This window comes from Sphingomonas sp. CCH10-B3 (assembly GCF_001556185.1).
In the GTDB taxonomy this organism is placed as follows: domain Bacteria; phylum Pseudomonadota; class Alphaproteobacteria; order Sphingomonadales; family Sphingomonadaceae; genus Sphingomonas; species Sphingomonas aquatica.
On sequence record NZ_LSIJ01000104.1, the window covers coordinates 1 to 57,017 of the forward strand.

General features: G+C 63.3%; 51 protein-coding genes, 1 tRNA gene and 2 pseudogenes. 27 read left to right on the forward strand and 27 right to left on the reverse strand.

From position 1 onward, the window contains the following. Positions 1-52: 52 nt before the first annotated feature. A pseudogene (locus AX672_RS16980) lies at positions 53-715 on the forward strand (radical SAM protein); the annotation flags it as partial. Here the strand turns inward: AX672_RS16980 and AX672_RS16985 are convergent. The 8 genes and pseudogenes from AX672_RS16985 to AX672_RS17020 all read right to left on the reverse strand — a co-directional run bounded on the left by AX672_RS16985 (position 712) and on the right by AX672_RS17020 (position 12,454). Continuing rightward, positions 712-2,313 carry a long-chain fatty acid--CoA ligase gene (locus AX672_RS16985; RefSeq protein ID WP_231731416.1) on the reverse strand — a complete coding sequence of 534 codons (1,602 nt, stop codon included), beginning with the start codon at positions 2,311-2,313 and terminating at the stop codon, positions 712-714. The pseudogene AX672_RS16980 and the gene AX672_RS16985 sit on opposite strands and share 4 nt — an antisense overlap. Positions 2,314-2,351: 38 nt before the next feature. Beyond that, positions 2,352-5,867, reverse strand: a complete 3,516-nt coding sequence (gene dnaE / locus AX672_RS16990; RefSeq protein ID WP_066653569.1) for a DNA polymerase III subunit alpha — start codon at positions 5,865-5,867, stop codon at positions 2,352-2,354. 38 nt (positions 5,868-5,905) lie between these two features. Further along, a pseudogene (locus AX672_RS16995) lies at positions 5,906-6,565 on the reverse strand (TMEM175 family protein). Next, positions 6,565-7,044: a glutathione peroxidase gene (locus AX672_RS17000; protein ID WP_066653575.1), complete on the reverse strand. Its 480-nt coding sequence runs from the start codon at positions 7,042-7,044 to the stop codon at positions 6,565-6,567. Before AX672_RS17000 ends, AX672_RS16995 begins: the two are co-directional and overlap by 1 nt. A gap of 10 nt (positions 7,045-7,054) precedes the next feature. Then, entirely contained in the window at positions 7,055-7,645 is a 591-nt protein-coding gene (locus AX672_RS17005; RefSeq protein WP_372587587.1) for a GNAT family N-acetyltransferase, read from the reverse strand. Beyond that, a complete protein-coding gene (locus tag AX672_RS17010; RefSeq protein WP_082730623.1) occupies positions 7,642-8,370 on the reverse strand; it encodes an ABC transporter ATP-binding protein in 729 nt (242 codons plus the stop codon). The genes AX672_RS17005 and AX672_RS17010 overlap by 4 nt, the downstream gene beginning before the upstream one ends. Further along, on the reverse strand, positions 8,363-9,613 hold the full coding sequence (locus tag AX672_RS17015; RefSeq protein WP_066653577.1) for a lipoprotein-releasing ABC transporter permease subunit: 1,251 nt from the start codon (positions 9,611-9,613) through the stop codon (positions 8,363-8,365). Before AX672_RS17015 ends, AX672_RS17010 begins: the two co-directional genes overlap by 8 nt. Positions 9,614-10,048: 435 nt before the next feature. Further along, positions 10,049-12,454: a TonB-dependent receptor gene (locus AX672_RS17020; RefSeq protein WP_066653707.1), complete on the reverse strand. Its 2,406-nt coding sequence runs from the start codon at positions 12,452-12,454 to the stop codon at positions 10,049-10,051. Positions 12,455-12,697: 243 nt separating this feature from the next. Here AX672_RS17020 and AX672_RS17025 point away from each other — a divergent pair, with 243 nt between their 5' ends. Further along, positions 12,698-13,165, forward strand: a complete 468-nt coding sequence (locus AX672_RS17025) for an Hsp20 family protein (RefSeq protein WP_066653579.1) — start codon at positions 12,698-12,700, stop codon at positions 13,163-13,165. Positions 13,166-13,251: 86 nt separating this feature from the next. Here the strand turns inward: AX672_RS17025 and AX672_RS17030 are convergent, their stop codons facing one another. Together AX672_RS17030 and secG are read right to left on the reverse strand one after the other, a co-directional pair. Further along, complete coding sequence (locus tag AX672_RS17030) at positions 13,252-14,886, reverse strand: CTP synthase (protein WP_066653581.1); 1,635 nt, start codon at positions 14,884-14,886, stop codon at positions 13,252-13,254. A gap of 94 nt (positions 14,887-14,980) precedes the next feature. Further along, positions 14,981-15,418 (reverse strand): preprotein translocase subunit SecG, encoded by a 438-nt coding sequence (gene secG / locus AX672_RS17035; protein ID WP_082730625.1) that lies wholly within the window; start codon positions 15,416-15,418, stop codon positions 14,981-14,983. Positions 15,419-15,693: 275 nt separating this feature from the next. Between secG and AX672_RS17040 the strand changes: the two genes are divergently transcribed. The 8 genes from AX672_RS17040 to eda all read left to right on the forward strand — a co-directional run bounded on the left by AX672_RS17040 (position 15,694) and on the right by eda (position 22,879). Beyond that, the gene (locus tag AX672_RS17040; protein WP_066653709.1) at positions 15,694-16,014 is read left to right on the forward strand and encodes a MarR family transcriptional regulator; all 321 of its coding nucleotides are present in this window, start codon (positions 15,694-15,696) and stop codon (positions 16,012-16,014) included. 130 nt (positions 16,015-16,144) lie between these two features. After that, complete coding sequence (locus AX672_RS19140; RefSeq protein WP_231731418.1) at positions 16,145-16,333, forward strand: hypothetical protein; 189 nt, start codon at positions 16,145-16,147, stop codon at positions 16,331-16,333. Further along, positions 16,330-17,259, forward strand: a complete 930-nt coding sequence (gene argC, locus AX672_RS17050; RefSeq protein WP_066653584.1) for an N-acetyl-gamma-glutamyl-phosphate reductase — start codon at positions 16,330-16,332, stop codon at positions 17,257-17,259. The genes AX672_RS19140 and argC overlap by 4 nt, the downstream gene beginning before the upstream one ends. Then, positions 17,256-18,716 carry a glucose-6-phosphate dehydrogenase gene (gene zwf, locus AX672_RS17055; RefSeq protein WP_066653587.1) on the forward strand — a complete coding sequence of 487 codons (1,461 nt, stop codon included), beginning with the start codon at positions 17,256-17,258 and terminating at the stop codon, positions 18,714-18,716. The genes argC and zwf overlap by 4 nt, the downstream gene beginning before the upstream one ends. A 49-nt stretch (positions 18,717-18,765) precedes the next feature. After that, positions 18,766-19,470 (forward strand): 6-phosphogluconolactonase, encoded by a 705-nt coding sequence (gene pgl, locus AX672_RS17060; RefSeq protein WP_066653589.1) that lies wholly within the window; start codon positions 18,766-18,768, stop codon positions 19,468-19,470. Next, entirely contained in the window at positions 19,471-21,288 is a 1,818-nt protein-coding gene (gene edd, locus AX672_RS17065; RefSeq protein WP_066653591.1) for a phosphogluconate dehydratase, read from the forward strand. Then, complete coding sequence (gene glk / locus AX672_RS17070) at positions 21,288-22,253, forward strand: glucokinase (protein WP_066653594.1); 966 nt, start codon at positions 21,288-21,290, stop codon at positions 22,251-22,253. Before edd ends, glk begins: the two co-directional genes overlap by 1 nt. After that, entirely contained in the window at positions 22,250-22,879 is a 630-nt protein-coding gene (eda, locus tag AX672_RS17075; protein ID WP_066653597.1) for a bifunctional 4-hydroxy-2-oxoglutarate aldolase/2-dehydro-3-deoxy-phosphogluconate aldolase, read from the forward strand. The genes glk and eda overlap by 4 nt, the downstream gene beginning before the upstream one ends. 94 nt (positions 22,880-22,973) lie before the next feature. Here eda and mltG read toward each other — a convergent pair whose 3' ends face one another. From mltG to fabD, 5 genes are all read right to left on the reverse strand, one after another. Continuing rightward, positions 22,974-23,939, reverse strand: a complete 966-nt coding sequence (mltG, locus tag AX672_RS17080) for an endolytic transglycosylase MltG (protein WP_066653600.1) — start codon at positions 23,937-23,939, stop codon at positions 22,974-22,976. A 19-nt stretch (positions 23,940-23,958) separates the two neighbouring features. Beyond that, a complete protein-coding gene (gene fabF / locus AX672_RS17085) occupies positions 23,959-25,218 on the reverse strand; it encodes a beta-ketoacyl-ACP synthase II (RefSeq protein WP_066653602.1) in 1,260 nt (419 codons plus the stop codon). Between the two features lie 178 nt (positions 25,219-25,396). Continuing rightward, positions 25,397-25,633 carry an acyl carrier protein gene (locus tag AX672_RS17090; RefSeq protein WP_066653604.1) on the reverse strand — a complete coding sequence of 79 codons (237 nt, stop codon included), beginning with the start codon at positions 25,631-25,633 and terminating at the stop codon, positions 25,397-25,399. 78 nt (positions 25,634-25,711) lie between these two features. Further along, on the reverse strand, positions 25,712-26,452 hold the full coding sequence (fabG, locus tag AX672_RS17095; protein WP_066653606.1) for a 3-oxoacyl-[acyl-carrier-protein] reductase: 741 nt from the start codon (positions 26,450-26,452) through the stop codon (positions 25,712-25,714). Between the two features lie 11 nt (positions 26,453-26,463). Then, complete coding sequence (fabD, locus tag AX672_RS17100) at positions 26,464-27,396, reverse strand: ACP S-malonyltransferase (protein ID WP_066653608.1); 933 nt, start codon at positions 27,394-27,396, stop codon at positions 26,464-26,466. 190 nt (positions 27,397-27,586) lie between these two features. On the opposite strand from fabD, the gene rpsF reads away from it, so the two are divergent. Genes rpsF through rplI form a run of 3 tightly spaced genes read left to right on the forward strand, consistent with a single transcriptional unit; the run spans position 27,587 to position 28,857 of the window. After that, on the forward strand, positions 27,587-28,009 hold the full coding sequence (rpsF, locus tag AX672_RS17105; protein ID WP_066653610.1) for a 30S ribosomal protein S6: 423 nt from the start codon (positions 27,587-27,589) through the stop codon (positions 28,007-28,009). Between the two features lie 14 nt (positions 28,010-28,023). Further along, a complete protein-coding gene (gene rpsR / locus AX672_RS17110) occupies positions 28,024-28,248 on the forward strand; it encodes a 30S ribosomal protein S18 (RefSeq protein WP_010543816.1) in 225 nt (74 codons plus the stop codon). A 12-nt stretch (positions 28,249-28,260) separates the two neighbouring features. Next, entirely contained in the window at positions 28,261-28,857 is a 597-nt protein-coding gene (gene rplI, locus AX672_RS17115) for a 50S ribosomal protein L9 (protein ID WP_066653617.1), read from the forward strand. 261 nt (positions 28,858-29,118) lie between these two features. Here rplI and mutL read toward each other — a convergent pair whose 3' ends face one another. Then, positions 29,119-30,897 (reverse strand): DNA mismatch repair endonuclease MutL, encoded by a 1,779-nt coding sequence (gene mutL, locus AX672_RS17120; protein ID WP_066653620.1) that lies wholly within the window; start codon positions 30,895-30,897, stop codon positions 29,119-29,121. A 152-nt stretch (positions 30,898-31,049) separates the two neighbouring features. On the opposite strand from mutL, the gene AX672_RS17125 reads away from it, so the two are divergent. The 6 genes from AX672_RS17125 (at position 31,050) to AX672_RS17150 (ending at position 36,883) form a co-directional block, all read left to right on the forward strand. Continuing rightward, positions 31,050-32,093 (forward strand): rod shape-determining protein, encoded by a 1,044-nt coding sequence (locus AX672_RS17125; protein ID WP_066653621.1) that lies wholly within the window; start codon positions 31,050-31,052, stop codon positions 32,091-32,093. A gap of 24 nt (positions 32,094-32,117) precedes the next feature. Then, positions 32,118-32,984 carry a rod shape-determining protein MreC gene (gene mreC, locus AX672_RS17130; RefSeq protein WP_066653623.1) on the forward strand — a complete coding sequence of 289 codons (867 nt, stop codon included), beginning with the start codon at positions 32,118-32,120 and terminating at the stop codon, positions 32,982-32,984. Then, a complete protein-coding gene (gene mreD / locus AX672_RS17135; RefSeq protein ID WP_066653626.1) occupies positions 32,984-33,493 on the forward strand; it encodes a rod shape-determining protein MreD in 510 nt (169 codons plus the stop codon). Before mreC ends, mreD begins: the two co-directional genes overlap by 1 nt. Continuing rightward, positions 33,490-35,559: a penicillin-binding protein 2 gene (gene mrdA / locus AX672_RS17140; protein WP_066653627.1), complete on the forward strand. Its 2,070-nt coding sequence runs from the start codon at positions 33,490-33,492 to the stop codon at positions 35,557-35,559. The genes mreD and mrdA overlap by 4 nt, the downstream gene beginning before the upstream one ends. Further along, entirely contained in the window at positions 35,559-36,674 is a 1,116-nt protein-coding gene (rodA, locus tag AX672_RS17145) for a rod shape-determining protein RodA (RefSeq protein ID WP_066653637.1), read from the forward strand. Before mrdA ends, rodA begins: the two co-directional genes overlap by 1 nt. A gap of 133 nt (positions 36,675-36,807) precedes the next feature. Next, positions 36,808-36,883: transfer RNA gene (locus AX672_RS17150), tRNA-Lys, on the forward strand. A gap of 298 nt (positions 36,884-37,181) precedes the next feature. Here AX672_RS17150 and AX672_RS17155 read toward each other — a convergent pair. Further along, positions 37,182-37,793, reverse strand: a complete 612-nt coding sequence (locus tag AX672_RS17155; protein WP_066653640.1) for a S24 family peptidase — start codon at positions 37,791-37,793, stop codon at positions 37,182-37,184. Between the two features lie 120 nt (positions 37,794-37,913). Here AX672_RS17155 and AX672_RS17160 point away from each other — a divergent pair, with 120 nt between their 5' ends. Continuing rightward, complete coding sequence (locus AX672_RS17160; RefSeq protein ID WP_066653642.1) at positions 37,914-39,038, forward strand: IS110 family transposase; 1,125 nt, start codon at positions 37,914-37,916, stop codon at positions 39,036-39,038. A gap of 187 nt (positions 39,039-39,225) precedes the next feature. On the opposite strand, the gene AX672_RS17165 is transcribed toward AX672_RS17160, so the two are convergent. Together AX672_RS17165 and AX672_RS17170 are read right to left on the reverse strand one after the other, a co-directional pair. After that, positions 39,226-40,683 carry an ADP-ribosylglycohydrolase family protein gene (locus AX672_RS17165; RefSeq protein WP_066653648.1) on the reverse strand — a complete coding sequence of 486 codons (1,458 nt, stop codon included), beginning with the start codon at positions 40,681-40,683 and terminating at the stop codon, positions 39,226-39,228. Between the two features lie 95 nt (positions 40,684-40,778). Then, positions 40,779-41,552 carry an NYN domain-containing protein gene (locus tag AX672_RS17170; RefSeq protein ID WP_066653650.1) on the reverse strand — a complete coding sequence of 258 codons (774 nt, stop codon included), beginning with the start codon at positions 41,550-41,552 and terminating at the stop codon, positions 40,779-40,781. 148 nt (positions 41,553-41,700) lie between these two features. Between AX672_RS17170 and AX672_RS19145 the strand changes: the two genes are divergently transcribed. Both AX672_RS19145 and AX672_RS19150 read left to right on the forward strand, forming a co-directional pair. After that, complete coding sequence (locus tag AX672_RS19145; protein WP_066653652.1) at positions 41,701-42,024, forward strand: hypothetical protein; 324 nt, start codon at positions 41,701-41,703, stop codon at positions 42,022-42,024. A gap of 157 nt (positions 42,025-42,181) precedes the next feature. Beyond that, positions 42,182-42,571, forward strand: a complete 390-nt coding sequence (locus AX672_RS19150; protein WP_231731419.1) for a hypothetical protein — start codon at positions 42,182-42,184, stop codon at positions 42,569-42,571. Between the two features lie 112 nt (positions 42,572-42,683). Here the strand turns inward: AX672_RS19150 and AX672_RS17180 are convergent, their stop codons facing one another. After that, a complete protein-coding gene (locus AX672_RS17180; protein WP_231731420.1) occupies positions 42,684-43,367 on the reverse strand; it encodes a hypothetical protein in 684 nt (227 codons plus the stop codon). Next, the gene (locus AX672_RS17185) at positions 43,364-44,047 is read right to left on the reverse strand and encodes a hypothetical protein (protein WP_066653654.1); all 684 of its coding nucleotides are present in this window, start codon (positions 44,045-44,047) and stop codon (positions 43,364-43,366) included. Before AX672_RS17185 ends, AX672_RS17180 begins: the two co-directional genes overlap by 4 nt. A gap of 244 nt (positions 44,048-44,291) precedes the next feature. Here AX672_RS17185 and AX672_RS18740 point away from each other — a divergent pair, with 244 nt between their 5' ends. The 5 genes from AX672_RS18740 to tnpC all read left to right on the forward strand — a co-directional run bounded on the left by AX672_RS18740 (position 44,292) and on the right by tnpC (position 47,567). Then, a complete protein-coding gene (locus tag AX672_RS18740) occupies positions 44,292-44,807 on the forward strand; it encodes a hypothetical protein (RefSeq protein WP_168727534.1) in 516 nt (171 codons plus the stop codon). Between the two features lie 90 nt (positions 44,808-44,897). Then, entirely contained in the window at positions 44,898-45,137 is a 240-nt protein-coding gene (locus AX672_RS17195) for a hypothetical protein (protein ID WP_066653657.1), read from the forward strand. Positions 45,138-45,204: 67 nt separating this feature from the next. Beyond that, positions 45,205-45,546 (forward strand): transposase, encoded by a 342-nt coding sequence (locus tag AX672_RS17200; protein WP_033927433.1) that lies wholly within the window; start codon positions 45,205-45,207, stop codon positions 45,544-45,546. Beyond that, a complete protein-coding gene (gene tnpB, locus AX672_RS17205; protein ID WP_066653660.1) occupies positions 45,543-45,890 on the forward strand; it encodes an IS66 family insertion sequence element accessory protein TnpB in 348 nt (115 codons plus the stop codon). Before AX672_RS17200 ends, tnpB begins: the two co-directional genes overlap by 4 nt. A gap of 60 nt (positions 45,891-45,950) precedes the next feature. Continuing rightward, positions 45,951-47,567, forward strand: coding sequence for an IS66 family transposase (gene tnpC, locus AX672_RS17210; protein ID WP_066653661.1), 1,617 nt, complete (start codon positions 45,951-45,953; stop codon positions 47,565-47,567). Here tnpC and AX672_RS18745 read toward each other — a convergent pair. From AX672_RS18745 to AX672_RS17240, 6 genes are all read right to left on the reverse strand, one after another. Further along, on the reverse strand, positions 47,555-47,863 hold the full coding sequence (locus AX672_RS18745) for a hypothetical protein (RefSeq protein ID WP_168727535.1): 309 nt from the start codon (positions 47,861-47,863) through the stop codon (positions 47,555-47,557). The two genes, tnpC and AX672_RS18745, sit on opposite strands and share 13 nt — an antisense overlap. A gap of 190 nt (positions 47,864-48,053) precedes the next feature. After that, positions 48,054-51,179: a helicase-related protein gene (locus tag AX672_RS17220; protein ID WP_066653713.1), complete on the reverse strand. Its 3,126-nt coding sequence runs from the start codon at positions 51,177-51,179 to the stop codon at positions 48,054-48,056. Then, positions 51,169-53,016, reverse strand: a complete 1,848-nt coding sequence (locus AX672_RS17225; protein WP_066653663.1) for a phospholipase D family protein — start codon at positions 53,014-53,016, stop codon at positions 51,169-51,171. Before AX672_RS17225 ends, AX672_RS17220 begins: the two co-directional genes overlap by 11 nt. Next, a complete protein-coding gene (locus AX672_RS17230) occupies positions 53,013-54,191 on the reverse strand; it encodes a DUF6361 family protein (protein ID WP_066653666.1) in 1,179 nt (392 codons plus the stop codon). The genes AX672_RS17225 and AX672_RS17230 overlap by 4 nt, the downstream gene beginning before the upstream one ends. Before the next feature lie 23 nt (positions 54,192-54,214). After that, a complete protein-coding gene (locus AX672_RS17235) occupies positions 54,215-56,554 on the reverse strand; it encodes a UvrD-helicase domain-containing protein (protein ID WP_066653668.1) in 2,340 nt (779 codons plus the stop codon). 28 nt (positions 56,555-56,582) lie between these two features. Next, entirely contained in the window at positions 56,583-56,906 is a 324-nt protein-coding gene (locus tag AX672_RS17240) for a WYL domain-containing protein (RefSeq protein WP_066653670.1), read from the reverse strand. Between the last annotated feature and the right edge of the window lie 111 nt (positions 56,907-57,017).

Consider the following 57,017-nt stretch of genomic DNA (forward strand, 5'->3'; position numbering starts at 1 on the left):
TCGGAACGGTCGGGATGCTTAGCGTACGTTTTCGAACATTCTCTCACCGGCCCCCTATCAGCCAATCGAGCGCGACTGGCGGATCACGCGCGCCTGCCTCGAGGTGCTGGCGGCGTGCGACCATCCGATCACGATCACCACCAAGTCCGACCGGGTGCTGCGCGATCTCGACATCCTCGCGCCGATGGCCGCCAAGGGGCTCGCCGCCGTCGCCGTGTCGGTCACGTCGCTGGACCCGAAAGTCGCAATGACGGTCGAACCGCGCGCACCGCATCCCGAAAAGCGGCTGGCGGCGGTCACGGCGCTGGGCGCCGCGGGCGTCCCGACCTATGTATCGATATCGCCCGTCATTCCCGCGATCACCGATCACGAGATCGAGCATATTCTCGCGCGGGCGGCAGCGGTGGGCGCGCGCGGCGCCTTCTTCCTGCCGGTGCGTCTCCCGCATGAAGTGGCGCCCTTATTTCGTGCGTGGCTCGACGAACATTTCCCCGATCGCGCCGCCAAGGTGATGGGCATCATCCGCGAGATCCGCGGCGGCCGCGATAACGACCCCAATTTCCACACGCGCTTTCGCGGCCAAGGCCCGTGGGCCGATCTGCTGCGCACGCGCTTCCACCTCGCCTGCCGCAAACACGGCCTCAACAGGGAACGGATGAGCGTGCGCACCGACCTGTTCCGCCCGCCCGCCGGACCGCAGGGCGAGTTGTTCTAGGCCGCGCTCGCCAGCCGGTAGTTGCGATATTGCTCGCGCAGCGCCGTCTTGAGGAGCTTGCCCGTCGCGGTGTGCGGCAGCGAGTCGACGAACAGGATTTCGTCGGGCAGCCACCATTTGGCGACATGCTGCGCCAGATGCGCGTTGATTTCGGCCGGTGTCGGATCGGCGCCGGGCTTCTTGACGACCAGCAGCAGCGGGCGTTCGTCCCACTTGGGGTGGTGGACGTCGATCGCCGCCGCTTCCGCCACCCCTGGCGCACCACAGGCGGCATTTTCCAGATCGACCGACGAAATCCACTCGCCGCCCGACTTGATAACATCCTTGGCACGATCGGTGATCTGCATCGTGCCGTCGGGATGCAGCACCGAAACGTCGCCGGTGTCGAACCAGCCATCGGCATCAATCGCATCGGCTTCGGCCTTGAAATAGCGCTTCACCACCCAAGGCCCACGAATCTGGAGTCGCCCCGAACTGACGCCGTCGCGCGGCAGCACATTCCCTTCGTCATCGACGATCCGCAGCTCGACGCCGAACGGGATCTGCCCCTGCTTGGAGATGAGATCGAGCTTTTCATCCTCGGTCATCTCGTCCCAGTGCGCGGGCTTGCTGCCGGCGGTGCCGATCGGCGAGGTTTCGGTCATGCCCCACAGATGCTTGACCTCGGCGCCCATGCCCATGATCCGCGCGATCATCGCGCGCGGCGCGGCCGATCCGCCGATCGTCACCTGCTGGAGATATTGCGGCGCTTCACCGGTCGCGTCGATATGCTGGAACATCGCGAGCCAAACCGTCGGCACCCCGGCCGAATGCGTTACCTTTTCCTGATTCATCAGCCGACACAGCACCGCCGGATCATTGACCTGTGCGTAGACAAACTTCGCCCCCGCAATCGCCCCCGCAAAGGGCAGGCCCCAGGACGCCGCATGGAACATCGGCACCACCGGCAGGATGACCGCCAGGCTCGACACGTTGAGCACCGACGGCGCGATTCCGGTCATTGCGTGGATCACGGTCGAGCGGTGTTCGTAGAGCACGCCCTTGGGATTGCCCGTCGTGCCGCTGGTATAGCAGAGCATGCACGGCGCCCGCTCGGGTCCTTCGACCCAGGTGTAATCGCCGTCCTCGGCCGCGATCAGCGCGTCATAGTCGCCATTGTCGAAGCAGACATAATGCTCGATCGTCGTCCATTGCCCGCGCAGTCGGTCGATGATCGGCTGGAAAGCCTTGTCGTAGAACAGCACGCGGTCGTCGGCGTGGTTGGCGATATAGACGAGTTGCTCGTCGAACAGCCGCGGGTTGATCGTGTGGATCACCCCGCCCATCCCGATCGCGCCATACCAGGCCGCCAGATGCTTGGCGTGGTTCATCGCCAGCGTCGCGATCCGGTCGCCGGGCTTCATCCCCAGCTTCTCGAGCGCTTGTGCCAGCTTCTTCGCGTCGCGCGCGATGCCGGCCCAGTCGGTTCGCGTCTCGGTGCCGTCGGCCCAATAAGTCACGATCTCGCGGCGGCCATGTTCGCGCGCGGCATGATCGATCAGCCGCGGCACCCGCAGCTCGAAATCCTGCATCCCGCCCAGGTTCGTATCGCCCAGCATCACCAGCATCCTCTTTGTCAGGGCCGGTTTGCCCGGCCTCACCCCACCAGCGCGAGCCGTCGTCCCTCGGCGGGGCGCAGCGTCACGTTGCGCACACCCTGCACGCCGTCGATGCGGCTCGCAAGCTCGGCATCGAGCAGGAAGTCGCGCCCGAGCACCAGCCACGCCGTGCCGCCATCGTTCAGCGCCGCACCGAGCATCACTTCGCCGCGTCCGCCGCGTGCATCGCTCAACAGCCCTGCGAGCGCATCGACAGCCTCGGGGGTGTCGGCTGTCACTTCCAGCACCATTCGGGCACCGACCGCCAGCGCGTCGAACGTCTGGAGCCGCTTCACCGTCACGCGCGGCGCTTCCTCGCCCTCGCGGCGGTCGAGCTCGACCTCGGCAAGGCCACAGGCGCCTTTCTGCGCTGCGGCCTCGAGATCGCTCGTCACGCCATCGTCGAAACAGGTCGCAACGAACTGCCCGCTCGCGTCGGAGAGCGTCGCCATCATATAGCGCTTGCCGCGCGCCGAGGTGCGCCATTTGGCATCCTCGACCAACACCGCCATCGTCGCGCGCGCCCGCCCGCCGGATGGGATGTCGATCCCACCGAGTTCGGCAAAGGGCGTCGCATGCCGCGCGAGCATCCGGAAGCGATCGACCGGGTGCGCCGAGAAATAGAAGCCGAACGCTTCCTTTTCCTGCGCCATCCGGTCGGCGATGCTCCAGCGCGCCGATTGCGGCAGCTTGATCGAGTCGCCCGCGACCTCGGCCTCGCCGAACAGACCCTGCTGCCCGCTTGCGCGCTGGTCGTTCAGCCGCGCCGCAACCGCAAGGATCGTTTCGGCGGTCGCGAAAATGCCCGCCCGGTTCGGGTCGATCGCGTCAAAAGCGCCCGCCGCCGCCAATGTTTCGAGCTGCCTTTTGTTCAGCAACCGCGGATCGACCCTGCGCGCGAGATCGTCAAGCGAGCCGAACGGGCCGTTCGCTTCACGCTCGGCCACCAACCGCTCCATCGCGCCCTCGCCTACCGACTTGAGCGCGGCCAGCGCATAGCGCACCGCCAGCCCGTCAGCCGTCGCCTCGACCGCAAATTCGGCGGCGCTGGCGTTGATGCACGGCGGCAGTGCCTTCACCCCTAGCCGCCGCATGTCGTCGACAAACACGCCGAGCTTGTCGGTCAGCGTCATGTCGAAGCACATCGATGCAGCAAAGAATTCGTGCGGATGATGGGCCTTCAGCCAAGCGGTCTGGTAGGCGAGCAACGCATAGGCGGCGGCGTGCGATTTGTTGAAGCCATAGCCGGCGAATTTGTCGATCAAGTCGAATAGCTCATTGGCCTTGCCCGCCGGGATGTTGTTGGCGGTCGCGCAGCCCTTGACGAAGATTTCGCGCTGGGCGTCCATCTCCGCCTTGATCTTCTTGCCCATCGCGCGCCGCAGCAGATCGGCGCCGCCAAGCGAATAGCCCGCCAGGATCTGCGCGGCCTGCATCACCTGTTCCTGATAGACGAAGATCCCGTAGGTTTCGGCGAGAATGCCCTCGAGCAGCGGGTGCGGATAGGTGATCGGCTCGCTGCCATTCTTGCGGCGGCCGAAGCTCGGGATATTGTCCATCGGCCCCGGCCGGTAGAGCGAGACAAGCGCGATGATGTCGCCGAAGTTCGACGGGCGCACGGCGGAAAGCGTGCGGCGCATACCTTCGGATTCGAGCTGGAACACGCCAACCGTATCGCCGCGCTGGAGCAGCTTGTAGACGCCTTCTTCATCCCACGGCAGCGCATCGAGATCGACCGCAATCCCGCGCTTTGCCAGCATGTCGACGGCCTTTTGGAGCACCGACAGCGTCTTCAGGCCCAGAAAGTCGAATTTCACCAGCCCCGCGCCTTCGACATATTTCATGTCGAACTGCGTGACTGGCATGTCCGACCGCGGATCGCGGTAGAGCGGCACAAGCTGGTCGAGCGGGCGGTCACCGATCACCACGCCGGCGGCATGGGTCGATGAATGACGCGGCAGCCCCTCCAGCTTCATCGCGAGGTCGAGCAGATGCCGCACCTGCGGATCGCCCTTATACTCGCTGGCGAGCTCGCTCACCCCGTTGAGCGCGCGATCGAGCGTCCACGGATCGGTCGGATGGTTGGGAACAAGCTTCGCCAGCCGGTCGACCTGGCCATAGCTCATCTGCAGCACGCGCCCGGTGTCCTTCAGCACCGCGCGTGCCTTCAGCCGTCCGAAAGTGATGATCTGCGCGACATGGTCGCGACCGTATTTCTGCTGGACATAGCGGATCACTTCCTCGCGCCGCGTTTCGCAGAAATCGATGTCGAAGTCGGGCATCGACACGCGTTCGGGATTGAGGAAGCGTTCGAACAGCAAACCGAGCCGGATCGGATCGAGATCGGTGATCGTCAGCGCCCAGGCAACGACCGACCCCGCACCCGACCCGCGCCCCGGCCCCACCGGAATGCCCTGTTCCTTCGCCCATTGGATGAAATCGGCGACGATCAGGAAATAGCCGGGGAACTTCATCGAGATGATGACGTCGAGCTCGAATTCGAGCCTGGCGCGATATGGTGCGGCCCAGTCGTCCGCTTGAGAGCCCTCTCCCCCTTGGGGGAGAGGGAGATTGCCGAGCACCGCAATCTTTGCCAGCCGTTTCTCCAACCCTGCCCGCGCCGCCGCGCGCAGCGCTTCGGCTTCGGCATCGGGATCGCCCGCCAGGCTGGGCAGGATCGGCTTTCGCTTGGGCGCCGCCACGGCGCAGCGCTGCGCAACGACCAGCGTGTTGTCGATCGCCTCGGGCAGATCGGCGAACAGCAGCCGCATTTCCTTGGCGGGCTTCATCCACGCATCGGGCGAGCTGCGCGGGCGGTCCTCGCTCGCCAGATAGCTCGAGCTGGCAATGCACAGCATCGCATCATGCGCTTCGCCAAACTGCGCCTCGGCGAAGCAGCAGGGATTGGTCGCGACGATCGGCAGGCCGCGGTCATAAGCGAGGTCGAGCAGTGCCGGCTCGGCGGCGCCCTCGATCTCGTCGAGGCGGCGGGTCAGCTCGACGTACAGCCGATCCGGGAACAGGGCTTGCAATGCTTCGGCGTAGGCATGCGCGCGGTCGCCTTGCCCCTCGGCGAACAGCCGCGCGAGGCCACCCTCACGCCCTGCGGTCAGCGCGATCAACCCTTCGGTCCGCCCGCCGAGCGCCGCCAGCGGCACATGCGGCGCCAGTTCGACCGGGCGGGTCAGATGCGCCTGCGACACCAGCGCGCACAGATTTTGATAACCGTCCTCGTCCTGGGCATAGAGCGCGAGCCAGTCGAGCACCGGCGCCACGCCCTCGGGCAAATCGGGCCGCGCGACGCCGAGCATTGCGCCGATGATCGGCTGCACCCCGTTCCCGCGCGCGGCTTCCGAAAAGGCCATGGCGGCGTACAGCCCGTTGCGGTCGGTCAGCGCGGCGGCGGGAAATCCCAGTTCCTGCGCGCGCTTGGCAATCGCCTTCGGCTCGATTGCGCCGTCGAGCATCGTGTAGCTGGAAAAAATGCGCAGGGGCACGAAACCGGAATGAGGCATGCAATGGTTATGATGCCCGACGCCGCGCGATGGAAGGCTCAGCCGGTAAATAGCTGTGGATGGCGCGCCGTAATCCACGGCACCAGCCAGCGGCGCAGCAACAGCGCCACAAGCGCAATCGGCAAGACGACAAGGCCGAGCCGATCCACCGGCACCACAAGCGCCGGAAACAGGATCAGCGGCACCATTCCTGTGGTCACCAGTCGCCTCAGCCGGAAAGCGGCCGGCACCGCGGGGTCCAACAGCCCCGGCCGCGCGAGCACATAGGCCCACATTGCAAAGCTGATCAGGCCGATGATGCCCATCAGCAGCGCGTAATAGCGGAACGGCGCGCCGGTCCCACCTTCTGCATAGACGACGTGGATCGCCGACGGAATCGCCGCGACCAGGCATAACAATGCCAGCGTCAGGACGGTCAGCGGCTGGTCGACACGCTTCAGCCGCGCGAACATGTCGCGGTGCTGGATCCAGAACACTGCCGTCAGTGCAAAGCTGAGCAGATAGGCGATCAGCTGAGTCCGACCGGACTACAGCATTGCGCCCAGCGTTTCGCCGTGCGGTAGCTTGATCTCGATTGCCGCCAGGGTCGTGGCGATCGCGAACACGCCATCCGACAGCATCAGCAGCCGGTCGTAATTGTGGCGCCGGATATGCGCTTCCAGCGGCTCCTGCTGCGCGAGCGATTCGACTTCGGGCATCAGAGCAGCGCCTCGATCGCGGCCTCCAGGCTCGCCGGCGTGTCATTGGGCGCATAACGGCGCACGACCTTGCCCGCGCGATCGACCAGAAATTTGGTGAAGTTCCACTTGATCGAGGTGGTACCCATCAGCCCCGGCGCCGCTTTCCTGAGCGTCTGATAGAGCGGATCGGCGCCCGCGCCATTGACCTCGACCTTGGCGAACACCGGGAAAGTGACGTCATAGTTGACGGTGCAAAATTGCGCGATCTCGGCCGCGTCGCCGGGCTCCTGCGCGCCGAACTGATTGCACGGGAATGCCAGCACCGCGAAACCGCGATCCTTGAACTTGCGGTAGAGCGCCTCAAGCCCCTCATATTGCGGCGTGAACCCGCATTTGGAGGCAGTGTTGACGATCAGCAGCACTTGCCCGGCATAGGCCGACAGGTCGACGGGCGCCCCGCCTGCATCCTTGACGGTGAAATCGGTGATCGCCCCCATCTTTGCTCCCTCAATCGTGCCGCGCCAGCAGATAGCGCAGATTCTGCCGCACCCCCGGCCACTCCGCAGCGATGATCGAATAAACGACAAGGTCGCGCAACCGTCCGTCGGGCATCTGCTGGTGACTGCGCAGCACACCGTCGCGCTTGGCGCCCAGCCGTTCGATCGCCGTTTGGCTGCGTTTGTTGAACCAGTCGGTGCGGATCTGCACGACATTGCAGCCCATCACTTCGAAGGCGTGGGTGAGCAGCAGCAGCTTCGCCTCGGTATTGACGCCCGAGCGCTGGACCGACCTTGCGTAGAAGGTGCCGCCGATCTCGACGCGGCGGTGCTGGCGGCTCATCCGCATCAGCCGCGTGCAACCGACCACCGCGCCCGCTGGCGTCTCGACCGCGAAGGGCATCGCGCGGCCATAGTCGCGCTCGGTCAGCATCGCCGCGACCGCCGCTTCCGGATCGGTGAAGGTCATTACATTGGCGAAGAACAGCTCGGTCAGATCGCCATCGGCAGCAGCCGCGCCGAGCGCAGGCGCATCCGCCGCCACGAGTGGCCGCAGCATGACATGCCGCCCGACAAGTGTCGGCGTCTCGGTCCAGCTCACACCAGCCGCCCCTCGTGCAGCCGCGCGACGCGGTCCATGCGGTGCGCGAGCCGTTCATTATGCGTCGCGATCAGTGCCGAACTGCCTTGTTCGCGCACCAGTCGCAGCAGTTCGTCGAACACTTTGTCGGCAGTGGCTTCGTCGAGATTGCCGGTCGGCTCGTCCGCCAACACCAGCGCGGGTTGATTGGCAAGCGCGCGCGCGACCGCGACCCGCTGCTGCTCGCCGCCCGACAACTGGCTCGGGCGGTGCGTCAAGCGGTGTTCGAGCCCGAGCGCGGCGAGCAGCTCGCTCGCGCGTGCTTCGGCCTCGGCGCGGGTTGCTCCGGCGATCAGCAGGGGCAGCACGACATTCTCGATCGCATTGAAATCGGGCAGCAAGTGGTGGAACTGATAGACGAAGCCCAGATAATCGCGCCGGATCAGCGTGCGGCCATGGCTGTCGAGCCGCCCCGCCTCGCGCCCGTCGATGCGGATCGACCCGCCGAACCCGCCTTCGAGCAACCCGACCGCCTGCAACAGCGTCGACTTGCCCGACCCCGACGGCCCCAGCAGTCCGACGATTTCGCCGCGCGTGATGTTGAGGTCGACGCCCCGCAGCACCTCGACGGTCGCGCCGCCCTGCGTGAAACTGCGCGTCAGCCCTTCGATCGCGAGCACCGGCACCACGCCGTCGGACCCGGCAAAACCGGATTGGCCGTGCGCGGCTGAGCTTGCATCACTCATAGCGCAACACCTGCACCGGATCGGTATTCGCCGCCTTGAACGCCGGATACAGCGTCGCGAGGAACGAGAAGACCAGCGCCATCGCCGCGATGACGACGATCTCGACCGGATTGGGCTTGGACGGCAGCTCGGTCAGGAAACGGATCTGCGGGTCCCACAGATTCTGCCCCGTCACCACCTGCACGAAATCGACAACATTTTGACGGAAATGCAGGAACACGAACCCGAGCACGAGTCCGGCGATCATGCCCAGGACGCCGATCACCGTGCCCACCGTCATGAATATCCGCAGCAGCCCGCCACGCGTCGCGCCCATCGTCCGCAGGATGGCGATGTCGCGGGTCTTGGCGCGCACCAGCATGATCAGCGACGATAGGATGTTGAACACCGCGACCAATATGATGATCGACAGCACCGTGAACATCGCCACGCGCTCGACCTCAAGTGCTTCGAACAGCTGTGCATTCATCTCGCGCCAGTCCGAAATCGCCGCCCCCGTGCCGACCTTGGCGGCGAGCGGCGCGAGGATCGAGCGCACGCGGTCGGCATCAGTCGTTTGCAGCTCGATCATCCCGACGGTATCGCCCTGCAGCAACAGCGTCTGCGCGTCGGGCAGCGGCATCAGCACATAGGTTTTGTCGAAATCATAGACGCCGATCTCGAACACCGCGCCCACGGTATAGCTCACGATCCGCGGGACCGTGCCGAACGGCGTCGTCTGACCGGCGGGGTTGAGCAGTGAAATCTGGCTGCCGACCTGCGCGCCGAGCGATTCCGCGAGCCGCGAGCCGATCGCGATCCGCCCGGAGCCGGGCGTCAGGCTGGCGAGCGAGCCACTCAGCACCTTGTCGCCGATCGTCTTGTTGGTTCGGATGTCCTCGACCCGCATCCCGCGCATCTGCACGGCTTCGACGCGGCCGTTGAAGGTCGACATCATCGGCTGTTCGATCAGCGGCGTCGCGCTGGTGATTCCCGGCGTCTTGCGCGCTTCGGCCAGCACGCTGCGCCAGTCGCGCAACTGCCCGCCATAGCCCTGCACCACCGCATGGCCGTTAAGCCCCACGATCTTGTCGAACAATTCGGCACGGAAGCCGTTCATCACGCTCATGACGATGACGAGTGCCGCCACCCCGAGCATGACGGCGGCAAGGCTGATGCCGGCGACCAGAAAGATGAAGGCCTCGCCCTTGCCCGGCAGCAGATAACGCTGGGCAATCATGCGTTCGTATCGCGATAGGAACATGAACGTCCTTTGTCCGGCCCCCGCCGTGGGTAACCGCGCGACCTCTAGGGCCGCGCCGCAAGGCTGGCAACTGGCGGCACGGCTGTTGCCAATAGGCCACAGCGTTGCGGCAATCGTGCCCCTAAGGCCCGATTTACCGATGACAAGCGCGGCGGTCGTGCCTAGCAGTTTGGGCACTGAAACGCAGGCAATTGGCCGTGGTTCGGGGAGCTTTTCGCCGGTTGAGGGACCGATCGGCGAAAGACGTTCACAAAGGAGGCTGACGAGCAATCGTCACGCAGGCGCCCGGGTCGGCATCCGATCCGGGCGTTTGCCGTTTTCGGGTCGAAGGCGCAGCGCGGTGCGCCCCGGCGCATCGACCCGAACGGACGGCGGGCGGCACCGCCGACCCGGCCGACGGCGGCTCCGCCGACGTCCAGCCCAACCCCGCTCCGCTCAGAATCGCGTCGATACCGTCAGGCCATAGGTCCGCGGATCGCCCGGCTGCCCCACGATCAGTCCTGTGCTCCCCGATTGCAGCGCCAGCAGTTCGTAATAATCCTCGTCAAAGGCGTTGCGGACCCAGGCAAACAGGTTCCAGCGGTTGCCGGTCTTATACCCCAACCGGAAATTGCTGAGCGCATAGCCGTCGACATAGGTGTAGAGTGATGGCGATGGATTGGCCGAAAAGCGTGACCGGTAACTGCCATCATAACCCAGATAGAAAGTGCCACTGACGCCGCCCCATCGCACCGGCAAATCATATTCGGCGCCATAGGAAAACGCCCATTTCGAAACCCCCGGCAATTCCTGGCCCGAGATGTCGCAATTGGCGGGGCTGATCCCGCCCGGCGTTCCCGGCGCGCTCGGGGTCTGTCCGGCGGCGGGAGCGCTACCGCCGGACAGTTCGGGCGGACACGGCGCATCGACGAAACGCACATAGCGGGCGTCGGTATAGGCGCCGTTCGCATAGACATTGAGCCGGGAGGTTGGGCGGAACGCCGCATCGACCTCGACCCCGCGTGTCCGCACCAGCCCAGCATTGGCGAGATAGCCGCGCAGCACGCCGAGCTGGCCGTTGGTAACGGTAGCCTGATAGTCGCTGATCTCGGTCCAGAAAGCCGAGATGTTCACGGTCGCGCGACGATCGAACAACTGAGTCTTTAAACCCAGTTCATAATGGGTGACCTGTTCCGGCTTGACAGTCGCCGCCGCCAGAATCGGATTGTTACTGGCATCGAGCGGCAGCCCCGACAGGTTGATCCCGCCCGACTTGTAACTGCGGGCATAAGTCGCATAGCCGAACACCAGCGGCGTGAACTGGTACGACGCAGTGATGTCGCCCGAGACATTCCAGTCGCTGAACCGGGGCACGTAGCGCTGCGGTGCCAGCACCCCGCGCTGGTCGGCGGTCAGCATGGTGCTCCCGGCGCCGTTCGTAACCACCGCGACATAGGAACCGTTCTTCAGATCGTAATTAACCCGCAAGCCGGGGGCGATCTGGAACTTGTCGGTGATGTGCCACGTCAGCTTGCCGAACAGCGCCGCGCTGTCGTTGGTGAAGCCGATCGTGTTGCGCGACGTGAGGCCGTTCAGCGTCGCCGGATTGCGCCCGCCCGCGCTCGTCGGGTTGAGCAGGAATGCACTCGCTGCAGGTCCCTGCACCTGCAAGCCCTGCGTGTCGATCGACTGGTAGAAATAGAAGGCGCCGAACACATAATCGAGCCGCCGCGCCCCGTTCGATGCAATCCGCAGCTCCTGACTGAACTGGTGCTGCTGCGACGGGTTTGCCGAGACGGTCGTGATCGGCAGGCCGATGAAGTCGCGGTCGTTCGACGGCTGCCAGTCCCAGAAGCGCCATGCCGTCACTGAAGTGATCGTCGCGCCGCCGAGATTGACGTTGGTCACCAGCGATGCGCCGCCGAGTTCCTGCCGGGCGCGGATGGGCGTGTCGAGGTCGGTCAGCCGGTCGAAGGCATTGGTCGAGGGCACCGCATAACCCTGCGCGGCGGCGAGCGCCGCATATTGGCGGTTGAGCGGCCGCTGCGTCGCGCCGGTGCGCGCATAATATTGGACGCAGCACCGCGGGTCTTGGCGGTTGTAATCGCCGTAAAGCGTCAGATCGACTTCGGGAGTCGCCTGCCAGAACAATTGCCCGCGAAAGCTCGCATTGTCCTGGCTGTTCTGCCGCTCGCCGTTGCGGACATTGTAGACCGTGCCCGCGCGCGAGGTGACCGAGGTCGACAGCCGGATCGCGAGCTTGTCGGCAATGATCGGCCCCGACACCGACGCCTTGCCCTGAAAGAAATCGTAATTGCCCCCGGTCAGCTCGATCCGCGCTTCGGGCGTGAAGCTGGGCTTGCGGGTGACGATGTTGATCGCGCCCGAAGTGGTGTTCTTACCATAGAGCGTGCCCTGCGGCCCGCGCAGGATTTCGATCCGGTCGACATCGGTGAAATCGAACGTCGCCGAGGCGATGCGGGCATAATAGACCTGATCGACATAGATGCCGACGCCCTGTTCGATCCCGTCGTTGGTAAGGCCGAACGGCGCACCGATGCCGCGGATGTTCGCCGCCGAATTGCGCGGATTGGTCGAATAGAATTGCAAGCTCGGCTGCAACTGGGTCAGCCGGTTGACGTTGTAGGTGCCTGTCTCGGCGATTGCTTCGCCGCCGATCACCGAAATCGCGATCGGCACGCGCTGGACGCTTTCGTTCCGGCGCCGCGCGGTGACGACGACTTCACCACCGCCCTGTTGCGCAGTGCCGAGCTTGCCTTCGTCGGCGGGCGGCGGGTCCTGCGGCGGTGGTGCAACGGGCGTGGTCTGGGCAAGCAACAACAGCGGCAGCGCAGCGAGCATGTCGGTCTCCATATCGAGCCGCCTTAGAATGCCCACTTAATCAGTCTGATTTCACCGGGACATGATCTTTCACCCGCAAAAGCGGAACTTTAGCCCCACGAATTTCTGCCAATCCGCCTCTTGACCCAGCGCCGGAACGCCCCAAATCAGCGGCGACACGGTGCCGATCGGGCCGTGTCGATGGCGTCGCACCCGGGTGGGCGCCAGCAAGCAACGTTCATTTTGCTCATTGGAGGATTTGAAATGCGTCAGTTCGATTTGACCCCTTATCGCCGCTCGGCCATCGGCTTCGACCGGCTGTTCGACATGCTCGAAGCGAGCGCCCGCCAGGCGCAGCAGAGCGAGAATTACCCGCCCTTCAATCTCGAAAAGATCGCCGACAACCACTATCGCATCACCATTGCGGTGGCGGGCTTCGCGCAGAGCGAGATCGAGATTGTCGCCCAGCAGAACCTGCTGCTGGTGAAAGGCAAGAAGGACGAGACCGCCAACACCGGCGCGTTCCTCCATCTCGGCATTGCCGCGCGCAGCTTCGAGCGCCGCTTCGAACTCGCCGATTTCGTCCGCGTCGAGGAAGCCCGGCTCGCCGACGGCCTGCTGACCATCGACCTGATCCGCGAAGTCCCCGAAGCGATGAAGCCGAAGACTATCGCGATCCAGACCGGCCCGGCCCCCACCCCGGCGCCGGCGATCGAGGCAGTGGCGGCGTAACACCGTTCTGGTGGTGACATGATGGCGGGCGTCCGGTGCAGACCGGGCGCCCGTTTCGATAATTTTATCGTGCCGCGGCCAAGGGTTTAGACGAGCCGGCTCTGCCGCACCGCCGCTTCGATGAAGCTCTTGAACAGCGGGTGCGGATCGAACGGTTTCGATTTCAGCTCGGGGTGGTACTGCACGCCGACGAACCACGGATGGTCGGGCCGCTCGACGATTTCGGGGAGCGTGCCGTCGGGCGACATGCCCGAAAACACCAGCCCGCCCGCCTCCAGCCGATCGCGATAGGCGGTGTTGACTTCGAAGCGGTGGCGGTGGCGTTCGCTGATCTCGCTGGCGCCGTAAATCGACGCGACCACGCTGTTGCCGGTCAGCGTCGCCGGATAGGCGCCGAGCCGCATAGTGCCGCCCAAGTCGCCGCCTGCTGCGCGCTTCTGCAGACCCGCTGCCGACATCCATTCGGTGATCATGCCGACCACCGGCTCGGACGTCGGCCCGAACTCGGTCGACGACGCCTCGGGCACATCGGCGAGGTTCCGCATCCCTTCAATGCACGCCATCTGCATCCCGAAGCAGATGCCGAAGAACGGCACCTGCCGCTCGCGTGCAAAGCGAACGCTGGCGATCTTCCCTTCCGCCCCGCGCTCGCCGAACGCGCCGGGGACGAGAATTGCGTGCAGCGGCTCGAGCTTGGCGGTGATGTCGCTGTCGGGGGCTTCGAACAGTTCGGCGTCGATCCACTGGATGTTGACCTTGACGCGGTTGGCGATGCCGCCATGCACCAGCGCTTCGTTCAATGACTTATAGGCGTCGGGCAGCCCGACATATTTGCCGACCACCCCGACGGTGACTTCGCCTTCGGGGTTGCCTAGCCGCTCCATGATGTCTGACCAGCGCGACAGGTCCGGCGCGCCGCCTGCATCGATCATGAAGGCATTGAGCACGGCGTGGTCGAGCCCCTCGGCATGATATTGCAACGGAACGCCATAGATTGACGGTGCGTCGAGCGCAGGAATCACGGCCTCGACCGGCACGTTGCAGAACAGCGCGATCTTGGCGCGATCGCTCGCCGGCAGCGGGCGCTCGGCGCGGCAAACGAGCACATCGGGCTGGATGCCGAGCGCGGTCAACTCGCGCACGCTATGCTGTGTCGGCTTGGTCTTCAGCTCGCCGGCGGCGGCGATATAGGGGACCAAGGTCACGTGAATGAAGACCGAGCGCGCGCGACCCAGATCATTGCGGAGCTGGCGAATCGCTTCGATGAAGGGAAGCGATTCAATGTCGCCGACAGTGCCGCCGATCTCGCACAGCACGAAATCGACATCATCGGTGTCGGCCACCGCGAACGCCTTGATCGCATCGGTGACGTGCGGAATCACCTGCACCGTCGCGCCCAGATAATCGCCGCGCCGCTCGCGATTGATGATTGTCTGATAAATGCGGCCCGACGTCACATTGTCGGACTGGCGGCTCGGCACGCCGGTGAAGCGTTCATAATGGCCAAGGTCGAGATCGGTCTCGGCGCCGTCGTCGGTCACATAGACTTCGCCGTGCTGATACGGTGACATCGTCCCCGGATCGACATTGAGATACGGATCGAACTTGCGAATCCGCACGCGATAGCCGCGCGCTTGCAGTAAAGCCGCGAGGCTCGCTGCCATAAGACCCTTGCCAAGCGAGGAGACCACGCCGCCGGTGATGAAGATGAACCGCGTCATGGGAGGAAACGCCTAGCGGCGAAACCGCCACCGGGGCAAGCGCGCGAATCTACCGGCGCCGCGAAAAACTTTTCGGCGCAGGAAGCAAGCCGGTTCAGCGCTCGATCGGCGTGCTGCTGTTGCCGGTCGCAGGCGCTGCCGCATTGGCGGCGGGTTGCTTGGCATTGGCTTCGGCTTCGGCGGCGACCTGCGCGGCGGTCTTCTGATCGCCGAGCGGCGATGCCCCAACCCCGCCCAGCGGCGACGGCGCGCCGGGCGCGGTGGCCGGCGCGGCAGGTGTCGGCGCGGTTGCCGTCACCCGCTGCGTCTGGCGCGTTGCCGCCAGCACCGCGAGCGCAATCGCAAGCACCACAAAGGCCGTCGCCAGAATCGACGTGGTCCGGGTCAGGAAATCGGCCGCACCCCGCGCCGACATCAGCCCCGAGGGGCTGCCACCCATGCCGAGCCCACCGCCTTCGGACTTCTGCATCAAAATGACGCCAACAAGTCCGGCCGCAACGAGCGCCTGAACGACGAACAGAAATGTAAACAGCATGGCTTGGGTGCGTATTCCAGATGACGGGATGAAGACGGGCACATAGGCGAGCCAGCCTGCCCGATCAACCTTGGCACAGCTCGCATCGCACCGAACCCGGCGCGGATGCGCTGCCGCACCGTGCCGACCATCTGTCGCCGGTTGGCTGAAAAGCGAGGAAACCACTTTGGCTTCCGTGCGTTAGTCGTTTCACCTGTCTCTCATATATTGTGATCTTGGCCATGCACGGAACCCATATCGACCTTTCGACCGAACAGCCGCTGTCGCGTTGGATGGGCGCGCTGGTCGATTATGTCAGGTCGGGCGAGCCTGATCTCACCAACCGGCAGATGGCGCTGATGCTGATTGTCTATCTCCAAGCCGGGCCGCATACGGTGCGCGGGCTGGCGCGCAATCTGGGGGTTTCGAAGCCGGTGGTGACACGCGCCTTGAACAGGCTCGGGTCGCTCGGCTATCTGCGGCGCGAGCGCGACGACAACGACAAGCGTAACATTTACGTCGCGCGCACCGTCGAGGGGGCAAATTTCCTTGAAGAATTCGGCCAATTTCTCGGATCGGGATCCGGCGTCGACGCCGCCCGGGTCCCTGCGTAGGAGTTTTGCGCTTACCGGGCCACGCCGCCCGCTCGACACCGAAACTCAGGCCGTCCGGCGCGATCTCGCCGACATCCGCCTCGCCGAATACGTATTCGCTCCCCATTATGCCGCGCCCTTGGCTATGTCGGTGGCGACACCTGCGCCGTTCCGGTCGGGGCCGATGGAGGACGCGCCGTTGATTGCCATGCTCGCCGTCGGCGATCTGTTCGAAGCGCTGGATTTCGAACGCGGCCAGGTGTGGGGCGTCGTGCCGCGGCTCGGTCGGGTCGGTTATGTCGCGCAAGGCGCGCTAGTCAGTCTGGGCGAAATCGATTGACAATGCGCGTTTTCATCGATGGCGCTGCCGGGACGACCGGGCTGGAAATCCGCGAGCGCTTGAGCGGTCGGACCGACCTCGCCGTCGTGACGCTGGATGACGCTGCGCGCAAAGACCCTGCGGCCCGGGCCGAGGCGCTCAACGCCGCCGATTTCGTCATTCTCTGCTTGCCCGACGATGCTGCTCGCGAAGCAGTGGCGATGATCACGAATCCTGAGACGCGCGTGATCGACGCGTCGACCGCACACCGCACCGCAGCGGACTGGAGCTATGGCTTCGCCGAACTCGATCCCGGCCAGGCCGATGCGATCGCAGCGGCGCGCTTCGTCGCCAATCCAGGTTGCTACCCCACCGGCTTTCTCGCGCTGGTGCGCCCGCTGGTGCGGGCAGGGCTGGTGCCGCCCGACTGGCTGTTCAGTGTCAATGCCGTCTCGGGCTATTCGGGCGGCGGCAAAGCCATGATTGCCGATTTCGAAAGCGGCGATGAGGCAACCGCCTACCGCGCCTATGCGCTCGATCTCGATCACAAGCATGTGCCCGAAATGCAGAAGCACGCGCGCATCGAGCATCCGCCGATCTTTACCCCGAGTGTCACGCGGACCTATCGCGGGATGATCGTCGAGGTGCCGCTCGCGCTGCACGCGCTGCCGCGCCGACCTGCGATCGAGACGCTCCGCAACACGCTGGTCGAGGCTTATGCCGCCAGCGCCGTGATCCGCGTCGCCGAGCAGGGCGCGCGGTTGATCCGGATCGAGGACGATGCCGGTACCGACCGCATGACGCTGCATGTGGGCGGCGATGCTGCGACCGGTCAGGCGCGGCTGGTCGCAACACTCGACAATCTCGGCAAAGGCGCAGGCGGCGCGGCGGTGCAGAATCTCAACATCATGGCTGGACTCGATCCGACGGCGGGGCTGATCCTATGAACCGCCCGGCAGGCAAACTGCTGCTGTTCGGCGCGACCGGCGATCTGGCACAGCGGATGCTGTTGCCGTCGCTCTATGGCCTCCACAGCGATGGCCTGTTGCCGGCTGGCCTCACCATCACCGGCACCGCGCGATCCGAGCATGACGACGCCAGCTATCGGGCCTTCGCGGCCGAAGCGCTCGACACTTTCCTGCCTGCTGATCGCAAGCAGGACGCACAGATCGGCAGTTTCCTTGAGCGGTTGAGCTACCAGCCGCTCGACGCGTCGAGCCAAGAAGGCTTCGGCGCACTCGCGGAGAAGGTCGGCAGCTGCGACCAGGGTCTGGCGATCTTCCTGTCGACCGCGCCATCGCTGTTCCGCCCGACGATTGCCGGGCTCGATGCCGCTGGGCTTGCCTGTGACGGGGTGCGGATCGGCCTCGAAAAGCCGCTCGGCACCGATCTCGCCACCAGCCGCGAGATCAACGATGCGGTAGCCGAAGTCTTCCCCGAGGACCGCACCTTCCGCATCGACCATTATCTCGGCAAGGAAACCGTCCAGAACATCCTTGCCCTGCGGTTCGGCAACACGCTGTTCGAGCCGGTCTGGAGCGCGCGCGGCATCGACCATGTCCAGATAACCGTGTCGGAAACCGTAGGGCTCGAAGGCCGCGCGGGCTATTACGAAAGCTCGGGCGCGCTGCGCGACATGGTGCAGAACCACATGCTGCAATTGCTCGCGCTGATCGCCATGGAGCCCCCTGCCCGCTTCGACGGCACCGCGATCCGCGACGAAAAGGTCAAGGTGCTGCGCTCGCTGCGCCCGATCGAGGAAAGCGATGCGCCGCAACTGACGGTTACCGGCCAATATGTCGCGGGCGCCGTCAAGGGCGAAGCCGTACGCGGTTATGCCGACGAACTCGGCAAACCCTCCCCCACCGAAACCTTCGTGGCGCTAAAGGCACATGTCGACAATTGGCGCTGGCAGGGCGTGCCCTTCTACATGCGCACCGGCAAAAGGCTGCCCGCGCGCCAGTCCGAAATCGTTGTCCAGTTCAAGCCAGTGCCGCATTCGATCTTCGCCGAACGCGGCGGCAAGCTTCAGCCCAACGCGCTCGTCATCCGCCTCCAGCCCGAGGAATATGTCCGGTTGCTGGTGATGGCGAAGGAGCCGGGGCTCGACCGTGAGGGCGTGCGGTTGCGCGAAGTGCCGCTCGACCTGTCGCTCGACACCGAATTTGCCGGCACAAGGCGCCGCATCGCCTATGAGCGTTTGCTGCTCGACCTGATCGACGGCGACCCGACGCTGTTCGTCCGTCGCGACGAGGTCGAGGCGCAATGGACCTGGATCGACCAGATCCGCCGCGGCTGGGAAGCCAACGGCATGAAGCCCAAGCCCTATACGGCGGGCAGCTGGGGGCCATCGGCGGCTATCGCGCTTACCGAGCGCGACGGCGTGACGTGGCACGACGAGTGATTTGATCTAGCCCTCTCCAGCAAGCGGGAGAGGACAAAGGGACGAAAGCATGACCGAGATCGAATGGTGGGATTACGACAGCGCCGATGAAATGGCGGACGCGGTCGCCGGTGATGCGGCGTTCATCATCGAATCGGCGATCGACGCGCGCGGTGCCGCCGTCATCGCGCTGCCCGGCGGCAAAACACCGCTCGCCATCTATGACAAGCTCGCCAAGGCCAAGCTCGACTGGAAGCGCGTGACGATCTTGCCGACCGACGACCGGCTGGTGCCGATGGGCGATGCGCTGTCGAACATCACCGCGATCGCCAAAGTGTTCCTGCCCAAGGGCGTACGCGTGCTGCCGATCACCAGCGAAGCCGCGTCGGACTATAAAGCCGCCGGCCGCGCCGCCGACGCGCGGTTGCAGGACGTGCACTGGCCGCTTGATCTATGCGTGCTCGGCGTCGGCGCCGATGGCCACACCGCGTCGATCTTTCCCGGCCCCGATTTCGACGAAGCCGTCAATGGCCCCAAGGAGCGCCGCGCAGTCGGCGTGATGCCCGCCGATCTGCCTGCCGAAGCGCCGGTCGCGCGCGTCACGCTGACCCGGCAGGCGATCGTCGCCAGCCGCGCGCTGATGATCGCCGTGTCCGGTCAGGCCAAGCGCGACGTCATCGAGCGCGCCATCAACGACGGGCCGATGTCGCCCTATCCGATCGGTCGTGTGCTCGCCGATGTCGAGCTGCCGATCGACATCCACTGGAGTGCGTAAATGAGCCTCAATGCCGAGATCGCCGCCGTCACCGACCGGATCATCGAACGGTCGAAGCCGGGCCGCAGCGCCTATCTCGCGCTGATCGAGCGCGAGCGCGAGAACGGCGTCGACCGTCCGATCCTCGGCTGCGCCAATCTCGCGCATGGCTATGCCGGGACCGAGGAAGACCGCGAGACGATGAAGGCGGGCCGCGCGATGAACATCGGCATCGTCACCGCCTACAACGACATGCTGAGCGCGCACGCGACCTATTACCGCTACCCCGAGCAGATGAAGATCTGGGCACGCGAGGCGGGCGCGACCGCGCAGGTTGCGGGCGGCGTGCCGGCGATGTGCGACGGCGTGACGCAGGGCTTTCCGGGCATGGAGCTGTCGCTGTTCAGCCGCGACACCATCGCGCTGTCGACCGCGATCGCGCTCTCGCACGGCATGTTCGAGGGCGCGGCATTGCTCGGCATTTGCGACAAGATCGTGCCGGGGCTGCTGATGGGCGCGCTTCGCTTCGGTCACTTGCCGATGATCCTGATCCCCGGCGGGCCGATGCGGTCGGGCATTTCGAACAAGGAAAAGGCGCGCACCCGCGAACTCTATGCCGAGGGCAAGGCCAGCCGCGACGAACTGCTCGATTCCGAAATCGCCGCCTATCATTCGAAGGGCACCTGCACCTTCTACGGCACCGCCAATTCGAACCAGATGATGATGGAGATGATGGGCCTTCACGTCCCCGGCGCCGCCTTCGTCAATCCCGGCACCAAGCTGCGGCAGGAACTGACGCGCGCGGCCGTCCACCGCATCGCCCAGATCGGCTGGGACGGCGACGATTATCGCCCGATTGGCCACTGCGTCGATGAAAAGGCGATCGTCAATGCCGCAATCGGCCTGCTCGCGACGGGCGGCTCGACCAATCACCTGATCCATCTGCCCGCGATCGCCGCCTGCGCCGGGATCACGATCGACTGGGAGGATTTCGACCGGCTGTCGCGCGTCGTGCCGCTGGTCGCGCGCGTCTATCCCAATGGCTCGGCCGATGTGAACCAGTTCGAGGATGCCGGCGGCCTCGGCTATGTTATCCGCGAATTGCTGAGCGAAGGGCTGCTGCACCGCGACCTGATGACGGTGTCGGGCGAGGATCTGTCCGCCTATGCCGTCAAGGCGGCGCTCGACGACGACACGCTCGTGTGGCGCGATCCGGGCATGAGCGGCGACGAGACGATCCTCAAGCCCGCCAGTGCCCCCTTCTCGCCCGAAGGCGGCTTCCGCATCCTCACCGGCAATCTCGGCCGCGCGTGCATCAAGGTCTCGGCCGTCGAGCGCGACCGCTGGACGATCGAGGCGCCTGCCCGCGTGTTCGAGGATCAGGCAGCGGTGCAAACCGCGTTCAAGGCGGGCGAACTCGACCGCGACGTGGTCGTGGTGGTCCGTTTCCAGGGGCCGCGCGCCAACGGCATGCCCGAACTCCACAAGCTGACCCCGCCGCTCGGCGTGCTCCAGAACCGCGGCTTCCGCGTCGCGCTCGTCACCGATGGGCGCATGTCGGGCGCGTCGGGCAAGGTCCCCTGCGCGATCCATGCGAGCCCCGAAGCGCTCGGCGGCGGCCCGCTTGGCAAAGTACGCGACGGCGACGTTATCCGCGTCTGCGCCGAAACGGGGCAGCTCGAAGCGCTGGTCGACGGCCCTGAGTGGGACGCGCGTGCGCTCGTCGATGCGCCGCCCGCCGCGACCGGCACGGGCCGCGAGCTGTTCGCGCTGTTCCGCCACGGCGCCAACGAAGCCGAAAAGGGCGGCAGCGCGCTGCTCGCAGCGATGGACATCTGATGCAGGTCGTCGCGGTCGACATCGGCGGGACGCACGCCCGCTTTGCACTAGCCGAGGTGGCGAACGGGCGCGTGCAATCGCTCGCCGACCCGGTCACGCTCAAGACCGCCGAATATGCGAGCTTCCAGACCGCGTGGGAAGCGTTTGGCGCGCAAGTCGGCCCGCTGCCCCGCGCGGCGGCGATTGCCGTTGCCTCGCCGGTCGGGGGCGAGCTCATCAAGCTCACCAACAATCCCTGGGTCATCCGCCCCGCGCTGATAAAGGAACGGTTGAGCGTCGACGATTTCGTGCTGATCAACGATTTCGGGGCGGTCGGCCATGCCGTCGCACAAGTGGGTGCCGACCTGTTCGAGCCGATTGCCGGCCCTGACTTGCCGTTGCCTGATCGCGGCATCATCACTGTCTGTGGTCCCGGCACCGGGCTCGGCGTGGCGCAAGTGCTGCGGACCGAAGGCGGCTATCACGTGCTCGAGACCGAAGGCGGCCACACCGATTTCGCGCCGCTCGACAGCATCGAGGACGCGGTGCTCAAGCGGCTGCGCGCCGATCACGGTCGCGTTTCGGCCGAGCGCGTCGTTTCCGGCCCCGGCATCGTCGGCATCTATCGCACGCTCGCTGACATCGAAAAGCGCGACGATCCGCGCATCGACGACAAGACGATCTGGACGATGGCACTCGAAGGCAGCGACAGCCTTGCGCTCGCCGCACTCGACCGCTTCTGCCTCAGCCTCGGCGCAGTCGCGGGCGACCTTGCACTCGCACAAGGCGCCAAGGGTGTGGTGATCGCGGGTGGCCTCGGTCTGCGGTTGAAGGATCATCTCGCCCGGTCCGGCTTTGCCGAGCGCTTCGCCGCCAAGGGCCGCTTTCGCAGCATGATGGAAGCAATCCCGGTCAAGCTCATCACGCATCCCCAGCCCGGCCTGTTCGGCGCGGCGGCTGCCTTCGCTCAGGAGTTCACGCGATGACCGACACACCGACGATCGCCGACATCATGCAAACCAGCCCGGTCATCCCGGTGCTGGTGATCGACGATGCCGCGACCGCGCAACCGCTTGCCGAGGCATTGGTGGCCGGCGGCTTGCGCGTGCTGGAGGTAACATTGCGCACGCCCGCGGCGCTCGATGCCATCCGCGCGATGAAGCAGGTGCCGGGAGCGATCGTCGGCGCGGGGACCGTCGTCAACACCGATCAGTTCGCGCAAGTCATGGACGCGGGCGCCGAATTCATCGTTTCGCCCGGACTGACCGAGCGACTGGCGACGCCGATTATCGACAGCGGCGTACCGTTCCTGCCGGGCATCGCCAATGCCGCCGACATCATGACCGGGCTCGACCTTGGCCTGACGCACTTCAAATTTTTCCCGGCGATGGCAGCGGGCGGGTTGCCCGCGCTCAAGGCACTCGCCGCACCCTTCTACCAATGCCGTTTCTGCCCGACCGGCGGCATCACGGAAGTCACCGCGCCCGACTGGCTGGCGTTCGATCCGGTATTGTGCGTCGGCGGCAGCTGGGTGACGCCCAAGGGCGCGTCGCTTGCCGAGATCGAGGCGCTGGCGCGCGAAGCGGCGGGACTGCGTCTGGGCAACGCCTGATCCACCCGTTCGTCCCGAGCAACGTCGAGGGACGGGCATCAAGCGCCGCCCCTATAGCCCCTGTCTCGATTTCGCTCGACACGAACGGTTGGTGTCAAATCCCGTGCGCGGCGCGATAGGCGCGCCACTTGGCGACATTGGCATTATGCTGGTCGAGCGTGTCGGCAAAGACATGCCCGCCGCTGCCATCCGCCACGAAATAGAGCGCCTGACTGTCGGCGGGATCGAGCACTGCGTCGATGCTCGCGCGGCCCGGGTTGCAGATCGGCCCTTTCGGCAGCCCGGTCATTGCATAAGTGTTGTAATCGTTCACCGCGCGCACTTCGGACAGCAGGATGCGGCGCCCGAGCGGTCTGCCCTTGGTAATCGGGTAGATAATCGTCGGATCGGCCTGCAACATCATCCCGCGCTTCAGCCGGTTCGAATAGACAGCGGCCACCGTCCGCCGCTCGCTCGGCTTGCCGGTTTCCTTTTCGACGATCGACGCGAGCACCAGCGCTTCCTCGGGCGTGCGCACCGCGAGGCCCGGCTTGCGCTTCGCCCAGGCGGCGGCAAGGTAATTGGTCATCGCCTCCTGCATCCGCTTGACGATGACTCCGCGGTTATCGCCGCGTTCGAAGCTGTAGCTGTCAGGCAGGACCGAGCCTTCGGGCGGCACTTCAACGCTACCGGTCAGCTCGCCGATGCTGTCGAGCCGTTCCTTGACCAGAATCGACGGCCAGCCCTCAGGCACCGTCACGAAGCGCTGGAGCGTCTTGCCGCCCTGCAGCACCTTCAGGATATCGGCTTCGCTCAGATGCGCGGGGAAGCGATATTCGCCCGCCTTTATCCGCGTCTTGGTGCCGAACAGCCGCGCATAGAGGCGGAACCGGTCCGCCGAATGGATCGCACCGATTTTCTCGAGCCGCCGCGCCGTGTCGGCCAGCGTCGCGCCATCGCTCACTTCAAAGCGGGTGCTCGCGCGCAGCGGCCCGCGCCCGCCCCATTCCTGCAGCACCAGAAACGCCCCCGCGGCGAGCGCGAGCAGAACGATGATCGCGAAACAGCCAAGCCTGCGCATTTCCGTCGGCCTTTCGGGCTCAGTCGATCGCCTTCATGATCAGGCTGGCATTTGTACCGCCGAAGCCGAACGAATTGTTCAGCACTGCCTTCACGCGCCGTTCCTTGGCGACATGCGGAACCAGATCGACGCCTTCCGCGCCCTCATCGGGATCGTCGAGGTTGAGCGTCGGCGGCACGATCTGGTCGCGGATCGCGAGAATGCAGAAAATGCTCTCGACCGCGCCCGCGCCGCCCAGCAGATGGCCGATCGCCGATTTGGTCGAACTCATCGACAAGGTGCCGATGGCATTGCCGAACAGGCGCCGCACCGCGCCCAGCTCGATCAGGTCGGCCATCGTCGAGGTGCCATGCGCGTTGATATAGTCGATGTCGCCAAGCGACAGGCCCGACCGCTTCATTGCCATTTCCATCGACCGGTAAGCACCGGCCCCGGTCGGCTCGGGCGCCGTCACATGATAGGCATCGCCCGACATGCCATAGCCGACGACCTCGGCATAGATTTTGGCGCCGCGCCGCTTGGCATGCTCATATTCCTCGAGCACGAGCACGCCCGCGCCTTCGCCCATTACGAAGCCGTCGCGGTTCTTGTCATAGGGGCGGCTGCCTTTTTCGGGCGCATCGTTGTAAATCGTCGCGAGCGCACGCGCCTGGGCGAAGCCGGCGATGCCGATCGGGCAGACCGCGCCTTCGGCGCCGCCGGCGAGCATGACATCGGCATCGTCGAGCGCAATCATCCGCGCGGCATCGCCGATCGAATGCGCGCCGGTCGAACAGGCCGTGACGACGGCGTGGTTGGGTCCCATCAGGCCGTATTTGATCTGCACCTGGCCCGAGATGAGGTTGATCAGCCGCCCGTGCACGAAATGCGGCGAGACACGGCGCGGCCCGCGCTCGTGCAGCACGATCGATTCGCTTTCGATCCCCGGCAGGCCGCCGATGCCCGAGCCAATCGAGCAGCCGGTGCGCAGCCGCTCCGCCTCGCTCATGTCGGTCAGGCCGGCATCCTCGAGCGCCTGGCTGGCGGCATCGATGCCATAGATGATGAACGGGTCGACCTGGCGCTGCACCTTGTGATCGACGCGCTTGCCGGGATCGAAGCCATAGGGATGATCGGCAGGCTTGACCTCGCAGGCGATCCGGCACGCGTAATCGCTCGCGTCAAAGCGCGTGATCTGACTGGCGCCCGATTTGGAGGCGAGGATGTTGCTCCAGGTGGTCTCGACGTCCGCACCCAGCGGCGTCACGAGCCCCAGTCCGGTTACGACAACGCGGCGCATTGCACTTTCCTTCTAAACGTTGTGGCGACGGTCAAAATCGCGACGGTCATGCCGCCAATAACGAAACGGCCCCTCGCCCCAGGCAACCACAGGGACAAGGAGCCGGTTCGTGTCGATCGGCCCGCTCGGGCCCCTTGGGCAATCGCATCCGACCGGGCGGCAAGGCCACCCGCCGGGCTCAGCCCTGATGCTCGTTGATATAGGTGATCGCATCGCCGACGGTGCTGATCTTTTCAGCGGCATCATCGGGAATCTCGACCCCGAATTCCTCTTCGAACGCCATCACCAGTTCGACGATGTCGAGGCTGTCGGCGCCCAGATCATCGATGAAGCTGGCGTGCTCGTTCACCTTCTCGGCTTCGACGCCCAGATGCTCGACAACGATCTTCTTCACGCGATCGGAGGTCTCGCTCATGCTCTCTTTCCTCTTAGAAAATGGTCTTGGACATTCCTGAACGCACGTAGAACGGCGGTCGGGCGCTGACAAGTGGTGTCAGAGCATTGCCATGCCGCCGTTGACGTGGATCGTCTGGCCCGTGACGTAACCCGCCTCGCGGCTGGCGAGATAAACGACAGCGGCGCCGATATCCGCCCCCTCGCCCATCCGCCCCATCGGGATGCGCGCGTTGAGCGCTTCCTTCTGCGCATCAGGCAAAGCGTCGGTCATCGCGCTCGTAATGAAGCCCGGCGCAATGCAGTTCACGGTGATGCCGCGGCTCGCCAGCTCCTGCGCCAGTGCCTTCGACATGCCGACCAGCCCGGCCTTGGACGCTGCATAATTGGCCTGCCCGGGATTGCCGGTCGCGCCGACAACGGACGTAATCGAGACGATCCGCCCGAACCGGGCCTTCATCATCGGCCGTGCTGCTGCGCGTGCGAGCCGGAACGCCGCTTCGAGATTGACGCGGATCACCGTGTCCCATTCCTCGTCCTTCATCCGCATCACGAGATTGTCGCGGGTGACCCCGGCATTGTTGACGACAATGTCGAGCTTGCCGCCCAGCGCCTCGACTGCGGCGGGCACCAGCGCATCGACAGCGGCCCCGTCGCCCAGGTCGCATGGCAGCGCGACATGGTCGCCACCCAGCGTATCACGGAACGCCGCCAGCTTGTCGACGTTCGACCCCGACACCGCCAGCCGCGCGCCCTGCCCCGCCAGCGCGTGCGCAATCGCCGAACCGATTCCCCCCGAAGCGCCGGTCACCAGCGCGGTCATTCCACTCAGGTCGAACATCAACTGCTCCTTCAAATCGCCTTCGCCAGCGCCTCGATATCGGCCATTGACACCACGCTGACCGTTTCCGCCTCAACGGTGCGCTTGTTCATCGGCCCGAGCACCTTGGCGCCGAATTCGATGAACTGCTGGACGCCTGCTGCGGCCATCGCCAGCATCGATTCGCGCCATCGCACCACGCCCGTCACCTGATCGACCAGCCGCGCGCGGATCGTGTCGGGGTCGGTGATCGGTGCCGCCAGCACATTGGCGAAGAGCGGCACCAGCGGCGCATCGATCCGTGCAGCCTTCAGCCGGTGCTCCATCTGATCGGCAGCAGGCTGCATCAGTGAGCAATGGAACGGCGCCGACACCGGCAGCAGCATGCCCTTCTTGACGCCGTGCTCCTTGCACAGCGCCACCGCGCGTTCGATCGCGCCGATATGGCCCGACAGCACGACCTGACCGACGGCGTTGTCGTTCGCGACGGCACAGACTTCGCCCTGAGCCGCCGCATCGGCGATCGCCTGCGCCTGCTCGATCGTCGCGCCGAGCAGCGCCGCCATGCCGCCGACGCCTGCGGGGACCGCCTCCTGCATCGCCCAGCCGCGCAGCTTCAGCAGCCGCGCCGTGGTGGCAAGGTCGATCGCCCCTGCCGCGCACAGCGCCGAGTATTCGCCGAGCGAATGGCCCGCGACGAACGCGGCATGCTCGGCAAGCTTCGCGCCGCCCTCGCGCTCGAGCACACGCAGCGTCGCAATCGCGTTCGCCATGATCGCGGGCTGGGCATGTTCGGTCAGCGTCAGCGTCTCGGCCGGGCCTTCGGTCATCAGACGGAACAGGTTTTCGCCGATCGCGTCATCGACTTCCTGAAACGTCTCGCGCGCGACGGCGCTGGCGTCGGCGAGCTCGCGGCCCATGCCGACGATCTGGCTGCCCTGGCCGGGAAAAATGAACGCGCGCATGCCCTCTCCTCGATTTCTGTCGTGCGCCCGCCTAGAAACCATCGTGCCCAATGGCAAGCGCGCTTGCTTTTCCGGCGATTTCGCGTATGTGGCCGCGCTTCGGGTTTGCCCGGAACGAGTATGGACGACAGCCGGAGGGGTCTCGCGATGGGCGCGACGACCAGCAATCGGCCAAGATGAAGGACAAGACATGGCTCTTTACGAGCACGTGTTCCTTGCGCGCCAGGATCTGGCACAGGCGCAGGTGGACGCGCTGGCGGAAACCGCCACCAAGATCGTCGAGGACAATCAGGGCAAGGTCGTGAAGACCGAGACCTGGGGCCTACGCAGCCTCGCCTACAAGATCGCGAAGAACCGCAAGGCGCATTATGTGATGCTCGAAATCGATGCGCCCGCGGGCGTTGTCGCCGAGCTCGAGCGCCAGACTCAGATCAACGAAGACATCATCCGCTACATGACCGTGAAGGTCGATGCGCTCGAAGCCGGTCCGACGGTGATGATGCGCAAGAGCGACCGTGGCGAGCGCGATGGCCGCCGCGGCGATCGTGGCGACCGGCCCGATCGTGATGGCCCGCGGGGCGACCGCCCCCGTCGCGACTTCGACGGCGAATAAGGAGTTATTGAATCATGGCACGCCCCTTTTTCCGCCGCCGCAAGAGCTGCCCCTTTTCCGCCAAGGACGCCCCCCGGATCGACTATAAGGACGTCCGGCTGCTGCAGGGCTTCGTGTCCGAGCGTGGCAAGATCGTCCCGTCGCGCATCACTTCGGTGAGCGCGAAGAAGCAGCGCGAACTCGCTCAGGCGATCAAGCGCGCCCGTCATCTGGGCCTCTTGCCCTATATCGTTAAGTAAGGAAGGACTGACATGGAAGTCATCCTGCTGGAACGCGTCGAAAAGCTCGGCGTCATCGGCGACGTCGTCACGGTCAAGGACGGGTTCGCCCGGAATTACCTGCTCCCGAACAAGAAGGCGCTGCGTTCGAACGCTGCCAACCGCAAGGTTTTCGAAGCCAACCGCGAACGCATCGTCGCCGAAAACGCGTCGCGTCGCGCGCATGCCGAAACCGAGGCGAAGACCATCGACGGCATCACGCTGACTCTGATCCGTCAGTCGTCGAACACCGGCCAGCTTTACGGCTCGGTCGCGGTGCGCGATCTGGTCGAAGCGCTCAACAACGACGGCCACAAGGTTACCAAGGCGCAGGTCGTGCTCGATCGCCCGATCAAGACGATCGGTCTGTTCGACGTCAAGATCGCGCTGCACCCCGAAGTGTCGGTCGGCATCAAGGTGAACGTCGCCCGCTCGCCCGAAGAAGCCGAAATGCAGGCGAGCGGCGTCAACGTGATGGAGGCGATGTTCGAAAAGGACGAAGCCGGCTTCGTCGAAGCCTATGACCCAAATGCCGAGCCCGGCGCGACTGCCGAAGTCGTCCCGGCCGGCGAGGACGCCAACGCGGGCTGATCCCGAGCGTTGCTGCGGCAAAAGGAAAGGGCCGTCCGGTAGCTGCCGGGCGGCCCTTTCCTATGGCAGTACTTACTGAATGTCAGGGTGCCACAACATAGGCGCTCAACACGGATGCGAGCGGGAGCAGGGCAAACATTAGCGGCACGACACGACGCATTTGATCTCTTCCTTCGACCACCAAGCGGGTCCTCGCGCCATCAATGCGCGCGCGCCGCAAAGGTTGCCGAAAGCTGAACAAGCAGTCGGGCGGGTGCGCGGTCACCGCCGCCCGAACAGCTTCTCGATATCGCCATGCGCGAGTTTCACCCAGGTCGGGCGGCCGTGGTTGCACTGGCCCGAATGCGGGGTGACTTCCATTTCGCGCAGCAGCGCGTTCATCTCGGCGACCGACAGCACCCGCCCTGCCCGCACCGATCCGTGGCACGCCATGGTCGCCGCGACATGGTCGAGCCGCTCGCGCAAGCTCAGCGCTTCGTCGAACGCCGCCAGATCGTCGGCAAGGTCGGTCACCAGCCCGATCACGTCGCTCTGCCCGAGCAGTGCCGGGACCGCGCGGACCAGCATCGCTTTCGTGCCGAAGCGTTCGAGTTCGAGCCCCAGCCCGGCCAGATCGGCGGCGCGCGCTTCGAGCCGGTCGCACGCCGCCTCGTCGAGTTCGACGACTTCGGGCAACAACAGCGCCTGCCGCGCCACCCCGCCCCCGGCGAGCGCCTTGCGCATGCGTTCGAGCACCAGCCGTTCGTGCGCGGCATGCTGGTCGACAATCACCAGCCCGTCTTCGGCTTCGGCGACGATATAGGTCTGCGCCACCTGTCCCCGTGCCACGCCAAGCGGGAATGTCGTTGGCACGGGCGGCGGCATCCACGCGGGCTCGGCGCGCGCCTGAGGCACGTCCGCCGCAAAAAAGTTCGGGCGCCGGTCGTGCAGTGCCCCTGCCGGCGGTGGCGGAGCAGTCCAGCGCGCGTCGTCAGGCGGCGACGCGATCGGCTCGGCCTGCCATGCCGCCATCGCTGCGGCGTCGGGCCGCCCCGCGCTGCGGTGACCGGCAGCGTCGAGCGCGCGCCGCAAACCGCTCACGATCATCCCGCGCACCAGCGCCGGATCACGGAAGCGGACTTCGGTCTTGGCCGGGTGGACATTCACATCGACCTGATCGACCGGGACGTCGAGGAACAGCGCGACGACGGCATGGCGATCACGCGCGAGCATTTCGGCATAGGCGCCGCGCACCGCGCCCACCAGCAGCCGGTCCTTCACCGGGCGGCCATTCACGAACAGATATTGATGGTCCGCGATGCCGCGATTGAAGGTCGGCAGCCCCGCGACGCCGCCAAGCACGATCCCCTCACGCTCCAGCTCGATCGCGATGCTATTGTCGATCAGCGCCCGGTCGGTCAGCGCAGCGACTCGCCCCGGACGATCGGCATCGGGCGCGACATTGAGCGCAATGCGCCCGTCGTGGCTCAACTGAAACCCGATGTCGGGCCGCGCCATCGCCAGCCGGCGCACCACATCGAGACAGGCGGCATATTCGCTGCGCGTGCTGCGCAGAAACTTGCGCCGTGCCGGGACATTCGCGAACAGCCCTTCCACCCGCACCCGGGTGCCCGGCGGCAGCCCGGCGGGTCCCTCCTCGACCAGCACGCCATTGTCGACCACGCGGCGCCACCCTTCAGCCCCCCGCACCCTGCTCTCGAGCGCCAACCGCGCCACGCTGGCGATCGAGGGCAACGCCTCGCCCCGGAAACCGAGCGTTTCGACTGCCTGAATCGCGCCGTCATTCAGCAGCTTGTCGGGAAGTTTCGACGTCGCGTGCCGTTCCAGCGCGAGCGCCATGTCGGCGGGCGCCATGCCACTGCCGTCGTCGACCACCTCGATCAACTCGGCACCGCCCGCCGTCAGGCTCACCGAAATGCGCCGCGCGCCTGCATCGATCGCATTTTCGACCAACTCTTTCAGCGCGCTCGCGGGCCGCTCCACGACCTCGCCGGCGGCGATTCGGTTGACCACATGTTCGGGGAGACGACGTATTGACATGGCCGATTCTCTAGCCCAAGCGGCGGCTTTCCGCGACCTGAATACATCTCCAGCCGGGACGGCGAGTCTTGCGGCGCGGCTGGGGAAACGGAAAGCGGATACGGCATTGCCATGCGCGGCAAGTTCGCGTGTGGCCTGAAACGGGAATTTCGATGGCCTTCTCGCGGTTCTTCAATTTCATGTCGCATGACATGGCGATCGATCTGGGCACGGCCAATACCGTCGTCTATCTGCGTGGTCGCGGCATTGTCCTCAACGAGCCATCGGTGGTGGCGATCGAGACGATCAATGGCCAGAAGAAGGTCAAGGCCGTCGGCGACGACGCCAAGCTGATGATGGGCAAGACGCCCGACAGCATTCAGGCAATCCGGCCGCTTCGCGACGGCGTGATCGCGGATATCGACGTCGCTGAGCAGATGATCAGCCACTTCATCCGCAAGGTGCACGGCGGCAAGAGCCGCTTCATGCGCTGGCCGCAGATCGTGATCTGCGTGCCGTCGGGGTCGACCAGCGTCGAGCGCCGCGCGATCCGCGATGCCGCCCAGAACGCCGGTGCGAGCCAGGTGTGGCTGATCGAGGAGCCGATGGCCGCCGCGATCGGCGCCGACATGCCCGTCACCGAGCCGATCGGCAGCATGGTCGTCGACATCGGCGGCGGCACCACCGAGGTGGCGGTGCTCAGCCTGCGCGGGCTCGCCTATACCACTTCGGTCCGCGTCGGCGGCGACAAGATGGACGAAGCCATCGTCTCCTACGTGCGCCGCAACCACAATCTGCTGATCGGCGAAGCCACGGCCGAGCGGATCAAGCAGGAAGTCGGCGTCGCCAAGGCGCCGCTCGACGGCATCGGCCTGACCATCCACATCAAGGGGCGCGATCTCGTCAACGGCGTCCCCAAGGAAATCCAGATCAACCAGGGCCAGATCGCCGAGGCGCTCAGCGAGCCCGTCGGCACGATCGTCGAGGGGGTGCGGATCGCGCTCGAGAACACCGCGCCCGAACTCGCCGCCGACATCGTCGATCAGGGCATCGTGCTGACCGGCGGCGGCGCGCTGCTGACCGGTATCGACGATGTGCTGCGCGATGAAACCGGCCTGCCGGTGACGATTGCTGACGACCCGCTGACCTGCGTCGCCATCGGCACGGGCCGCGCGCTGGAAGACCCGATCTTCCGCGGCGTGTTGCTCAGCGCCTGACGTCGGCGGATCGGGGGCGCCATCATGGCATCGCGGCCGAGGCGACCAGGCTTTTCGCGCCGCGCGCAATATGGCCAGTTCGCGGGCTATGTCGTCCTGGTCGCCGGTGGCCTTGTCGCTGCGCTGTTGCTCGCCGTGTCGCGGCTCGACCCGGCCGCCTTCAGTGCCTTCCGCTCTGCGGCAGCGACGGTGACCACGCCGATCTCATCGGGTCTCGGCTGGGCAACGCGGACGATCGCCTCGGTGCCGCAGAGCGTTGCCGATTACTTCGGCGTCATGCAGCGCAACGCCGACCTGCGCCGCCAGATCGACGACAGCCGTGCGCAGGTTCAGAAAGCCCGCGCGCTCGATTATGAAAACCGCCGCCTGAAGCGCCTGCTCGGCGTGCGCGAACGCGTCAATAATCCGGTGGTGACGGCCCATCTGGTTAGTTCGTCGGCCTCGAGCACGCGGCGCTTTGCGGTGCTGGATGCAGGTCGCGCGAGCGGCGTCGCGATCGGCCAGCCGGTGCGCGGCCCCGAGGGACTGATCGGTCGCGTCGTCGAGGTCGGCATCAACAATGCCCGCGTCCAACTGATTACCGATCCCGAAAGCATCGTCCCGGTTCGCCGCATCCCCGACGGCTTGCCCGCGATTGCCGCTGGACGCGGCGATGGCCTGATCGAGATTCGCGCCGTCAATGCCGGCAGCGCCGTGTTCCGCCGCGGCGACATTTTCTTCACCTCGGGGATCGGCGGCATCTTTTCGCCCAATGTCCCCGTCGCGCGAGCAACGCGCGCCGCGCGCGACGTGACGCAAGCGCAAACCTTCGCGCGCGCCGATACGTTCGACTTCGCGATCGTCGAGCGCTCCTTCATTCCCCCCGAACCGCTCGCCGAGCGGCCACGCTGATGGCGCGACCGCGCGGCCCCTTTGATCCGCCGCCGCCGTCGATCATGGCCCTGGCGATTCCGGCGGGATCGGTGGTTGCTGGCTCGCTCATCACCTTGCTGCCGATCATTGCCGGTGTCCCGCTGCTGCCGCCATTCGGCTTCATGATGCTGCTCGGCTGGCGGCTTGCACGGACTGAGGCGTTGCCGGTCTGGTCGCCACTCGCGCTTGGGCTGATCGACGATCTGGTCAGCGGACAGCCGTTCGGCTTTGCGATGCTGTGCTGGGCGGCGACTTTCGTCGTCATCGATCTGTTCGATCAGCGGCTGGTTGCGCGCGATTTCTGGCAGGATTGGTTGATCGCCGGAGGCGCAACCGCAATCTATCTGCTATTCGGGCGGCTGGTTGCAGCGCCCCTGTCGGCTTATGTGGATATGTTCGTGGTTGCCCAGATCGCCGCATCAGTGATGCTTTATCCGGTGATCGCGCAGCTTGTCGGCTGGCTCGATCAACGCTGGGCGCACGCATGAACCGCCCGACCCGCATCGTCACGGAAGCGTATCAGAGCTACAGCTTCAGCCGCCGCGCGGTGGCGCTGGGGGCGATACAGGCTGGCGTCGGCCTGGTGCTCGCTGGACGTATGGCGTGGCTGTCGATCGCCGAGAACCAGCATTACGAGATGATGGCCGAGAGCAACCGCGTCAACATGACGCTGGTGCCGCCGCGCCGCGGCTGGATCGTCGATCGCAACAATCGTCCGATCGCGAGCAATCGCACCGACTTCCGCGTCGACATCATTCCCGACCGGCTGCAGGACAAGGACGCAGTGATCGCCCGGCTCGCGACCATCCTTCGGCTGACGCCAGAAGAAGTCGAGCGCATCCGGCTCGACCTGAAAGGTGCAGCCGGGTTCCAGCCAGTCGAAGTCGCCGACAATCTCGACTGGGAGCGCTTTGCCGCGGTCAACGTGCGACTGCCCGAACTGCCCGGCGTCGCCCCGACGCAGGGCTTCGCGCGCCACTATCCCGCGGGCGCCGCCGTCGCCCATCTGACCGGCTATGTCGGCGCCGCCTCGGCCGAACAATATCGCGCGCAAAAGGACCCCCTGCTCGTCACGCCCGGTTTCAAGATTGGCAAGGACGGGCTCGAGAAATCGCTCGACCAGAAGCTGCGCGGATCGCCCGGCGCCAAGCGTGTCGAGGTTACCGCTCACGGCAAGCTGGTGCGCGAACTCGCAACCCGCGCCGATACGCCCGGCGCGCCGGTAAGGCTGACGATCGATGCAGGCCTGCAGGAATATGTCGCGCGGCGGCTGGGCACCAATTCGGGATCGGCGGTGGTGATGGACTGCCACACCGGCGAAATGCTCGCGATGGTGTCGATGCCGGCCTATGATCCGAACAGCTTTTCGGACGGGATCAGCCATTTCGAATGGCAGATGCTGTCGGCGGACGACCATGTGCCGCTGATGAACAAGGTGCTGCAGGGACTTTACCCGCCGGGATCGACGGTCAAGCCGATGAACGGACTAGCGTTGCTCGCCAACGGCGTGTCGGCCGACGACCATGTCAATTGTTCGGGTGCGATCCGCGTCGGCAGCGGCCTGTTCCACTGCCACAAGCGCGGCGGCCATGGCGCAATGAATTTGCGCAATGCGATCGCGCAAAGCTGCGACGTCTATTTCTTCGAAATGGCGCGGCGGCTGGGCTATGACAAATTCGCGCCCGCGTTGCGCATGCTCGGCCTCGGCGACAAGTTCGACCTCCCCTTCCCCAGCCAGCGCTTCGGCACGGTGCCCGACTCCGCCTGGAAGGAACGCCGGTACAAAACGGGCTGGACCGTGGCCGATTCCGTTAACGCATCGATCGGCCAGGGCTATGTGCTCGTCAATCCGCTGCAACTGGCGGTCGCGGCCGCGCGGCTTGCCTCGGGCAAGATGGTCCAGCCCAATCTAGTCGCCGGACAGGCGCCGGCCGCGCCGCCGATGCCGATCGATCCGGCGCATCTGCAGGTCGTGCGCGAAGGCATGTTCAAGGTGGTGAACGGCGGCGGTACCGGCGGCGCCGCGCGGATGCAGGTGCCCGGCATCGACCTTGCCGCCAAGACCGGCACGGCGCAGGTCCGCCGCATCACCTTGGCCGAGCGCCGCTCGGGCGTGCTCAAGAACGGCCAACTCCCGTTCAAGCTGCGTGACCACGCCCTGTTTATCTGCTTCGCCCCGGCCGACAATCCGCGCTACGCGGCGTCGGTTGTGCTCGAACATAATGGCCATACCGTCCGCAATCTCGACACGCCGCTGATCGGGCGCGACATTATGACCTATCTGTTCGATCGCGACCGCGCGCTTGCCTCGCTTGCCGAGATCGAACCGAGCTGGGGCGGCGACATCGAAACGCGCATGGCCGCCCGCGCCGAGGAATTTCGCCGCTCGACCGCTGCTGCGGCAAGTGACGCCGCGACAGTGACGAACGTCGGCGCTGCGACCGAAGCGCCCGCCGTCAACGCCGCCGCCGAGGCGAGCAACACTACCGCCGCCATCGTCGGCAACAGCAGCACCGGCGGCGTCGCCGCCGACGGCACGACGGAGGATCAATGATGGCAACCCGTTACGGCATGGTCCCCCGCCCGCTTGCCCAATTGCCGTGGCGGATCATGCTATTCGTGCTGGCGATCGGCGGCTTCGGGCTGGTCGTGCTCTATTCGGCCGCGGGTGGCCATCTCTACCCCTGGGCGCTGGTGCAAGGGGTCCGGTTGCTCGTCTTCCTCGCCGGCGCGATCGTGCTGTCGCGCATCCCGGAACGCTATTTCGGGACGGCTGCCTTTCCGATCTATGGCATCCTGATCGTGATGCTGGTTCTGGTCGAACTGATCGGCGCGGTACGCGGTGGTGGTCAGCGATGGCTTGATATCGGCATTCTGCGGCTTCAGCCATCCGAGCTGATGAAGCTGTCGATCGTGCTGGCGGTTGCCAAATTCTATGACATGCTGCCGCCCAACGAGACCCGCCGCTTCGGCGCGATCTGGCCCGCCGCCGTGCTGATCGGCCTGCCTGCCGCGCTGGTGATGAAGCAGCCCGATCTCGGCACTGCCTTGATGATCTGCGCGGGCGGCGGCACCGTCATGTTCCTTGCCGGCGTGCCGCTCAGGCTGTTCGTCGGCGGCGCGCTCGCGCTGGCGGCGGCTGTCCCGTTGGCGATCAATTTCCTGCTCCATGGCTATCAGAAAAACCGGATTCTGGTTTTCCTCGATCCCGAAAGCGATCCGCTCGGAACCGGTTACCACATCAGCCAATCGAAGATCGCGATCGGTTCGGGCGGCATATTCGGCAAGGGTTTCCTGAACGGCACCCAGAGCCATCTCGACTATCTGCCCGAGGGTCATACCGACTTCGCGCTGGCGACGATGATGGAAGAATGGGGGCTGATCGGCGGGCTGCTGCTGATCGGAGCGTTCTTCGTCATCGTGCAATGGGGCATTTCGGTCGCAATGCGCGCGCAGAGCCGCTTTGCCAAGCTTACCGCGGCCGGGCTGACCGCGACGATCTTCTATTATTTCAGCATCAACATGGCGATGGTGATGGGGCTGGCGCCGGTGGTCGGCGTGCCCTTGCCACTGATCAGCTGGGGCGGATCGTCGGTCATGACGTTCATGCTGTGCCTCGGCATCCTGATGGCGATCGAGCGCCAGAACCGCGGCGTCGTGCGCTTCTGATAACGGCGGGGCGAAATAGCGGCGCCGCGATGGCGCCACCGCAAATTTGCCATTGCAATGCGCCAAACCTGCTGCTAACCGCCCGCTTCCGATCGAACGGGCCTGCCCCGCGGTCCGGAATGCCACCCGGCATGGACGCATAGCTCAGTTGGTAGAGCAGCTGACTCTTAATCAGCGGGTCCTAGGTTCGAGCCCTAGTGCGTCCACCACTTTCCCCATATTTTTCAATCGGATACAAAGCTCGTCGGATCGAGCGACCGGGAGCGTTTTCGTTCTAGGTAGCTCTCTAGGTAGCAGCGCGCAAATTCGGCGCTGCGGCTGCTCAGGCTCCACACATCAGCGCTCACGGTGAAGGATTCATGGCTAGCCCGTTGTCCGACTGCGCTTGAGCGAGTCGTCGTTTCACCACCCAGCCAGCGCGACTGCTAATACCATCTTGCTCCGCACCAGCATCGCACGCTGGGATGCCCGCTTAGAGCCGCAGTCAGCGCGGTGTCATAAGGACAGCTAGGCCACCCGAGCTCCGATCCAGATCACCCGGCCGACAATATCGACGCCCTTGCGCTGAATGCCCTGCCAACTCGGATATGCGGGGTGATCGGTCAGAACGGTCAGACGGTTCTTCGTTGGGTCGATCGCTATCCGCCTCACGAAGATTTCAGAGGACCCACGAATGGCATAAAGGCCTTCACGCACGCTCTCCTGGGTGCGAACTCGGCTAATCATAACCTCGTCGCCATTGCAGAGGGTCGGCTCCATCGCCTCACCAACAATTGGCAAGATTGCGACACTGGCGGGCTGATCACACAGACGACCTAGCCAAGCCGCATCAACCAGCCGCCATTGTGAGCGTGAATCGTTGCCTGTCCCGTTCAGCAGGGGGACTTTGATTATCGAACGCTGCCCGACTGTCGGCCCCTCCTTTCCACCCAGCACCTCTATGGGCACGTCAAAATGCAAGGCCAGCAGCGCTATGTCGCTTTGGTCAAGGCGGGCTGGAGAACCTCGTTTAATGAACTGCTGGATGTATGCCGAGTTTCTCCCGAGGAGGCGCGAGATCGATGCGTAGGTTTCTCCTCGCTCGCTGATTAGGCCATCCAACGCCTCCCGCGGCTCCATCCTATCATCTCCTTCGATTTCCTACCTCTCTATCACACGCCTGAGGACGAATCCTAGTCGGACAGACCCCACAAGGTCAGTAGGGCAAGCGAAGGAAGCAAACGCCGCACGGGAGCATAGATGCCACGGCACCAGCGCTATTGGGTCGGCCTCGACGCCGGCCACCTGGAGACTGCAGTCTGCCTCGTCGATGCCGAAGGCCACACATTCTTCGAGGCTATGACTGAGACCCGTGCCGCTCCGATCAGAGACATCCTTCGACGGTTCGGCGTTGAGCCCGTCCAGACCGTCACGATCGAGGCCGGTGTCGGCACTCAAATGGTTCGGGATCTCCGTTCGTTCGGGTTCCCCGTTCAAGTCGTCGACGTTCGCAAATCAAGCAAATTCCTGGCGATCCGAAGGCATAAGACCGATGCGAATGACGCCAGAGGTCTCGCCGAGCTCGGTCGGGTCGCCCAGTCAATGGGTCCTCAAGTTTTTGTGAAACCGGTGGAACACCAGGACATCCGCATAATGATCAACATCCGTCGAACCTTGCTAAAGCAACGTGCGAGAACGGATGCGTTGCTGCAGTCCATATTCAGATTGCACGGCGCCAACATCAAGCTCCTGAATGGGCGAGGATCGCTCGCGGCTGAAGTTGCGAACCAACTCAGGCTTTTGAGCACCAACGGCGTGACGATCCGCGTCGATTTGGATCCTCTGGTCAGCATGGGAGAAGCTCTACGCTCTCATATCTCGAATATTGATCGAGAGATGCGCACAATGGCTGCCAGCATCCCGGCTTGCGCCAGATTTCAGACAATTCCTGGCGTTGGGACAATCACGGCGCTGTCATTTTACAGCGCCGTAGGAGACCCATACCGATTTAAGAACAATCGAGATGTCGGACCTTATCTCGGCCTCACGCCGAATTTATATCAATCCGGCGTCACTGCGCGCCGTGGCCGGATTAGCCGATACGGAAACAAGCTGACCAGGTCGCACCTAATCACGGCAGCCACCGTCCTGCTTCGCACAATCAAAACCGAAAGTTCGTTGCGCACTTGGGGCCTGCAACTGGCAACCAAGATCGGATTTCTTAAAGCTCGTGTTGCGGTGGCAAGGAAGCTCGCTGTGATCATGATGGCAATGTGGAAGACGAGCACCACGTTTCATCCAGATGAATCGAGACCACGGTTGCTCCACCCGGAGCAGGCAGGCTTGGACCCCGTACGGATTTCTGGGAGCACGATCCCGTTGTAGGTAATTGGGCCAAGCCTGCCGTCTGATCCCGCTTCCGGCGGCCTTCCGTAAAGCGTCAAAGATGACCCATTATCCGCCAATTCAGCTTTAGGGCATCAAGAATGACACCTTATGCCACCACGGGATTTAATGCGGACCAGGCAGCGACGCTTCCGATCGATGCCGTGTCTCGGCCGCGACGCTAGCTTCATGGCGCGACTGCCGGGAACGCCAGACTACGCGCGAGATTCTCAATTTTGTCGCGCCATGCCAACTTTTCTAGCCATGATCGGCGGATCGCCGATGCGCCGTAGATTGCGCCGGCCAACTGCCCTGCAATTGCGGCAGTAGTATCGGCATCGTCACCGAGGTTAGCTGCCAACAGCACGGCGTCATCGAAGTTCGTGGTGTTTGCAACCGACCAGATCGCTGCTTCGAGGCTGTGCGCTACGAATCCGCTGCTCGAAATCTGATCGCGTGCTTTCCCGCGCCAGCTACCGGCCATGATTGGGCCAATCTCAGGTCCATATTCGCCCGAGGGAACCGCCAGGGCATCCTCAAAGCTGGCACCTAGGATAGCCGCCCGCAAGACCAGTGCATACGCTTCACAGGCATCGAGGCACGCGTCTGCAGCGTGCGTGGTCATGCTCTGTCGGCGGGCTACTCGCGTTACGACAGCGGGATCGTGCCGGGTCCCCCAAATCGCAACAGGCGCAAGCCGCATGAGGGAGCCGTTTCCTGCTGAATACGGATCGGTCGAGCCTGCGATCGGGTCGCCCGTTTCCTCGAAGCGGGCAAGGGCCTGGCGGGTTGCAATGCCAATATCGAAACAACTGCCGGTGGGACTGAAGGCGCCGTTCCTCCACCAATCGACAAAGCGCCGTTGTGCTTCGCCTGGCTCAAAAGCCGAGCCCTTGGCCGCGCTGGCGAGCAGAGCTTCTCCCAGCGCCAGGGCCATGGAAGTGTCATCGGTCCAAGTCCCCGCATCCAAGCCGAATGGCCCTCCCCCGACCATGTCCGTGATGTGGGCATAGCTGTCGCGCGGCTTGAACTCGAGCGTCGTCCCCACAGCATCTCCGACCGCCAGTCCAACCAAACAGCCATAGGACCGATCATAGATACGCTCGATCTCTCGCAGATGATCTTCTTGTGCCTTCGTCTCGATCGCGCCAGGCCTGACGCGGCGAACTTGAGCGATTGCGCTGCTAGCGTCAGCAAGGCCAAGTTCGACTAGCAGCCTCGCTGCCACAGTACCGGCCCGGCCGAGCCCGCCGCGGCAGTGGACGAAAATGCCGTTCCCGTTGATGAGCAAGCCGCGCAGCTGAGCTCCGGCCGTCCGCCATCTTTGCTCGAATGCCTCGCCAGGAGCCGTAACGTCTGTGATCGGGAGATGAAACCATTCCATTCCTCGCACAGCAACCGCATTCTCCAGATCTGCGACCCCGAGCAACTCCATCTCGTGCTTTTCAATCAGAGAGACGACGGCAGCAGCCCCCCACCCGCGCACCGCGTCCAGATCGACGGCAAGGTCACGCTTCCAGTCAAAGCCAGCGAGCGCAGGCCCTTGCTTTCCGGGGCAGAAGGATATGCCGATGCGGCCTGATGCGGCCGAAAGTGTAGGGATCTGGATCGGATCAGTGGTGCTTGTTCGATGATTTCTGCTCATCGCGTTTTGTTACGACCCATGTGCGACATTATCGGTCGCATGTACCTAAGGCATCTGACAGGTATTGGTGGCGCAGGGGCGGAGCCCGACTTTCATCAGGCTGTTGCCTTTTTGGGTTTAGGTTGGCCCGCCTTCCCAGACGGAGAGACTCGGATTTGCAGATGCCCGGTCTCGGTTCTGCGAGATTCAAAGCTGCCCGCCTTCTCGACCAGGTCGCTCAGCTTGCTTTCACCATAGGTTCGGGGGTCAAAGTCTGAAGCGAGCGCTGCAAGGCGTTGGCCCACCCGCCCAAGAGGTACCCAGCCCCCTTCATCATCGAGCTGTGAGATGGCAGTTCGGATCAAAGGTGCCGCAGCAGTGGGCGATTTCTTTACGCTGGCCGGACGGGCATCCTGACGACCTGGCTCATCTGACGTTGGCGCCTCAGGCAGCAGGTTCTCGGTGTAGATGAAGCGGCGACACGCTTGTCGGAAGCTCTCAGGAGTTTTCTGCTCTCCGAAGCCGTAGACATCTATCCCCTGCTCACGAATACGCGATGCCAAGCCGGTAAAATCACTGTCGGAAGAGACAAGGCAAAACCCGTCGAACCGACCGGTATGCAAAAGATCCATCGCATCGATGACCAAAGCGATATCCGAAGCATTCTTGCCGCTGGTGTACGCAAAGTTCTGGTGCGCCTTGATCGCGTGAGTGGCGAGAACGTCGGCCCAGGATTTAAGCCTGGTGCCGGAGAAATCCCCGTAAATTCGGCGGACACTTGCTTCACCGATCTTTGCAATCTCTTCAAAGAGGCGCGGTGCGATCCGGGAAGATGCATTGTCTGCGTCAATCAAGACAGCAAGTCGTGGGGTGCGAGGTTCATTGGCCATTTTTCACCATTGCGTTGGTATGCATTAATCAGCCGATAAAACTTGCGAGACGGCGGCTGATAACGGTCTGATCTTGAGGGGTCCTGAGCAAGCGCTTGGCCCTATCGTGCGCGAATTCATCCACATTGAGAACGACTAAACTGTAGCCATGCCTCGGCAGCAAATCGGCGCGGCGCTCATCATATCGTCGGCGCTGTTCACCCCGAGGAACGCCGGAAACCGTTGGCTTATCGTCGAAGAATCCGACACGTTCGCGGTGTTGGCGCTCATGATATTCCACGACGAGGCCAAGAGCAGGATAAAAGCCATCGACAGGCAATGGCTTCCGGTGACCACGCCGATCTGGATCTCCGGTCAGAAACGGGAAGCAATGCTGTCGGACGGCCTTCAGTCCGAGAACCGCGTCACAGAGATCGAGCACGTAATGCTCGTCACGAATTGCGGCCTTGCAAGCGCCTTGTGCAGCCTTTGACGTCGATCGGAGCCTGACACTCCCTCCTGTTAGCTGCGCCATGACCCGTTCGATGTCTCGGTGCTGATCGCTCCCTCGCACGACCTCCCAACGACCGTTGTGCGAATGCCAATCGAGACTTGCAGCTCGAAGGGCAGCTCGTAGGCGCTTGGGGTTTATGCCGCTGGCGGCCGCCATTTCTACAGCCGTTATCAATTCGCTTGGACCAGCCACCCAATCTTCCTTTTCCCAATCGACGAGCCGGGACGAAATGGCCGCGAACCAGGCCACCCTCGATTTTCACAGAAAATGCGAACGAATTTCCAGGTTTGATCGCCCACTCCCCATATCACCGGGCTTTCTGCGGCAAATTGACATCACGGACGGGAAGAAACAGCAGGGGATTATGCCCCTCAGATTTTGCGGCATCGAGCCATTCTCGACCGGAGACGCCTCGGCGCGCCAACTCATGAAGCGTCTCAGCAGTACCGGCAGCGGCGATCTCGCGATCGCGCACTCGAGCAACTGTTGCGCGCAAGTCGCCTGCCTTCTGCTCCAAAACCTCTAACCATGTAGATGTGCCAGCATTTTCCATTGGGGCGTGGGCCAGAACGAGAGGGGCAAGCTGGATTGCCTCCCCCAACTGTACCAGCGTGAGTGCCCGAGAACTTGCAGCTTCCCTAGCCATATCGTCTTGGGAGGATGCCATCCGTGCCGTGACGCGAAGCCCTGATGCGAGAGCGAAGGCTTCGACCAAGGGGGTCCGTGTTGAGCACATTGCTCGCGGCGCCTAGCTCGCGAGCGCGGCGCTCGAAGCTGTCCGCTAGGAAATGTGCATCCCGAGCAATTGCAATCCACTCTCTTTGGGATGCGGATGGCAACCAGGCCTCTTCAACCTGATCTACCAATGTACGAAGTCGCGTGAAATCCTCTGCGATCCTCTCGGTTCGCATGGCCTCCAGTCCCCGTACGATGGCATCAAGGTTTGGAAGGATCGCGTCGACCTTCTCCTCGACCCTGGCGATGCGCTTCGCCAAGATCGCGGCGCCAGCTACGGAAACACCAATACCGATCCCACTGACCGCAAGGTTTGCGATTTGCAGCGACTGAACGACAGATATCGCAGCCTTGATCTGCTCGTTCTGAACGACGGTAACTGCATCCATCGCCATTTGCGGCAAGCCAAGCGGACTCAAGTTCAACAAAGAGGATATTGCTGACGTCTCTTGCAGATGACCGACAACCCGTCCCGAAGAAACGGACTGAATTATCGAACCAGCAACGCGGTACTCGCCTGATGACACGCCAGCCAGCAGTTCGGCAGGCACTTCTCGCAGGACCACGTGAGAAAGTGCCCCGATCATAGCGCTTTTGCACGTTTGGCGGCATGGTCAAATTCCGCGGTCAACTGCTGCAGGATTGAAGGTGAGTTTTCATCTCCACCAATTAGCGAGGCAACGACAAAGGAACGGACGCGGTCACGCAGTCTGGCTTTAGTCCGGTCGCGGATCTTCGCCGTATTGACCAGCCCTGTTGCAATGCCCAGTCCGGCGAGCGCGCCGCCGCCGAGTACAACCGGCCAGCTGATTGTTGTCGTGGTGACCAGTCCAAGCCACGCGGTCGTCGTTGTCACCGCTGCGAAAGGAAGCGATGCGGCAGTCGCAACCCCCGCAGCGAGTGGCACTGCTGCTGCAGCGATATCCTTGGCGCCATCGAATGCAGCTTCCGGTTGCTCAGCATAGTCCGGACCTCTCACCCAGACGGCTTGTTCCTCTACAATCGCCGCAAGGGCGGCGTTTGCTTCGTTGAGAATCTCAATCGCTACAGGCTCTGCAACCTCCCGAACTTTCGGAGCGATGCTGTTTTGCAGGAACGCGGACTGGGCCAAAAGGCCGTCCTTCAGGCTTGCATTGGAAACGTCCTGCTCAGCGCTCGCTATCAAGTCGGCCGCGACCTGATTGAGTGTTCTCGCCGCAACAAGCGAGTATTCCGACGCCCAATCATCGATCCGGTGCCCGAGAAAAATGCGATTAAATAGGCCCATTCTCGTCCCTCGTTCTCGGTCAGCCGTAAGCCAAATTCTTAAAAGCGACCACCCACGACAAAAACGGTCGCATGGCTACTGCCGGCACAGCTTCGTCATGTTGAGATTTGACCAATCAGAAGGTACGAAGCTGAACGCAAGCCTGGCGGCCACCCGCCATGGAATGAGTAGTTGGATCCTGCGACCGAATTTGTCGTGACAATCATTCATCCACCGGCGACGTATGAGGAAGGGTTCAAGAAATATGGATAAGTTCCGGATCCGCTGGGTGGACTCAGTGCACACATGCGATGATTTCGAACTCATTCTCCAGGCGCTCGAAGTGGGTCGAGACGAAGGTCCAATCATCTTGGTTCCTCGACGGACGGCACGTCGTCTTGGTACTAAAGCGGGGGCGGACTATCAGGCTTTGGTGTTCGAAAATCCGGACTGGCTCGGCGCGCACCTTGTAGAGTATCGGGACCAACTCGATCACGAAATCTGGCTTGGTGTCTGCGAGGGTGTTCCACGGGAGAAGCGGCAAAATGCAACAGTAGCCCTGTGGCACTATGCGAAACTGATAAATGAGCTCGCAGGTCGGCATCGGAAGCTTCCACGGCCGGCGCGAGCTGCCTCCTCAGCACCCCTTGTGTACGGTGCTATCAAGGAGCCACCAACCGAATGCGTGGAGGCGTTCCTCGAACAATTCGGAGATGCCTTCGAAAGCATGGCTGCGGAGTATAAGAATTTTCCGGCAAACATTCTGATTTCACGAGCATGACGCCCATTCCGGTGGGACTGATCGCTCTCGCTTGAGGGATCCAGGGCATCACTGCTCGCGCAGCTAACGTATCAGGATATTCGGGATAAAATGTCGCTAGGCCGTCTTCGCAATATCGTGAACCTCGCCGTGCCGACGCTTTTCCGACAAATAAGCGGTGGGCGTGTCCGGTGCGAAAGCGAGGCAACGCTTCAGTTACATCTCGGTCGCATCATCTCGACTGCTGCCGATCTCGAGATCATCAGCGAACGCGAGACCTTCTCGATAGAACTGGAAAAACCGCTTCGCAGCAATGGCGGTAACCCTGCGGTGAGGGCCGCCTTGCGCTGATTTGCTGACGTGCCGAGAAGGCACCGGTGCAAGCGCTGGTGCTTGCACCGGTGTTAGAGACGGTGCGATGGGTCAGGTGACGGTATTTTCTGGCGTTCAGCGCCGCCGGTACTGGTCAGATGAGCAGAAGCATGCGCTGGTGTCGGCGATTTCAGCGCCCGGGGCGAACGTTGCGGAGATTTCCCGTCTGGCCGATGTTCGACCTGGTCAGATCTATCGCTGGCGGCGGCAGCTCGAGCAGGCAGGCCACGGCTTTGCGCAGGTCCAGGTGCAGCCCGATCCTGATCCTGCGCCTGTTGCTGTTGCGGGGACTGCGATCATCGTGGAGTTTGAGCGTGCGATCGTGCGGATCCCGGCAGGCGCATCTCCAGGTCTGGCTGCGGCGGTCCTGCGATCGGTGAAGCCGTGATCCCAGTTCCTTCCGGTGTCCGGATCTGGATTGCGACAGGACATACCGATATGCGGCGCGGCATGCGCAGCCTTGCCCTGCAGGTTCAGCAGAGCTTCGGTCGCGACCCGTTTGTCGGCGATCTGTATATATTCCGCGGACGGCGCGGCGACCTGTGCAAGGTGATCTGGCACGATGGCGTCGGCATGTCGCTATATGCCAAGCGACTTGAGCGAGGCCGGTTCATCTGGCCATCGGCAACTGACGGGGTTGTTGCCATTTCCGCATCGCAACTTGCCTGCATGCTCGAGGGCATCGACTGGCGTAATCCGCAGGCAACATGGCGCCCTACAATCGCCGGATAAGTGGCTGTCGATGGCCTAAAAAGCTAGGGATTCCGGGGGTTTTATGCTATGGTTTTGGCCATGGTGGATGCAAGCCTTGCAGAGATCCAGAGCCTTCGCGAGCAGCTTGCCGCCGCCCGCGAAGTCGCCGCAGAAGTGGCCCGCATCAAGGCGATCAACGCCGATCTGGAAGCTCGCAATGCCCTTCTCGAGCTGCAGAACGAGAAGATGCGCCGGGCCCTTTATGGACAACGCTCGGAACGCTCCCGCCAGCTGATCGACCAGATGGAGCTGGCTTTCGAGGAGTGCGAGGCCGCAGCCAGCGAGGACGAGGTCTTTGCAGCCCTGGCTGCCGCCTCAACCAACGTCGCACCGTTCGAACGCAAGCGGCCCGCACGCAAGCCATTGCCCGATCATCTGCCTCGCGAACGCGTCGTCATCTCCGCGCCAGAGGCCTGCCCGTGCTGTGGTTCCGATCGTCTGTGCAAGCTGGGTGAGGATATCACCGAGACGCTCGAGGTCATCCCCCGCCAGTGGAAGGTGGTCCAGACCGTCAGGGAGAAGTTCTCTTGCCGGGATTGCGAGAAGATCACCCAGCCCCCGGCACCTTTCCATGTCACGCCCCGCGGACTGTTCGGCCCCAGCTTCCTGGCGATGCTGTTGTTCGAGAAGTTCGGAGCGCACCAACCACTCAACCGCCAGCGCGATCGCTATGCCCGCGAAGGTGTCGAGCTCAGCCTTTCCACCCTGGCCGATCAGGTTGGAGCCTGCACCGCGGCGCTGATGCCGCTCTACCGCCTCATCGAAGCGCATGTCCTGGCCGCCGAGCGACTGCATGGCGATGACACGACAGTCCCGGTCCTGGCGAAGACGAAGACCGATACAGGCCGGATCTGGACTTATGTCCGTGACGATCAGCCTTTTGGCGGTCCAGCTCCACCTGCGGCGATCTTCCATTATTCCCGCGACAGGCGCGGCGAACATCCCGTCAGCCATCTGCGCAGCTGGACAGGTATTCTTCAGGCTGACGCCTATGCCGGATACAACGCGCTATTTCGCGCCGATCGGATTCCGGCACCGCTGACACGCGCGCTGTGCTGGAGCCATGCGCGTCGCTATTTCTTCGAGCTCGCGGATCTCGACACGCAGCTCAAGAAGCGCCGCAAGAAGGCGCCCGTCATCTCGCCGATCGCCGTCGAGGCGGTCCACAGGATCGATGCGATCTTTGATATCGAGCGCGCGATCAATGGCCGATCGGCCGACGAGCGGCTCGCCGCCCGGCAGGAACACAGCGCTAAACCGGTCGCCGATCTTGAAGCATGGCTCCGCGACAACCGGTCGAAGCTCTCAAAGAGCAGCCCCGTCGCCGAGCCCATCGACTACATGCTCAAGGCATGGCCTGCCTTTACCGCCTTCCTCGACGATGGCCGCATCTGCTTGTCGAACAATGCAGCAGAACGGGCGCTCAGAGGTATCGCCCTGGGCAGAAAGTCATGGCTGTTTGCCGGCTCTGATCGTGGCGGTCAGCGCACCGCGTTCATGCTCAGCCTGATCGCCACCGCAAAGCTCAACGATGTCGATCCTCAAGCTTGGCTGGCTGATGTGCTTGGTCGCATCGCCGAAATCCCGCAAAGCCAGCTCGCCGACCTGCTCCCCTGGAACTGGCGACCCGCTCAAATCCAGCGTCAGGCTGCCTGAACCGCGGTACTCACCGCAGGCTTACCAATGGCGGCAAGCGAGGTCGGATTGATGTCTGGTTCCGGCTCACCGACGATGAAGCCCGCGAATGGCGCTGTGCGATCGAGCTCAAATTCTTCAAACGAGAGAACCACCGCGAGCCGAACAACCGGTACGACGTTTTCAAGGACATCGCCCGCTTGGAACAGTGCGCCGACGTGGCCGATATCGGCTTTATGCTGGTAGCGACCGACCATCGCCACTACGTCGATCAAGGCGGCTATTCGAGCGATACGAGTGATTTCGATTTCCGGCACGAACGCCAGTACGGGGCGGGAACAACACTCACTTATAAGACCGGAGCGTATGGTCCGCCCATCACCCTCGCCGGGAGCTACGCATTCCGCTGGTCTGAATGCAGTTCGGCACTTCCATATATGCTGCTTGAGATTCCTCCTGTGCAGACTGGTCCCGTCTGAATGACGGGGAAATCGCCCGCCCCGTGGGTCACGGCTCGAGTTTGATCTGCAATTCCTCCAATGTGGCTATGTCGACGCCTTCGTCGACGAGACGATCAAGGTAGGCCAACAAATCATCCTGCCTCGGCTGCCCAAACGCCAGCCTGTAGAGTGTCAAACTGCGCTTAAGCCAACGCAGTCGCGTGTTTTCGCGGCTCATAGGCAGCATGGGCACGCGCCGTTCGACCTTCACCGGACCGTCATAAACCCAATAGGGCACAAGTTCCGACGAGCTCTTCGTTGCACGCCGCGCAGCGTCGAACATCGCCCTCCAAGGATCCTTCGGAGTCTTCGCAGCAATGCGGATTGTATCTGCATGTGCCTTCGCGACATTGTGCCGAACGGCATGTCCTTTGAACCGGTGAACCCGCCCTTCCCTCTGCTCAAGATCGACTGGATTCCCAGGAAGGTTCCAGTGATAGACCCGATAGCAATAGGGGTGAAAATCCAGCCCTTCCTGACCTATCGAAGTCGTGGCCAGAACGAAAGGTCGGAAAGGAGAATTGAAGGCGTCGCGGACGCTCCCCAGCCGGACCGTTCCGCCTTCATCATCTTTGTACTCAGCCAGACGCATGGCAAACCGCCCACGCATCCTGATCGGCGGATGGAAGATGACCTTGTTGTCCTCGACAACCACATCATCGACGTCGATCTGTGAGGGGCGTACCGCCAACGCGTGCGTCATGGCTTTGGCCACCCCGGCGATGCGATCACGCTCTGAGCTATCGGCCAAGCCTTCGCCCTCGACGAGATAATGCGCATACTCGTCCAGCACAGCCTGCAGGTTGTGCTGGACCCCGTGCGCCAAAGCACTGCGCCAATAATGCTCATCTCGCTCCTGTCGAAGCAAAGCGACAGCGTCGTGCTGGTTGAAGAGTGCGCGGAAGCCCCAAGCAATTGAGGCCGCAGCTTCGAGCAGATCAGGATCATCCCAGGCCAATCCTGGCGCAATACGACGCAGAGCTCGCAACGCGCAAACGGCTGGGCTTCCCAGGGCAACGTCTACCAGCAAACTCAACGTTTCGTCGTCAAGCGTCCCTACTGACCCGTCAGCCGACGTCCTCTGCAATTCTGAGATATGCTCCCGGAAGCCGTCTTCCTGGGCTGTCCATCGGTAACCGAGGTACTTAAGCCAGCCCGACGCTTTGGTACCTAGAAGTGCGTCGATCGTCGCTGGGGTGGACCATTCGGTATCCCGACCAGCTGCGTCGGCGACAGATTCTCCGGCGAACAGGTATCCAAGCTCTGTTCTAATGCGCTCCGCAATCGCTGCGCGCATTTCCTCTACTGATAACTGTGTCGGCGAGCCGGCAAACACCTCGAGAGGATCACCAACTCGGGCCAATGTTGGCGATGGATATATCAGGTGCAGAGCACGCATCGCTGCCGGGCGGCCATCAACCAGCTTGAACTGCAATGGACGACGGCGCGTAGCTTCGGAATAAGATCGGACGACAGACCCGGCACCCATGCGCCGCTCGGCTTCGTAGGATAGCAGGGCAGCAAGTGCATCGGGCACCATCTGCCATGCCGAGAAGACGAGCGCCTTCGTCGCCGGCGCACCGTCCGAGACGGGTCCATAGTATGTAAGTGCCGGAGGGAGCCAAAGATGCTGGTGGAGCCCGGGGTCGAACAAGTCTGACATCAATGCACGAAGGCGCCCGTTCGCAGGATCAATCGGTTGATAGGCTTCGACCTGTTCGCGACTGATCCCCAGCGCCTGCGCGGCGCTCAATGCGGACAGCAAGGCCGGGTCCGCGTTTGCAGCTTTGTCCTTGAGGCGATGCTTCAGCGTGTAGTCACGCATGAAATTCAGGAGGTAAGGCGCGGACTTCCAATATTCGATGATTTCGCGAGCATCTACAGCGCGCGCAACGCGCGCAAAAGCTTCCGCCTGATGGAGATCGACAGGTGCGAGGGGGACATCGATCGTCGGCTCTGCCAACATCGAATCTCGCTCAGCAGTGCTGCCTACACGCTCGGTGCGGGCCATGACGCGCTTCAGTGTGCGCTGAACCGTGTTACGCGCTCGTTTGGCATCGTTCGTACTCGTCGGCAATTGCTGGAGGAGGTTGCGGAAGCGGCGCATTTCCCGGTCGAGTTCGACCTTGATGTCAGCACCTCTGTCACGGCCATAGAGAAACTCGATCGTTTCGAGGAAGTCCTCGTAATGATCGCCATCCTCCGGCTCATCGCCCGTCAGCGTCAGCATCTTGTAAGGCGTCGCGGAGAGAAGAAGGGTACGCGCACTGGCTGTATCGTCGGAATATTCGAACAGAGCCCGTGCTAGCTCAGCTGGCTCCCCTTCACCACGCAGCAATTCCCGAAAACGTTGGAATTCATCGAGGATGATGAGATCGGGCTTGAGCGCGCTGACACAGGCGTGCGACAGTTTACCCCTCAGCGTCCCGATCACGTCGTTGCGCTTCCATCGCTTTTCATCAGGGTAAGTGGGCTGTCGGCGCGGAAACAGCGCGATCATTTCCTCGATCGCAGATGTCAGAGCCAGATCAGCGCGAATTGCCTCCTGAAAGTTCGCAATGATCGTCGGATCGATGCCTTGAAGTGACATGCCGCTCACACAGGCATCCCACCGCCCATTTCCAGCGTCCACTTGAAGCGCGTTCCTGAGCGGCGTGAACGGGTAGCCCATGGCTTCGAGCAGGCGATGCACGAGTGCCCGTTCTTCCACGACCCCGGTCGTCGATCGAAGGTTGAACGTGGTCCCAGGCGTGAGGCTGATGAAGTTGACCTTGTTCGCGGAAAGGTCTTGCTCGCCGCGTAGCTGCAATGGGACCAGCGTCATCCGGGTGGGCAGCGCCATCGCGCGCTTTCCCAACACGTTCAGGCGATTGAGGTTTTGCGCAGCGATGGCCTGATTGGAGCAGATGTAGAGAATGTCGATCCGTTTGGATCGATCCCATAACGCTTCAATAGTCTTGGCAATGACCCCACGGGCGACCATCGTCTTGCCCAAGCCCACCTCGTCCGCGACGAGGAATTGCCGCACAGGATCTGCGCCGTGCAGACGGTCGAAGACATAGTCCACCGTGCGACGCTGAAATCGCTTGAGCTGAGCTAGGGCAGGTCCAGCGTCGAACCGCTCATCGTCCATGGCCAGCCTCCTCAAGCGCGGAGCGGAAGACCTGCCAAAGCGTACGGAATTCTTCTGGTATCGGATCGGTGCCCGCAGAGGTCGTTTCGTCGAGCCGGGTCATCAGTCGATCAACCGCGTCCAGCCGACCATCCTTGGCGCACAGGGCCCGGACCAGTTCTTCAAGCATCGGTTCGTCGTCCGCGACTGACATCGCCCAACCTGCTCCGCTACCATTTCCTGTAGCCGCTAGAGCGGCCGAAAACGGATCACCAAGGGCCGTTAGCAAGAGCCTCAGGTAGCGAAGGAATGTCTTTCGATCGTTGATCACAGACCGCATGATCGCCGCATCGCGTTCAGCCGGCAGCCCCTCAATCGGCAAACCCGTGCTAAAGAGGATCGTTCGACCAGTCGCCTGCTCGTTCAACTCGATCGCCAAAAAGCGGGTCACATCGGCCAGCGGAACAACCCCAAGATCGAGCGGCTGACCGGAAGCAAGGGAATCTTTGGCATCACGGGCGTGCCCTTCCCCACGCGTTATTGGCCAAACCCGCACTTGCTGGATTCCCGCAAGCGCAATTCCCTCTTCCGGCGGAACCAGCCATAAGCGCCAGTTCCCTGGACCTTCGGTTGCCACTGCTTCGCAGCGGATGGTGAGACCACCTCGCGCAAGGGCCCGCCGAGCAAACAGCAAAACACGTTCAGCTGCGCGCTCGGATGCTTCAGCAGCGGCCAGCTCTCCCGGGACATAGGCACGCGTCAATCGCCCGAACCCGCTTTCGCCGAGGATTGTGTCGATTGACCCGAGCTTCGATGTTTTGCCGGTGAAGGTTACGAAAAACTCGACATTGCGCCCTGAAATGAACGCCGGCGTGGTGGCGTTTCCCGAGCCCAGCGTCAGGCGAGTGTCCCAGCTGTGCTCGGCAACGATGATCTTGGCATGAAGCCCCTCGAAAGCCGTCGACTCAGCTTCCTCACCATCTTCGCGCTCAGCCATTTCGTCGAGCACGGCAACACGCCCAAAATCGTTCAACGTTTCTGCGGAGATGCACGCCAGCTGGTCAGGCCTGCTGATCAGGACTTCAGCGGATCGGCGTGCTTTGCTCGCTAAGGTCGCCAGCGCTTCGTCGTCACAAAATGGCGAGACTACGCCGATACGGGTGCATTCTTGCGGCTGCCAAGGTCGCCCTCCCAAGCCGTTGACTGCAAACTCCAGAGTTTCACACCCGTCAGGCAAAATCCACTCCCCGAAGCGCATGTCCTCCGCGAGCTCCGTTGTAAGAGCGCGCTGCTCCGGGGAGATGTTGCCGACAGCGAGACTTGGAAGCTTTGAAATCAGCGCGTGAAGCGGACGATTCTGCGCTTTCGGCTGACGCGTGCGGCGTCCGTCCAAACGAACGGCGATGTCCCAGGATCGGTCTCGCGTGAGGTTGCGCGACAACACGAGGACACGAAGAAGATCATCGCCTTCGTCGTCCAACGGCTTGAAGCGCAGAGCCCAGATCTTCGGATGGAAGCTACCCTCTTTGGGGGCTTGGACCTCGACGATAACCTTTTCGAGCAACGAACAGAGGCGAGATTGCTGGGCGTGTGCCGCATGGATCTGACCGGCCTCGGCAAAGACGGCCAAGCGCCCAGCAATCCGCTCTGCACCTTCCAGCAAAGCAATGGGGTGCTGCAGTATTTCCTCTCGATTGTCTGCGGCAAACAGAGCAAGGCTCACGGGAACCGCCAACGCCGTTTCAAAATCGAGCGAAAAGGTCGTCGCGACCCCAGCATCGAAGCGATATCCGGGTGGTGCCTGGAGGCTGTCGCCGTAGAGTAGCCGAGTCTCCGGATCGAGCGTGTTCCGGGTCAAGGTCTGAGATCCTTCAGGTAGCTGCGGGCGATGGGCCAGCGAAACTGGAACCGTTCAATACCGGAGGCTCCTTGCCAACGATCTCTGGCACTCGTGTTTGCGAACCGTGACTGGCCTTTTTTGAGCTTACGTTCACGCGAGATGATCAGGGCATTGGCTGCGTCGCGATTGCGGCCTATCCCTCCTTCCTTGCGGATTAGAGACACCCACTCGGTGACAAAACGCTTGGCTGGCTCAAGCACTTGGTGCCCTGTGTGACGCGTCTCATGCCAGAAGTCGTCCAACGACCAGGACGCTAGCGCGTTGGAATCAAACTCGTCACTCCAATTAGCAAGCGCGGTCTTGTAGTTTTCGATCCAGTCCTCTTTGCGGCGCAGCTCACTCAGCAGCAGATTGTAGAGCAAAGCAGCGCCAAGCATCACGGCCGAGAATACCCTGGCGTGGTCAACCAGCCTCCGTGCTTGCGCAGGGAAATCTGCCAGATGGGGGTGCAGCCAAATCGCGTCCGCCGTGGCTCGATCTTGTCTGCACGCGAGATAAGTCAAAAGGCTGTTAGGATGACGTTCGACTAGGCGATCAAGCAGGAAACTCGCTTCGTCTGGCTTCAGCTCAAAGTCGACGTTTTCCGGCCACCCTGCCGGTGGATCAGGCAAGCGCTCGTGCCACAACGAGCGACCGCGCGGAGCACCTCCAAGATCATCTTCTGCGTGATCTTTCGCAGCATCCTTGGGCCAATGCGGGAGCGCCGCAAAGTAGGCCTCAATCGAACCGGGAAAGTAGCGAATGCCCCAGCTTTCCAAGCCCGACCAGTAGACGCTGCTGGGCAAGCGCTTGAGCTTGTCGCCCGCGTCCCGTCCGATGATTCCGATATCTTTCGGCGCTCCGGCGATCAAGGCTCTGACGAGTTCAATTTCCTTTTGCCTCGCCTTGGCGGCCATTTCCCGGACCCCAAGGTTCGAAGGCAATGACCTAAGCACCCATGGAATGAAGAGCATGTACCGCAGCCGCGTCTGGATCGTACTTGTCCCAGGAAAAAGATGATCGGCAATGGAATCTCTAATCGCGCCAAGCCCAAGCTCATCGCGGCTGTCCTGCTCACGAAACAGGTCCATCAACCTTTGCGCACGGTCGCGTTCCGACTCATCAAAATCGATCCAGCCGATCGCTGAATTCATGCCTTGCGCCAAGTGACTGCCCCTCAAATCCCAAGTCCGATCGTCAGTTCGCCGGTTTCCGTCCAAAATACAGCCGCTCCGTTGACGGGTTTGCCTCCTCGATTACCGACGGCGTCGATGTAGGCGGCTAGCTGCGGCCAATAGCTCTCGAAGCGGACTGCATGGTCAGCAATCGGGCCACTCTTATGGTCGATGATAATGAAGCCTTCAGCCCCCTCCGCAATCAGATCGACGATGATGCTTTGACGTCCTCCATCGGTCAGTGCGATCTCGATTGGCTGTTCGATATGCAGGCGCGGATAGCCTAGCTCTGCGAGGGTCTGGCGAAGTGCTTGCGCCTGTTGTTCGAGAACCTGGACCTCTGCGTCGGACACCCGGCAATGCTGGCTGACCCTGCCCCGCAGATCTGGCCTGCATAGCAAAATCCGTAAGGCTTCGTGGACTGCAGTTCCCTTATCCGTTGCCTGGGCGAGATCCGATCCGGTGAGCCGGACACCCACCGAAATCGCCCGGGTGTCAATTTGCGAGGGTAGCGGCCGAGCGGTGGCGATTGCCTGGGAAGGGCTGATTACCGAGGTCAGCTGGCCGATAGCTCGCCTTTCAATTGCAAATCTGGGTTCGCGGTTGCTGCTCGCCAAGCAGATTCTGCCTACCGTATCGAACGATGCCGGGATCTCCTTGTCACAGATCGTCATGCGGGACGGGAAGTTCGCCGAACCGACAGTGATCTCATTGCCCTGTAACTTGATGCTACAGACGTCGTGCAAAAGACGGCGCGCCGTTAGTGGCAATGGCGGCTCAACCTTGTCGTCGTCCTGTGGCCATTCGATGATCAGGCGATCACGCGCACGCGTCAGGGCGACGTACAGCAATCGGCGCGCTGTTTCTTCACTCTCGGGATAGAGCTCGTGGAGAAAGCGCGCTGTCGCCTCTGGAGCCGCAAAATCAGGAGCATAGGCAAGTGTCGCCTCTTCGATCACATGATCGAGGTCGTCGAAGCCGGGAAACTTTGTGCTGAATGTCCCAGCACGAGGATCAAGCTTGTGGTCCAGACCGCATACGACCACGACCGGCCACTCCCGCCCCTTCGATGCGTGCCAGGTCACGATCTCGATGCCGTCGGCCTCGGCGCCGGCAGGATTGGGGCGCAAATCCTCGCCCTTCAATCCCACCTTGTTTTCGAGCCAGCCAAGGAAGACGTTGGCACTCTGACCATAGAAACCGGAGGCTTCCCGCATATCGCGGTGTGCCTCCATGAAAGCCGCCGCTTCAGCCTCGAAGCGAAGGAGATCCGCTCTCATCTGGGCTGGGTCGTCAAGCCGGTCGCACCAGTCGCGCAGTCCGACGACCTGGATCACCTGGTGAACCAGTCTGTCCACGGGCGTCGCAAGGGAGTCCGGCCAAAGCCCCTGCAACGCCGCTAGCTCGGGTGTATCGATCCGGCCCTTGCGGGCCAGCGCGCCCAGGGCCTCTGTGAGAGGTGTCGCCCCAGGCCCGAGCGTGGCGGTGCAGATAGCTGCGTGATTGTCTGCAGGATCGACGGCGAAGCGGAGAGCAAAGCACGCAGCCTGGACGATCTTGCTTTGCCACCAGCCACCTTCTGCTACGCGGACTGGCAAACCCAGCGCACGCAGCGCAGCCGCGTAGCTCGCGCAGTGGTTGTGCGTCGGACACAGGATTGCAACGTCCCGCGGCTCCAGATCGCGCAGGGCCTTGGAATGCCTGTCGACGATGGTGACCTGATCATCCGTCAGCAAAGACAGGAGCCGATCAGCGATGAAATGCTGGGGCTTTCCACCAGAGCGGGCGCCGCGTTTGTTGGCCAACTCGATGACCTCCAGGGCGGTGTCGTGCCCGGCGGCGTTCTGCGCGGCAAGCGCAGTGTAATCGTCTCCGAATAGGCACGGGCCCAGCGCGTTCACGAAATCCATGATGCGCGGATCGGAGCGCCAGTTCCGGTCGAGTGGGCTGGTTTCAAATTGCTGTGTAAGCGCGACGGTCAGCCGGGGATCCGCGCCCTGGAAGCCCATGATCGCCTGCTTGGTGTCCCCAACGATCAGCGCCCGCTTGGCCCTACGCGCGAGTGCCCACAGAAAGGTGAACTGGATCGGGTTGGTGTCCTGGAACTCGTCGACAATGACGCAATCGACCTCGTCCATGATGGCGCCAAGCACGGCTGGCTTTTCCTCGAGGATCCGCGCGGCGTTCGTCACCATGTCGCTAAAGTCGATGACGCCGAGCTCACGCTTGCGGGTCTCGTAGTCCGTCATCGCCGACTGTGCGCCTTCCACCAGAGCGCGCGCATGCGAGACCGCATCCTCAAGCGGTCCGGGATGAGTAACCAGGTTGTCGGCCGCGAGCATGACCGCAGTTGCAAGATCATCGTAGCCATCAGGGGTCGGACTTCTCCATCATTTCCTGGAGTGCCGCAGGTCCTTCGATCACCAGGTCGCCAGCCCATCCGAACAGATGATTGGCGAGTTCAAACAAGCCGCCGGATCGGAATCGCACCAGCACCTCTTCGCCATCATCTTCGAACTGCTGAAGCGGGTGGAATCGCCATGCGCGCGCACGCTCCACGGCATGCGGCAAGACCCTCAGCACAATGTCATGGTCTTCTTCTTGCCAGATGCCGAAACTCCGGGCCATCCAGGCGTCGAGATCCCAATCATCCGGCGGGCAGCCGACGATCCCGCTGTCTCGAACGTTGCTCATACGGTCGAGCCGAAAGGTGAATGAACTGCGTGAGATCGCGAGTCTGAAGGCGCCTCCTGCAGTCGTTGCGGCCGGCCTGAAGGCCGCCCATCTCGCCAGCGGCGGGGCCGA

What these genes read in the sequence shown, in the direction of transcription:
- rpsR (WP_010543816.1), top strand. Translation starts at nt 28,024, where the DNA reads ATGGCACGCCCCTTTTTCCGCCGCCGCAAGAGCTGCCCCTTTTCCGCC.
- rodA (WP_066653637.1), top strand. Translation starts at nt 35,559, where the DNA reads ATGGCAACCCGTTACGGCATGGTCCCCCGCCCGCTTGCCCAATTGCCG.
- AX672_RS17220 (WP_066653713.1), bottom strand. Translation starts at nt 51,179, where the DNA reads ATGGACGATGAGCGGTTCGACGCTGGACCTGCCCTAGCTCAGCTCAAG.
- AX672_RS17155 (WP_066653640.1), bottom strand. Translation starts at nt 37,793, where the DNA reads ATGGAGCCGCGGGAGGCGTTGGATGGCCTAATCAGCGAGCGAGGAGAA.
- tnpC (WP_066653661.1), top strand. Translation starts at nt 45,951, where the DNA reads ATGGTGGATGCAAGCCTTGCAGAGATCCAGAGCCTTCGCGAGCAGCTT.
- rplI (WP_066653617.1), top strand. Translation starts at nt 28,261, where the DNA reads ATGGAAGTCATCCTGCTGGAACGCGTCGAAAAGCTCGGCGTCATCGGC.
- AX672_RS17240 (WP_066653670.1), bottom strand. Translation starts at nt 56,906, where the DNA reads ATGAGCAACGTTCGAGACAGCGGGATCGTCGGCTGCCCGCCGGATGAT.
- AX672_RS17025 (WP_066653579.1), top strand. Translation starts at nt 12,698, where the DNA reads ATGCGTCAGTTCGATTTGACCCCTTATCGCCGCTCGGCCATCGGCTTC.
- fabG (WP_066653606.1), bottom strand. Translation starts at nt 26,452, where the DNA reads ATGTTCGACCTGAGTGGAATGACCGCGCTGGTGACCGGCGCTTCGGGG.
- AX672_RS17000 (WP_066653575.1), bottom strand. Translation starts at nt 7,044, where the DNA reads ATGGGGGCGATCACCGATTTCACCGTCAAGGATGCAGGCGGGGCGCCC.
- AX672_RS17160 (WP_066653642.1), top strand. Translation starts at nt 37,914, where the DNA reads ATGCCACGGCACCAGCGCTATTGGGTCGGCCTCGACGCCGGCCACCTG.
- AX672_RS17030 (WP_066653581.1), bottom strand. Translation starts at nt 14,886, where the DNA reads ATGACGCGGTTCATCTTCATCACCGGCGGCGTGGTCTCCTCGCTTGGC.
- mreC (WP_066653623.1), top strand. Translation starts at nt 32,118, where the DNA reads ATGGCATCGCGGCCGAGGCGACCAGGCTTTTCGCGCCGCGCGCAATAT.
- AX672_RS17020 (WP_066653707.1), bottom strand. Translation starts at nt 12,454, where the DNA reads ATGCTCGCTGCGCTGCCGCTGTTGTTGCTTGCCCAGACCACGCCCGTT.
- AX672_RS16985 (WP_231731416.1), bottom strand. Translation starts at nt 2,313, where the DNA reads ATGCTGGGCGATACGAACCTGGGCGGGATGCAGGATTTCGAGCTGCGG.
- fabF (WP_066653602.1), bottom strand. Translation starts at nt 25,218, where the DNA reads ATGCGCCGCGTTGTCGTAACCGGACTGGGGCTCGTGACGCCGCTGGGT.
- edd (WP_066653591.1), top strand. Translation starts at nt 19,471, where the DNA reads ATGAGCCTCAATGCCGAGATCGCCGCCGTCACCGACCGGATCATCGAA.
- mreD (WP_066653626.1), top strand. Translation starts at nt 32,984, where the DNA reads ATGGCGCGACCGCGCGGCCCCTTTGATCCGCCGCCGCCGTCGATCATG.
- AX672_RS18740 (WP_168727534.1), top strand. Translation starts at nt 44,292, where the DNA reads ATGGATAAGTTCCGGATCCGCTGGGTGGACTCAGTGCACACATGCGAT.
- AX672_RS17010 (WP_082730623.1), bottom strand. Translation starts at nt 8,370, where the DNA reads ATGAGTGATGCAAGCTCAGCCGCGCACGGCCAATCCGGTTTTGCCGGG.
- AX672_RS17125 (WP_066653621.1), top strand. Translation starts at nt 31,050, where the DNA reads ATGGCCTTCTCGCGGTTCTTCAATTTCATGTCGCATGACATGGCGATC.
- AX672_RS17180 (WP_231731420.1), bottom strand. Translation starts at nt 43,367, where the DNA reads ATGATCGGGGCACTTTCTCACGTGGTCCTGCGAGAAGTGCCTGCCGAA.
- AX672_RS17200 (WP_033927433.1), top strand. Translation starts at nt 45,205, where the DNA reads ATGGGTCAGGTGACGGTATTTTCTGGCGTTCAGCGCCGCCGGTACTGG.
- AX672_RS17170 (WP_066653650.1), bottom strand. Translation starts at nt 41,552, where the DNA reads ATGGCCAATGAACCTCGCACCCCACGACTTGCTGTCTTGATTGACGCA.
- dnaE (WP_066653569.1), bottom strand. Translation starts at nt 5,867, where the DNA reads ATGCCTCATTCCGGTTTCGTGCCCCTGCGCATTTTTTCCAGCTACACG.
- pgl (WP_066653589.1), top strand. Translation starts at nt 18,766, where the DNA reads ATGACCGAGATCGAATGGTGGGATTACGACAGCGCCGATGAAATGGCG.
- rpsF (WP_066653610.1), top strand. Translation starts at nt 27,587, where the DNA reads ATGGCTCTTTACGAGCACGTGTTCCTTGCGCGCCAGGATCTGGCACAG.
- AX672_RS17235 (WP_066653668.1), bottom strand. Translation starts at nt 56,554, where the DNA reads ATGCTCGCGGCCGACAACCTGGTTACTCATCCCGGACCGCTTGAGGAT.
- mrdA (WP_066653627.1), top strand. Translation starts at nt 33,490, where the DNA reads ATGAACCGCCCGACCCGCATCGTCACGGAAGCGTATCAGAGCTACAGC.
- AX672_RS17090 (WP_066653604.1), bottom strand. Translation starts at nt 25,633, where the DNA reads ATGAGCGAGACCTCCGATCGCGTGAAGAAGATCGTTGTCGAGCATCTG.
- AX672_RS17195 (WP_066653657.1), top strand. Translation starts at nt 44,898, where the DNA reads ATGTCGCTAGGCCGTCTTCGCAATATCGTGAACCTCGCCGTGCCGACG.
- AX672_RS19150 (WP_231731419.1), top strand. Translation starts at nt 42,182, where the DNA reads ATGCCGCTGGCGGCCGCCATTTCTACAGCCGTTATCAATTCGCTTGGA.
- eda (WP_066653597.1), top strand. Translation starts at nt 22,250, where the DNA reads ATGACCGACACACCGACGATCGCCGACATCATGCAAACCAGCCCGGTC.
- fabD (WP_066653608.1), bottom strand. Translation starts at nt 27,396, where the DNA reads ATGCGCGCGTTCATTTTTCCCGGCCAGGGCAGCCAGATCGTCGGCATG.
- AX672_RS19145 (WP_066653652.1), top strand. Translation starts at nt 41,701, where the DNA reads ATGCCTCGGCAGCAAATCGGCGCGGCGCTCATCATATCGTCGGCGCTG.
- glk (WP_066653594.1), top strand. Translation starts at nt 21,288, where the DNA reads ATGCAGGTCGTCGCGGTCGACATCGGCGGGACGCACGCCCGCTTTGCA.
- AX672_RS17230 (WP_066653666.1), bottom strand. Translation starts at nt 54,191, where the DNA reads ATGAATTCAGCGATCGGCTGGATCGATTTTGATGAGTCGGAACGCGAC.
- mltG (WP_066653600.1), bottom strand. Translation starts at nt 23,939, where the DNA reads ATGCGCAGGCTTGGCTGTTTCGCGATCATCGTTCTGCTCGCGCTCGCC.
- mutL (WP_066653620.1), bottom strand. Translation starts at nt 30,897, where the DNA reads ATGTCAATACGTCGTCTCCCCGAACATGTGGTCAACCGAATCGCCGCC.
- AX672_RS17185 (WP_066653654.1), bottom strand. Translation starts at nt 44,047, where the DNA reads ATGGGCCTATTTAATCGCATTTTTCTCGGGCACCGGATCGATGATTGG.
- AX672_RS17015 (WP_066653577.1), bottom strand. Translation starts at nt 9,613, where the DNA reads ATGTTCCTATCGCGATACGAACGCATGATTGCCCAGCGTTATCTGCTG.
- AX672_RS17040 (WP_066653709.1), top strand. Translation starts at nt 15,694, where the DNA reads ATGGGCGCGCTGGTCGATTATGTCAGGTCGGGCGAGCCTGATCTCACC.
- zwf (WP_066653587.1), top strand. Translation starts at nt 17,256, where the DNA reads ATGAACCGCCCGGCAGGCAAACTGCTGCTGTTCGGCGCGACCGGCGAT.
- AX672_RS17165 (WP_066653648.1), bottom strand. Translation starts at nt 40,683, where the DNA reads ATGAGCAGAAATCATCGAACAAGCACCACTGATCCGATCCAGATCCCT.